Source organism: Streptomyces viridochromogenes DSM 40736 (genome assembly GCF_000158955.1).
Taxonomy (GTDB): domain Bacteria; phylum Actinomycetota; class Actinomycetes; order Streptomycetales; family Streptomycetaceae; genus Streptomyces; species Streptomyces venetus.
In genome coordinates this window covers 2825898-2881695 of sequence record NZ_GG657757.1, presented here as the reverse complement: position 1 = coordinate 2881695, position 55798 = coordinate 2825898, and the positions used below count along the sequence as shown (strand labels likewise).

The window sequence follows — 55798 nt, the reverse complement described above, 5'->3', positions numbered from 1 at the left end:
ATCATGACCGACAGCAGCGCGCTCGACCCCGAGGACCGCAAGATCGTCACCCTGGCCCGTTCCGCCCGGGCCCGCAACGGCGTGCCCGAGGGGGCGGCCGTACGGGACGAGACCGGACGCACCTATGTCGCGGTGACCGTGGCCCTCGACTCCCTGAAACTCAGCGCCCTTCAGACGGCGGTGGCCATGGCGGTGGCGTCCGGCGCCGGGTCGCTGGAGGCGGCGGCTCTCGTGACGGAGGCGGAGACCGCGTCCGCGGAGGATCGGGCGGCGGTGCGGGATCTCGGTGGTGCGGAGACGCCGGTGCTCGTGGCCGGGGTCGACGGGGTGGTCCGGCTGAGGGTCTCTGCGGGCTGAGGACCTGGGGGCTGAGGACCTGCGGGCTGAGGACCTGGGGGCTGCGCCCCCAGACCCCCACGGGCCTGGACGGCCTCGTCCTCGAACGCCGGACGGGCTGGTTGGTCCTGGCCGAACTTCGCTGTAACCGGCGGTAATTAGGCCAGATTCAAACCTTGCCGCCACCTGTCCCACGCGCATCAATGGAACCGTCAATTCCGACGGACCGTCAGGTTCGGCTCTCGCGCAGCGTGCCCGCACTCACCTGCCGAGCGGTCCCCCCACCACGAAAAGGGAGCCGGAATCCCATGAGATGCAAGCGAATCGGAGCAGGTGCGGCACTGGCGGCCGGGGCCCTCGCGGCCACCGGGCTCGCCTTCGCACCGGCAGCCCTCGCCGTCACCCCCCAGACGGCGACGATCAGCGCGGACTGCGGCGCCTTCGGCAGCGGCGAGGCCACGCTCACCGCCACACAGGACGGCACCGCCGCCACCGTCGCCGTCAAGTCCTCCGCCATCACCGCGCCGATCGCGCTCGGCGCGGACTCGATCACGTCCACCCTCACCCTGGTGAGGTCCGGCGGCGGCACCGTCGACTTCACCGGCACGGAGAACCCGGCGATGGCCGCCGGTGCCCCCGTCGAGGTCGGCCCCCTCAGCGGCACCGTGGCCTCCGGCGACAGCCTGGAGGCCTTCGGCGGCTCGCTGAGGATGACCGTCTTCGGCATCACGATCACCTGCACGGCGACCGGGCCGCAGTCGCCGGGCCCGTTCGTGTTCGACTGAGAGCCCCGAAAGCCAAGCGAGGCGGTCCCGGGGTCAGAGCGCGTCGGGGCCGCGCTCGCCCGTCCGCACCCGGACGACGGTGTCCACGGGCAGCGCCCAGACCTTCCCGTCACCGATCTTGCCGGTCTGCGCGGCCTTCACGACCGCGTCGATGACGGCCTCGGCGTCCGCGTCCTCGACGACGACCTCGATACGGACCTTCGGCACCAGGTCGACCTGGTACTCGGCGCCGCGGTACACCTCGGTGTGGCCGCGCTGCCGGCCGTAGCCGCTGGCCTCGCTCACGGTCAGGCCCTGGATGCCGAGTTCCTGCAAGGCGTTCTTGACCTCGTCGAGGCGGTACGGCTTGACGATCGCGGTGATGAGCTTCATGCCTGGGGGGTGACCTTCTGGGCGGGGGAGACGACGGAGGAGGAGACCGGGGCGCCGTGGCCCAGGACCCCGTGATCGTAGGCGGTCTCGGCGTGCACCGTAAGGTCCAGGCCGGTCTGCTCCTGCTCCTCGCTCGCGCGGAAGCCCATCGTGGCGTCGATCAGCCTGCCGATGCCGTACGTCACGGCGAACGCGTACACCGCCACCACGACCACGGCCAGCAGCTGCTTGCCGAGCTGGGCGAGACCGCCGCCGTACAGGAGGCCCTCGGCACCGCCGGTCATCGAGTCGACGGCGAAGACGCCGATGAGGAGCGTGCCGATGACACCGCCGACCAGGTGGACGCCGACGACGTCGAGGGAGTCGTCGTAGTTCAGCTTGAACTTCCAGCTCACGGCGTACGAGCAGACCGTGCCGGCGGCGAGACCGACGACCAGGGCGCCGAGCAGGGAGACGGACCCGCAGGACGGGGTGATCGCGACCAGACCGGCGACCGCGCCGGACGCGGCGCCCAGGGTCGTGGGATGGCCGTCGCGCTTCTGCTCGACGAAGAGCCAGCCGAGCAGGCCGGTGCAGCCCGCGGCGAGGGTGTTGAGGAACGCGGCGGCCGCGAGACCGTTCGCGCCGAGGGCGGAACCGGCGTTGAAACCGAACCAGCCGAACCAGAGCAGACCGGCGCCCAGCATCACCATGGGCAGGTTGTGCGGACGCATGGCGTCCTTCTTGAAACCGAGCCGCGGGCCCAGGACCAGGCACAACGCCAGTCCGGACGCGCCGGAGACGATCTCGACGGGCAGCCCGCCGGCGAAGTCGAGAGCGCCGAGCTTCTCCAGGATCCAGCCACCCGGGCCCCACACCCAGTGCGCGACCGGAACGTATACGAGCAGCGCCCACACCGGCACGAAGACCAGCCACGCCCCGAACTTCGCCCGGTCGGCGACCGCGCCGCTGACCAGGGCGGCCGTGATGATCGCGAAGGTGAGCTGGAAGGTGGCGAAGAGGAGGGTCGGGACGGTGCCCTGGACGCTGTCCGGGCCGAGGCCGCGCATGCCGACGTGGTCGAGCCCGCCGATGAGTCCCCCTACGGCGTCCTCGCCGAAGGTGAGCGAGTAGCCGGCCGCCAGCCACACCACGGTCACCAGGGCGATCGACACGAAGCTCATCATCAGCATGTTGAGGACGCTCTTCGTGCGGACCATGCCGCCGTAGAACAGGGCGAGACCCGGGGTCATCAGCAGGACGAGGGCGGTGGCGGCGAGCAGCCAGGCGGTGTCGCCGGTGTCGGCGTGTGCGGCGGCCAGGGGCACGGTGTCTCCAACGGGGTGGGGCTCCGGGGGCTAGGGGCCTTCCGATGGATCTCCGCAGCGTCGCGACGCCCGGCACGCACGCTCGCCGCACGGTGCGAAGGGCCAGGTGGCTCCGCCACATGACCCTTCGCACCGCACGCCGATCACACGCACCGAACGCCGCTCCTTCTCCTGCGGAGATCCATTGGAAGGCCCCCAGCCAGAGGTTCACCGGCGTGCGTTTCCGGCGGTGCACGGCCGTGTTTCCGCGATGTTTCGTTGCGTGAGGGTTTCGGAAAGCTCACGTGGGCGGGGGTGTGCGGGCCGCTGTGCGGAGGGGTCTCGTGGATCAGGGAGAATGGGCGGCATGAGCGTGCGTACCCAGTCATCCGAAGAGTCGGGCGAGACCGTCCACCGTGCCGGCTTCGCCTGCTTCGTCGGCCGCCCCAACGCGGGCAAGTCGACCCTGACGAACGCTCTGGTCGGCCAGAAGGTGGCGATCACGGCGAACCAGCCGCAGACCACGCGGCACACCGTGCGGGGCATCGTGCACCGCCCGGACGCCCAGCTGATCCTGGTCGACACCCCGGGGCTGCACAAGCCGCGCACGCTGCTGGGCGAGCGGCTCAACGACGTCGTGCGCACGACGTGGGCCGAGGTCGACGTGATCGGCTTCTGTCTGCCGGCGAACGAGAAGCTCGGCCCCGGTGACCGCTTCATCGCGAAGGAACTGGCGTCCATCAAGAAGACGCCGAAGATCGCGATCGTCACGAAGACCGACCTGGTCGACGGCAAGATGCTCGCCGAGCAGCTCATCGCGATCGACCAGCTCGGCAAGGAACTGGGATTCGAGTGGGCGGAGATCATCCCGGTGTCGGCGGTCGGCGACAAGCAGGTGGACCTGCTGGCCGACCTGATCGTCCCGCTGCTGCCCGAGGGCCCCGCGCTCTACCCCGAGGGCGACCTGACCGACGAGCCCGAGCAGGTCATGATCGCCGAGCTGATCCGCGAGGCGGCCCTGGAGGGCGTCCGCGACGAGCTCCCGCACTCCATCGCCGTGGTGGTCGAGGAGATGCTCCCCCGTGAGGACCGCCCCGCCGACAAGCCCCTCCTCGACATCCACGCCTTCGTCTACATCGAGCGCCCCAGCCAGAAGGGCATCATCATCGGCCCCAAGGGCAAGCGCCTGAAGGAGGTCGGCATCAAGTCCCGCAAACAGATCGAGGCCCTGCTCGGCACACCGGTCTTCCTGGACCTCCACGTGAAGGTCGCGAAGGACTGGCAGCGGGATCCCAGGCAGTTGCGCAAGCTGGGATTCTGAGGGGTCGGCTTCTCGGTCACCCGGCTCCGCCCTTCAGGCCCGCTGTGCGCGGCACGCGGAGATCCCCTGTCTGCTGTGCGCGGATGAGCGACCTGTAGTGCTCACTGCTGTCGAGGAGCTCCCCGTGGCTGCCCGTGGCGACGACTCGGCCGGCGTCGAGGACGACGATCAGGTCCGCGGCGCGAATGGTCGACATGCGGTGCGCGATCACGAGCAGCGTGCACTCCCGCGCGGTCTCCCGCATCGATCTGCGCAGCGCCGCTTCGCTGACCGCGTCCAGATGGGCGGTCGGCTCGTCCAGCAGGAGAAGGCGCGGCCGGGCCAGCAGAGCCCTGGCGATCGCGATCCGCTGGCGCTCACCGCCGGAGAGCGCCATGCCGTGCTCCCCGGCGTCGGTCTCCAGACCCTCCGGCAGACGGGCGATCAGATCCGTGAGGTGTGCCAGCTCGACCACCCGGTCCAGCTCCTGCGGCCCGGCGTCCGGGACGGCGTAGGTCAGGTTCTCCCGCAGCGTGCCGTACAGCACGGGGGCGTGCTGTTCCACCAGACCGACCCGGGCCCGGTGCGCGGCCCGGCCGATCTCCTGTATGTCAGCGCCGCCGAAGAGGATGTGGCCGCGATCCGGGTCGTAGAACCGCTCGATCAGCGCGAACACGGTGGACTTTCCGACCCCCGAACTGCCGATCAGGGCGACATGGGAGTGCTCCGGCGCCTCGAAGGTCACGCCGCGCAGGACGGGGCGCCGGGGATCGTAGCCGAACCACACGTCGCGGAACTCCAGCGCGGGCGCTCGTGGCCCGCCGTCGCCATCCGCCGGGCCGCGCGCCGGAGCCCCGGCCGCTGACACGGCGTCCTGCTCCGTGGGCAGTTCGAGCACTTCCGTGACCCTGCGGTACGCCCCCACGCCCTGCTCCATGGTGCTGAGCGACTGGAACAGCATGCCGATCGGCTCCACCAGGTAGATCATGTAGAGCAGGAAGGCGGCGAGGTCGGCGATCGACCCCTGCCGGTCGGCGACCCGCATGCCGCCGATGAGCAGGACGACGATGAACGATCCCTTGACGGCCAGTTGGATCGCCGGTGCCACCACGGCGTCCAGCTTCGCCATCCGCACGCTTCCCACGTAGGCCGATCTGGCGCCACCCGCGATGCGGTCGGTCTCGCGCTGCTCGGCGCGGCTGGCCCGGACGGTGCGGATGGCGCCGAGGGCGCGTTCCAGATCAGCGGTCATCGCGCCCGTCGCCCGCTGCGTCAAGAGCGACGCCACCTCGATGCCGTGCAGCACCGACACGACGATCACGGTGGCGATCGCCACCATGCCCAGCACGACGAGGAACATCAGCCAGTCGAGCCAGATCATCAGCACCACGATGCCGATCAGCCCGATGGCACCGGTGATCGCTTCGGTGAAGCCCTCCGCGACGAGCAGCCGCAAGGTGGTGCTGTCGGTGCTGGTGCGCGAGATCAGATCGCCGATGCGGTGGCGGTCGTAGACGGCCATGGGCAGTCGCAGCACGTGCTTGATCAGGCCGAGCCGGATCCCCAGGACGATCCCTTCGCCCGTGCGGGCCAGGACGAACTGGGCGAGGCCCTGCACCAGAGCCTGGGCGAGGAAGAGGACGACCAAAAGCACCAGGGCCGGCCCGATCGCGCTGCCGGACGAGGTCGACTCGATCACCTGCTTGACCAGCAGCGGCTGGGCCAGGCTCAGAGCCGAGGCCCCCAGCGTCAGCAGGACGGCGAGGGCCACCCACCGCCGGTGGCCGTGCAGCAGGCGCAGGAAGTCCAGTGGGGCGGTCCGGCTCCGCTCGCCCGTCTCACCGGTCGTTTCGGGCTTCATGGATCACGGCCTCGCGGCTGACGGGACCAGGTGCGCAGGGCACGGTGAAGAGGGGTCGGAAGTAGTCGGGCGGGTGGTTCTCTCCCACCGGCACCCCCTCCGCCTCCACCCAGGCGTGCGCACCGAAGGGCGGCAGACGCCGCGTGCCTACGCACCAGGTCGGCCACTGGCCGTGCAGGCGGCACAGCAGGATCGTGGCCAGGGAGCGGGGCAGACACCCTTCCCGGCCCCCGCACGCCAGGCTGACCGCGACCACGGAGTCCCGGGCGGCCCGGGTCTGCTCGAAGGTGGCCGGACGGGCGCCCCGGCGCAGCCACTCCAGCACGGCCCTGATGCGCCGGGGGCGCCGACGGGCCAGCAACCGCGCGGCGCCCACGGCGAGCCGGACCGGGATCCGGCGTCGCAGGGGCACCGAGTGCGGGTCGTGGAAGATCACCTCCGGTGAGGTCATCGCCGCTTCCTCCCCGCCCGCCGGCCGCGTCCGCGCGGCCATCGGCCGTGGGCCCTGCGGCCGGGGTCGTCTTCGCCCAGGCCCGCCGAGCGCAGTTCGCCGACCAGCTCCCGGACGTCCCGGTGCGCGGTGCCGACGTCCACCGCGTACTCCTCGGTGAGCCTTTGCGCGGCCTCGGCTTCGGTACCGCCGTCCAGCAGGGTCCGCAAGGCGACGGCGGCGCTGGGATTGAGCGTCCAGTACTGGTCGCCGTCCTCGTCGAGGAGCGCGATTCCGTAGTCCGTCTCGGCCGTGAACACACCCTCACGCAGCTTGAATGCCATCGGCCCTCTCCAGCTCCAGCGTGCGCAGCCACAGCTCGCACACCACGGTCTGGTACAGCGCGTCGAACGGCAGAGTCGGGGGCAGCGGCCGGCTGCACGTCTCGTGCAACACCTTCGCGTCGATCAGACCCGCCCGGGCCAGCCGGGAGTCCTCGCACAGGGCCAGCAACTCGGCACGCTGCTCCCGCATCCCGGCCTCCGCCTCGTACGAACCCTCGTCCTTGGTGTGGCGGGTCAGGCTCTCGGCGGGCACGATGCCGCGCATCGCCTCGACGATGAGCGGCTTGTACCGCCAGGGGGTGATCCGGTCCTGCGGCCGCACCGCCAGGCCCGCCTCGATCACGCGGTCGTCGTAGTAGGGGGCGGCGAAGACGAGCCCGGTGCGGCCGGCCAGCTGGCTCACCTGCCGGACCATGCGGGAGTTGTTCCCCAGGGCGTCCAGCTCGACGTGCTGTCCGCGCCCTTCCGCCAGGGGCTCGGTGGTACGTGCCGCAGTGCGGATCAGCTCTCGTACGGTTTCGACGGCGTCCGGTGTCGTCCATGGGGGGAGCCGTGGTGGCGTCCCCCAGTCCAGCGCGGGCGTCTGCAAGGGAGGCGGTACGGCGGTGAGCTGGTCGCCGGCCCGGGTGAGCCACGAGCGGTAGGAACTGTCGTCCCACAACTGCCGGAGCGTTTCCCGGTACGGCCAGGGGCCCTGGGCGGCGAAGCCACGCAGGCGCTGCCACGCGACCCGGGGGTGGCTCCGTATCAGCGTGTGCAGATGCGCAGGCGAGCCGGCGAGCAACTCGTCCCCGCCGAAGCCCGTCAGGTGCATGCGGGAACCGTGTTCCGCGGCCAACCGTGGAACGGCCAGACAGCGGCTGGGATGCATCATCGCCGGGCACGGCTCGTCGAAGCGCTCGGCCACGTCCCGAAGGCCCTCGAAGACCATCGGCAACCGGTCTCCGGCGAGGGTGTGGTGTTCGACGTCGTCCAGTCCCGCGACCGTCCTGCGAGCCCAGGTCACGTCGTCGCACAGGGGATCGAGGCCGTCGGCGGTGTAGGCGACGACCTTCGCCGTGCCGCGGGCGGCCAGCGCGCACACCGAGGTCGAGTCCAGCCCGCCCAGATCGCAGCTCACCACGTCCCGGCCCCGGACACGGACCTCCACCGCCGTCGAGAGCGCCTGCCGAAAGGCCGGCGCGCCCTCGGCCATCGGCGCCACCGGCTCGGGAGGCGTCCACCACGCGACGGGCCGTCCCCGGCCGTCCGCGTCGAGTGCCAGGTAGCGGCCCATCCCCAGGGCGTTCACCTCACACCACACCGGCTCGCCGGCCAGCGGGTGCGGCGCGTACGGGTTCAGCAGGCGCACTGCCAGCCGCTGCTCGTCGACCTCCGCGCCGAGCAGGGCGGCCAGGACGTCGGCCCGGTCCGCGGCCACGGTGGCGCCGCCGACCCTGGCGTGGAACACCCGCCGGAAGCCGCTGATGCTTCCCTGGACCCGCACACGTCCGGCGACCGAGGCGATCAGGTGAGAACTCCCGGCCAGGTCACGGGTCAGACCGTCCAGCTCGGCGATCGTGTCGATCCGGCCCGCCGCCGGGCCGAGCCGGTCGGCGGTGACGGCGTGTTCACCGACGATCACGATCTTCGTCCGGCCCGCCTCCCCGAGGGCCATGGCACCGGGGGACCAGCGGCCGAGCAGCCAGGGACGTCCGGACGGGTGGCCGACCTCCTGGATGTTCCGGGTGCGAAGCGCGGCGGCCACCGGGGCCGCCGAAGCACAGTCCGGAAGGATGACGAACCAGCCCGGCCCCTCGCCGGAATCGGGAAAACCGACCATGCCGGTCCCTTCCTGCACGCGGGGGGCGGCAGGACTGACGCCCTACCGCCGCTTGGAGAGCCCGTGCCGGTGGCACAACCGGCAGATCAGAAGAACTTCCTCCGGAAGAACCAGAAACGTTCCGGTCCGTCCTTGAAGCCCAGACCGGTCTTGCGGAAGGAGCCGACCGCAGTCAGCGTCGGACGCTCGTAGGTGCGCATCTCGTTGCACCTCCTGAACTGCGCACGTCGCTATCGGTTATCTCCTCCACAATAGGCACCAATGTGCCCATATAGCCAAAAGGGCCTCTCTGTTGTTGATTCAACATTTAGGGTTGCTCAGTGCGCCGTGTCATAACACCGTCGCCAGGCTCGCCCACACCGCGTTGCCGCCCGTCAGGGGCGAGCGGGTGATCCCCCAGCAGTCGGCTATCTCGCGGACGAGCAGGAGCCCGCGGCCGTTCTCGTCGTCGAGGCCGGGGCGGCGGTCGGGAATGCCGCGGCCCGAGAGGTCGCCGTCGTGCACCTCCAGCCGGAAGCGGTCGCTCGTCATCCGCGCGATGCCGCAGAGGATCCGTTCACTGAGGGTGTGCAGGACGGCGTTGGTCACCAGCTCGGACACCAGCAGCACGGCGTTCGCGCACGCCTCGTCGGGTATCTGCCACGAGGTCAGCCGTGCCTGCGTGGCATGACGGGCGACCCTGACGCTGGTCCGGTGGGGCGGCAGTTCCAGCCAGTGCGTACGGCCCGGGCGCACCGCGTCCAGGGAACGGGGAGTGGAAGTCGTGTGGGGGGACACGGCGGTCGCCTTCCGTGGGGGGTGGGCGAGTCGAGGAAGGTGGGGGAGCGGGCAACGGACCGGCCGGAAAGTGGGGTTCGGGCTTCCGGAGCCCTGTTCACACAAGTAACTATGCTCGCAGAGCAGTTCACGCTGCAACCATCTCCCTGATAATTTCAACCGGAACGCATCGTCCCGCTCGGACGTCTGACGGAACGATCAAGTCCTGTTCAGACTTGCGCCCGTGACGACCCCTCAGGAGGTAGGGCGTGAACGACGCGAGACCGGGCACCGGCGCACCCACCGTTCTCCGCATGATCCTCGGCCGTCGGCTCCAGGAGGCCCGGCAGGCCGCGGGCCTGTCCCTCGACGACGCGGCCAAGGTCCTGCGCGTGACACCGCTGACCATCCGCCGCCTGGAGAAGGCCGAGGTCGGCCTGAAGATCCTCTACGTCGAGAAGCTGCTCCAGACCTACGGGGCGGGCCGGCAGGAGATCGAGGAGTTCGTCACCCTGGCCGAGCGGGCCAACGAGCCCGGCTGGTGGCACCCCTACCGCGATGTGATGCCGGCCTGGTTCACCGCCTACGTGAGCCTGGAGACCGGCGCCGGAACACTGCGCACCTACGAGCCGCAGTACGTCACCGGCCTGCTCCAGACACCCGGGTACGCCCGGGCCGTGCTGCGCGGAGGGTTCCCGAACGACAACGAGGAGGACCTGGACCGGCGCGTGGAGTTGCGACTGCGCCGCCAGAGCCTGCTCACCAAGCCGGACGCGCCCACCCTGTGGGTGGTGATGGAGGAGGCCGTACTGCACCGGGAGGTGGGCGGCCCCGAGGTGATGCGGGAGCAGATCGACCGGCTCCTGGAGGCGTCCGAGGTGGAGCACGTCAGCGTCGACGTCGTTCCGTTCTCCGCCGGCGCCCACGTCGGCGCGTGCGCGCCCTTCACCTACTTCCGGTTCGAGGAGCGGGAGCTGCCCGACATCGTCTACAGCGAGATCCTCTCCGCCTCCGTCTACCTCGACCAGCGCGCCGACGTCGTCGCCCATCTGGAGGCGCACAACCGGCTGTCGCTGAAGACCTCGTCCGCGGACAGCAAGGCGCTGTTGAACCGCATGCGGAAGGAGTACTCATGACCATCGTCGAGGGCACCGTCTACAACGGGATGCCCGCGTCGGACCTGGGGGAGCAGGGCTGGGAACGGCCCTGGAGCGGTCCCAACGGGGGGCAGTGCGTGGAGACCAAACAACTCGCCGACGGCCGCGTGGCGGTCCGGCAGTCCACGGATCCGGCCGGTCCCGCGCTGATCTACACGCCCGAGGAGATCACCGCGTTCGTCGCGGGCGTCAAGCGGGGCCTCGCCGACCACCTGACGGCCCACTGAGACCACCGAGCCTCACTCGCACCACCACCCCCACACCCGAGAGGCACAGCATGACCCACTCCCAGGCCGCGCGGGACATCGACACCAGCAGGCCCCACTCCGCCCGCATGTACGACTACTACCTCGGCGGCAAGGACCACTTCGAGATCGACAAGCAGGCCGCCGAGCGGGTCGCCGAGGTCTACCCCGCCATCTTCGTCTGCGCCCGCGAGAACCGGGCCTTCATGCACCGCGCCACCCGGGTCCTCGCCCGCGAGCACGGCATCCGCCAGTGGCTGGACATAGGTACCGGCATCCCCACCGAGCCCAACCTGCACCAGGTGGCCCAGTCGGTCGTCTCCGACGCCCGCGTGGTCTACGCCGACAACGACCCCCTGGTCCTCAAGTACGCCGAGCGCCTGATGCGCAGCTCGCCCGAGGGCCGGACGACGTACATCGAGGCGGACGTCAACGACCCCCGGACCCTGCTGAACGCGCCCGAGCTGGCCGAGGTCCTGGACCTGAACCGCCCGGTCGCGCTCTCCCTCAACGCCCTGATGCACTTCGTCACCGACGCCCAGGACCCGTACGGCATCGTCCGCCGCCTGCTGGACGTCCTGCCCTCGGGCAGCGCCCTGGCGCTGAGCCACTGCACGCCCGACTTCGACCCGGCCACGTGGCAGAAGGTCACCGACATCTACACCTCGGCCGGCACCCCCGTGCGGTTCCGCTCCCAGGAGGACGTCGCCCGCTTCTTCGACGGCCTGGACCTGCTCGACCCGGGCGTCACCGTGGGCCACCGCTGGCGGCCCGACGCCACCGAGGGCGACGTCCCGACGGACGCCGAGGTCAGCCTGTGGACCGGCGTGGGCATCAAGCCGTAGGCGCCTGAGCCCTCAGCATCTCCCGGTACCAGCGGTACGAGGCCTTGGGGGTCCGCTCCAGGGTCTCGAAGTCGACGTGGACCAGGCCGAAGCGGCGTGCGTAGCCCTCCGCCCACTCGAAGTTGTCGAGCAGGGACCAGACGAAGTAGCCGCGCACGTCGACGCCCGCCTCGATCGCCCGGTGAAGGGCCCGGACGTGGCCGTCCAGGTAGCCGATGCGCTCCTGGTCGTCGACGCCCGGGTAGGAGCAGCCGTTCTCGGTGATGACGACGGGCGGCAGGCGGTCGCCGTAGCGGTCGCGGAAGCCGGTGAGGAGTTCGGTGAGGCCCTCGGGGACGACCGGCCAGCCGAAGTCCGTGACCGGGTGGCCCTCGATCTCGCGGACCGAGAAGGGGAGTTCGGCCGGCATGGTGACGCCGCCGAACTCGATCTCCGTGCCCTGCGGGGCGCCCACCCGGGTCGGGGCGTAGTAGTTGACGCCGTACCAGTCGAGCGGCTCGGCGATCACCTTCAGGTCGGCCTCGACGTCCCCGGGCATCAGCTCCCCGATGCCGTCCGGGTACCGGCCCAGCAGCAGCGGGTCCGCGAAGAGGCGGTTCAGCAGGAGGTCGTAGAAGTCGGCCGCCTCCACGTCCGCCGCCTCGGTCGAGGCCGCCCAGGTCGGGCCGTGCGAGTTGGCGATGCCGATGTCACCGGCGCCACTGGCGCGCAGGGCCCGTACGGCCAGGCCGTGGGCCAGCAACTGGTGGTGGGCGACCGGGAGCGCGTCGAACAGCAGCCGCTTGCCCGGGGCGTGCACACCCAGGGCGTGACCGAGCAGGGTGTGCTCGGCGGGCTCGTTCAGGGTGATCCACTTGGTCACCCGGTCACCGAGGCGGCCCGCGACCAGCGACACGTACTCCGCGAAGCGTTCCGCCGTGTCCCGCTCCAGCCAGTCCAGGTCCGCCGGCAGGTCCCAGTGGAAGAGGGTCGGCGCCGGGCGGACGCCCGCCGCGCACAGCTCGTCCACCAGCCGGTCGTAGAAGTCCAGGCCCTTCTCGGAGCGCACCCTGGGCCAGGAGACCGAGAAGCGGTACGCGCTCACGCCCAGGTCGGCGAGGAGGGCCACGTCCTCGCGGTGGCGGTGGTAGTGGTCGCAGGCCACCGCCGCCGTCGAGCCGTCCTTCACCCGTCCCGGCCCGGCCGTGAAGGCGTCCCACACGGACGGCTCGCGGGCGTCCGCCGCGCCCTCGATCTGGTGCGCCGAGGTCGACACGCCCCAGAGGAAGCCGGCCGGGAAGCGGGGGATCGGTTTGCCTGCGTCAGTCGCCATGCGCTGGATCATCCGTACCGGCGGTAACGGAAGTCAACGGCCGGGCGGGAAGGACCTGTTAAGCCCCCTCCTTCAGCACCCGCGAGATCAGCTTCCGCTGCTCGTCCGTCAGCCGGGGGTCCGCGCAGTACACGGTCTTCCCGTCCACCGTGATCTGGTAGCCGAACCCGTCCGGGACCCCGACCGGCGGTGTGGTCCGGCAGTCGGCCACGGCACGCTCGGCCAGAGCGTGCCATTCGGGGGCATCGAGGCGGCCCGAGGTGTCGACCTCGGCGTACCGCTCGATGCCCGCGAACCCGCCCGTGCGCCTCACCTGAATCCGCATGGCACCTGTCTAGTACGGAACTACAGCGTCCGCACCCCGACCTGTTCCCAGGCCTTGGAGACGGCGTCCAGCTCCTCCCCGTCGCCGAAGCGCTCCCGCGCGGCCTTGACGGTGAGCGTGGCGAAGTCGGTGAACATCGCCTGCTGCTTCAGCTCGCCCCCGGTCAGCACGTCGTACCAGACCTGTCCCGCCCGCTCCCAGGCGTGGCCGCCGAGGGCCGTGGCCGCGAGGTAGAAGGCGTGGTTCGGGATGCCCGAGTTGATGTGGACACCGCCGTTGTCGCGGCCGGTGCGGACGTAGTCGTCCATCGACGCGGGCTGCGGGTCCTTGCCGAGGACGTCGTCGTCGTACGCGGTGCCCGGCTCCTTCATGGAGCGCAGCGCCACGCCCGTCACCCGGGGAGCGAGCAGGCCCGCGCCGATCAGCCAGTCGGCCTCGGCGGCGGTCTGGCCGAGCGTGTACTGCTTGATGAGCGAGCCGAAGACGTCCGAGACCGACTCGTTCAGCGCGCCCGGCTGGCCGAAGTAGGTGAGGTTGGCCGTGTACTGCGTGACCCCGTGGACGAGTTCGTGGCCGATGACGTCGATCGGGATGGTGAAGTCGAGGAAGATCTCCCCGTCCCCGTCGCCGAAGACCATCTGCTCGCCGTTCCAGAAGGCGTTGTTGTAGTCCCGGTCGTAGTGGACCGTCGCGTCCAGCGGCAGCCCGTTCCCGTCGATCGAGTCGCGCTGGTACGCCGTGAGCAGCAGCTCGAAGGTGGCGCCCAGGCCGGCGTAGGCGCGGTTGACGGTGGCGTCCCTGCCGGGGTCCTCGCCCTCCCCGCGGACCTTGCGGCCGGGCAGGTCGGTGCCGTGCCGGGCGTCGTAGATCGTGCGCTGCGGCTTGCCGTCGGCTTCCGCGGGGACGGCGCTCGCGCCGAGGACCGTGGTAAGGCGGCGCTGGGTGCGCTCATAGGCGTCGCGCTGCAGGGTGCGGCGGGCGGGACCGGCCAGCGCGGGGTCCTCGGCCTGGGACAGTTTGTCGAGGACGTGGGGCGGGACGATGGTGCAGAAGACGGGCTCGGAGCCCCCGTGAGTCGTCATGCCGGAACCCTTGCACTGCGTGACAGGGCTGTCACTAGTCGCCACCATGATTGGTGAAATACCGGGACAAGGGTCTTCACTCTCCGTGGCGAAGTGGTATGGCGCACTTTTTGTCCCGTTTGGGCGTCCCGGTCCCGCATACTGATACGGACCTCCGCACTTCGGAGAGCTTCGGCTAGCATGCTGCGCATCATGCGTTTCGGGCTGCTTCTCCTTAGCTGCCGCGGCGAGGGCCTGTAGTCGAGGCCGACTCCCTCCCCGCGGAGCTTGGTGCTGCGTCGTCGGCCGTCCACTCGGACACTCTGAGGAGCCCCCGCATCATGGCGAACCGCCAGCAGCCCAGTTCCATGCCGATCCACAAGTACGGCCGCTACGAGCAGGTCGACATCCCCGACCGCACCTGGCCGGGCAACCGGATCACCACCGCCCCCCGCTGGCTCTCCACCGACCTGCGTGACGGCAACCAGGCCCTGATCGACCCCATGTCGCCCGCCCGCAAGCGCGCCATGTTCGACCTGCTGGTCAAGATGGGCTACAAGGAGATCGAGGTCGGCTTCCCGGCCTCCGGCCAGACCGACTTCGACTTCGTGCGCTCCATCATCGAGGAGCCGGGCGCCATCCCCGACGACGTCACCATCTCCGTCCTGACCCAGGCCCGCGAGGACCTGATCGAGCGGACCGTGGAGTCCCTGAAGGGCGCCAAGCGCGCGACCGTCCACCTCTACAACGCCACGGCCCCCGTCTTCCGCCGGGTCGTCTTCCGTGGCTCCAAGGACGACATCAAGCAGATCGCCGTCGACGGCACGCGTCTGGTCATGGAGTACGCGGAGAAGCTGCTGGGCCCCGAGACCGAGTTCGGCTACCAGTACAGCCCCGAGATCTTCACCGACACCGAGCTGGACTTCGCCCTGGAGGTCTGCGAGGCGGTCATGGACGTCTACCAGCCGGGCCCGGGCCGCGAGATCATCCTCAACCTGCCCGCCACCGTCGAGCGTTCGACGCCGTCCACGCACGCGGACCGCTTCGAGTGGATGAGCCGCAACCTCTCGCGCCGCGAGTACGTCTGCGTCTCCGTCCACCCGCACAACGACCGCGGCACGGCCGTTGCCGCCGCCGAGCTGGCCCTGATGGCCGGCGCCGACCGCGTCGAGGGCTGTCTGTTCGGGCAGGGCGAGCGCACCGGCAACGTCGACCTGGTCACCCTGGGCATGAACCTGTTCTCCCAGGGCGTCGACCCGCAGATCGACTTCTCCGACATCGACGAGATCCGTCGTACGTGGGAGTACTGCAACCAGATGGAGGTCCACCCGCGCCACCCGTACGTGGGCGACCTGGTCTACACGTCCTTCTCCGGCTCCCACCAGGACGCCATCAAGAAGGGCTTCGACGCCATGGAGGCCGACGCGGCCGCCAAGGGCGTCACGGTCGACGACATCGAGTGGGCCGTCCCCTACCTGCCGATCGACCCCAAGGACGTCGGCCGCTCCTACGAGGCGGTCATCCGGGTCAACTCGCAGTCCGGCAAGGGCGGTATCGCGTACGTCCTGAAGAACGACCACAAGCTGGAACTGCCCCGCCGGATGCAGATCGAGTTCTCCAAGCTCATCCAGGCGAAGACGGACGCCGAGGGCGGCGAGGTCACGCCGAAGGACATCTGGGCGGCCTTCGAGGACGAGTACCTGCCCAACCCCGAGAACCCGTGGGGCCGGATCCAGGTCAAGAACAACCAGTCGACCACCGACACCGACGGCGTGGACACGCTGAAGGTGGAGGCCACGGTCGACGGCCAGGACACCGTCCTCACCGGTTCCGGCAACGGTCCGATCTCGGCCTTCTTCGACGCGCTGCAGTCCGTCGGCATCGACGTACGCCTGCTGGACTACCAGGAGCACACGATGAGCGAGGGCGCGTCCGCGCAGGCCGCCTCCTACATCGAATGCGCGATTGACGACAAGGTCCTGTGGGGGATCGGAATCGACGCGAACACGACGCGCGCCTCGCTGAAGGCGGTCGTTTCGGCCGTCAACCGCGCCACGCGCTGACCAGCCCTGAAGGCGGTTTGAGGGCTCCGTCCGCCGATGTCCGGCGGACGGAGCCCCGTCGCATACCGGCCAATTGCTGTGAGGGTCACGGAAAGGTCTCCTCCGGGGTGCTGACTCCTCCTCATGGATGTGGCTAACATCACGCAAGCGCGGCGACGCTGCCGTGCGGCGTGACGGAGGTGCTACGTGCTGCCAGGACGGGGACAAAACGGTCATGCCGCCAGGTGTTCGCGCATCCTGGGCACCCGTATCGCATGGACGGCCGCCGGTGACGGGGAGTTCTTCTGCCCCGGCTGCGGCGGCGACCGCAACTACCAGCGGCTGACCGGACAGCGCCGCTTCACCCTGCTCGGCCTGCCCGTGCTGCCGCGCGGCGAGACCGGTCCGGTCGTGGAGTGCGCCGCCTGCCGCCGCCACTTCGGCACCGACGTCCTCGACCATCCGACCACCACCCGCTTCTCCGCGATGCTCCGCGACGCCGTGCACACCGTCGCCCTCGCGGTCCTGGCAGCGGGCGGCGCCGGGTCGCGTACGGCCCTGGAGACCGCCGTGCTCGCCGTGCGCGCGGCCGGCTTCGACGACTGCACGGAGGAGCAGCTGGCCGCCCTCGTCGAGGCACTGGAGGCGGACACCGGGCGGATCACCGGCGAACCCTGCGGCGCGGGACTGGCCATAGAGCTGCACGAGGCGCTGGACCCGCTCGCCCCGCACCTCGCCACCGTCGGCCGCGAATCGATCCTGCTCCAGGGAGCGCGGATCGCCCTCGCGGACGGGCCCTACACCCCCGCCGAACGGGACGTCCTCGCCACGGTCGGGGCCGCGCTCACCATCTGCTCCGACGACGTGACGCGGCTGATGGCGGCCGCGGCTCGCACCCCGTCCTGATCCGGCGGCGCCTTCCGGCGCTACTCCCCGGGGAGTAGTCCGCCGCCCGGACCGCCCCCGGCAGTACCCCCCGGCTCGGTCTTCCGCCCGACGAATCCGCCCCCGGGCGCCGGGAGTCTGGAATCCGTTCCAGACACCCGGACCGGAGGGAGCCCCGCAGATGGGGGACACAAGGACAACCGCACGACGACGGGCCGTGCCCTGGGCGGTGGTCGGGCTCTGGCTCGCCGCGCTCGTACTGCTCGGTCCGCTCGCCGGGAAGTTCGCCGGCATCCAGCAGAACCGCGCGGTCGACTACCTGCCCGACAGCGCCGACTCCACCCAGGTGGCGCGGATCCAGGACCGGCTGCCGGGCGGGGAGTCGACGGACCTCGTGCTCGTGTACCACCGGGAGGGCGGACTGAGCGCCGCCGACCGGCGCACGGCCACCGAGCAGGTCGCCGAGGTGCGCGGCACCTACGACCTGGCGGGCGAACCGCGGGGCGTCCCCTCGAAGGACGGCTCCACCCTCATGTACCCGGTCTCCAGCACCCAGCCGGGGCAGGACGAGGAGGCCCGGGACGCCTTCGTCGAAGGGGTGCGGGAGATCGCCGAGGGCGGCGGCGGGCTGAGCGTGGAGGTCGGCGGGCCCGGGGCGCTGAACACCGACATGAACGAGGTGTTCGGTACGCTCGACGCCACGTTGCTCCTCGCCACGCTCGGCGTCGTCACCGTCCTGCTGGTCCTCATCTACCGAAGCCCCTTCCTGTGGCTGGTCCCGCTCGCCGTCGCGGGCGTCGCCGCCGCCACGGCGATGGCCGCCGGGTACGGACTCCACGAACTGTTCGACGTCACCGTCACCGGCCAGAGCGGCGGCGTGATGACCGTGCTCGTCCTCGGCGCCGGCACGGACTACGCGCTGCTGATCGTCTCCCGCTACCGCGAGGAACTACGCCGCCACGAACGGCCGTACGACGCCATGCGCACCGCCCTGCGCGGCTGTGGACCGGCCGTCCTCGCCTCCTCCGGGACCGTCGCGGCCGGGCTCCTGTGCCTGCTCGCCGCCGATCTCAACAGCAGCAGCGGCATGGGTCCGGTCGGCATGGTCGGGGTGCTCGCCGCGCTGGTCGCCATGACGACCCTGCTGCCCGCCGTGCTGGTGCTGCTCGGGCGGCGCGTGTTCTGGCCGCTGATCCCGGCGTTCGGGAGCGAGCCGAAGACCCGGCGGTCGCTGTTCGCCGCGATGGGCACGTCGGCTACACGGCGCCCGGTCACCGTGCTGGTCGGCGGGGCCGTGCTGCTCGGTGCGCTCGCGCTCGGCACGCTCAATCTGTCCGGCAGCGTCAAGCAGGAGGACTCCTTCACCGAACGACCCGAGTCGATCACCGCGATGCGGACGCTCGCCCGGGAGTATCCCGAGCGCAGCAGCCGGCCCGTGACCGTCATCGCACCCGACCGGCGCGCCGAGACGGTGATGGCCCGGGCCCGTTCGACCGACGGGGTCGCCGAGGTGGCTCCCGGGCGCAGCGGCTCGGGCTGGACCGAGATCGCCGTCTTCACCACCGCCGCGCCCGAGACCGCAGGTGAGACCCGGACCATCGAGGCCCTGCGCGCCGGGCTCGATCCCGAGGGCGCCTACGTCGGTGGGCCCAGTGCCCAGCAGATCGATCTGGCCGACAGCGAGGCTCGGGACCGCGAGGTGATCGTGCCGCTGGTGCTGAGTGCCGTGTTCGTCATCCTGGTCGGGCTGTTGCGGAGCCTTGTCGCGCCGTTGCTGCTGCTCGCGGCGGTGGTCGCGGTGTGGGGCGCGGCGCTGGGGATCGGCGCTCTGGTGTTCGGGCCGGTGTTCGGATTCGGGGGTACGGATGCGGGGCTGGGGTTGTTGTCCTTCGTGTTCCTCGTCGCGCTCGGGGTGGACTACGGCATCTTCCTGATGCACCGAATGCGGGAGGAGTCGGTGCGGGGGGCGGAGCCGGAGGTCGCGGCGCTCGCCGCGTTGCGGAGCACGGGTGGGGTCATCGCCTCCGCGGGGGTTGTGCTCGCGGCGACGTTCGCGGTGCTGACGACGCTGCCTCTGGTCGGGCTGGTGGAGCTCGGGTTCGTGATCGCGGTGGGGGTGCTGCTCGACACGTTCCTGGTGCGTACGTACCTGGTGACCACGGCGAGTGTGCTGCTGAAGCGGTGGGTGTGGTGGCCGGGGAGGCTCTCCCGGGTGCCGGAACCGCCTGCCGGCGCTGAGGGCGGGGCGTCGCGCAGCCCGGCGGAGCGGGGTGCCTCCCCCAAGCTCCCGGCTTCGCTCGAGCAGGGGGTACCCCCATCGCCCACCCGTGCCGCCCCAGCGGCACGACTGCCCGCAGCCGAGGCGGATACGACTGCCCGCAGCTGAGTGGTCCAGGATGAGGCTCGTGCAGGCACCCATCGCAGGTAATCGGATCATCTCGGCGATCCACCGGGATCCGTTGACCGCTCCGCACGCCGTCCGGAACGACACCGTGCTCGCCGGCCTCGCCGCCCTTCTCGCGGTCTCTCTCGCGCTGTTCGTGGACGGCGGCCGGAGGCCCGACGCGCTCGGGTGGGTGTTGCTGGTCGCCTGTCACGTGCCCTTGCCGTGGCGGCGGCGCCGTCCGATGCTCGTGCTGCTCGTGGTCGTGGCCTGTGTCGCCCCGTACCACGCCCTCGACAACACCCACTCCGCGCCGACCCCGGCCACCTACATCGCCCTCTACACGGTCGCCGTCACCGGCCGGCCGCTGCGGGCCGTGCTGGTCGGGGCCGGCGTCATCGCTCTCTCGACGAGCGTGATGCTCACCGTCAGCGCCCACGAGGCCCTGAAGGTGCTGCAGATCTCCGGGTGGGTGGTCGCCGTGCTCTTCTGCGGCGTCGACATGCGCTTCTACCGTCAGTACGTCGCCTCCATCGTGGAACGCGCGGAACGCGCCGAACGCACCCGCGAGGAGGAGGCCCGGCGCCGGGTCGCCGAGGAGCGGGTGCGGATCGCCCGGGACCTGCACGACCTGCTGGCGCACACCATCACCGTCATCGGCGTGCAGACCTCCGTCGCCGCCCATGTGCTGTCCGCCGACCCCGAGCGGCTCGACCGCGCGACGGTGGCGAAGGCCCTGGACGACATCGCCGAGACCTGCCGCAGCGCCCGCGGCGAACTCCGCACGACGCTGGAGGTACTGCGTGAGCACGGCTCGCCGGACGCCCGCGGCCCGCTGCCCGGCCTCGACGGCCTGCCCGACCTGGCCGAGGCCGCGCGGCTCGCCGGAGCCCGGGTCGAGCAGACCGTGCGGATACGGCAGGCGCCCCCGGCCGTCGGCGCCGCGGCCTACCGCATCGTGCAGGAGGCGCTGACGAACGTCGTGCGGCACGCGGGGCCCGAACCGGCCGTCCGTGTCGAACTGGACGAACGGCAGGGCGCCCTGCACCTGTCGGTCAGCGACGACGGCACCGGACCGGCTCCGAACGGCGCCCCGGGCTTCGGACTCGTCGGGATGCGGGAGCGGGCCCGCAGCGTGGGTGGCACACTCGACGCCGGTCCGCGTGCGGCCGGCGGATTCGAGGTGACCGCCGTGCTGCCGCTGACGAAGGCAGGGGAGACGGGGGAGGGGACCGTATGACCGTCCGGGTGCTGCTCGCGGACGACCAGACGCTGGTTCGGGAGGCGTTCGCGATGCTCGTGGAGTCGGCCCCCGACATGGAGGTCGTCGGCCAGGCCGCGACCGGCAGGCAGGCCGTGGAGCTGGTCCGCGGCGCACGCGCCGACCTCGTGGTCATGGACATCCGCATGCCCGACCTGGACGGCATCGAGGCGACCCGGCTCATCGCGGCCGACGAGGACCTCGCCGGTGTCCGCGTCCTGGTCCTCACCACCTACGACACCGACGAGAACATCGTGGACGCCCTGCGCGCCGGTGCCTCCGGATTCCTGGTGAAGGACACCAGGCCGGCCGAACTCCTCGACGCCATCCGTACCGTCGCGGCCGGGGATTCCCTGCTGTCGCCCGGGCCGACGGCCCGGCTGATCCAGCGGTTCCTGCGCAGCCCCTCGGCACCGGAGACCGGCGGACCGGAGTGCCTCTCCGACCGGGAACGGGAGGTGCTCACGCTGGTCGGGCGCGGCCTCAACAACACCGAGATAGCGGAGTCCCTGGGCCTCAGCCCGCTGACCGCGAAGACCCACGTCAGCCGCATCATGGGCAAGCTGGCAGCGCGGGACCGGGCACAGCTGGTCATCGTCGCCTACGAGTCAGGGCTGGTGACACCGGGGAACATCTGACGGACAGGCACGGTCCGACGCACCGTCACGTTTCCGTCAGGAGAAGGATGAGACTCCTCAGCCGCACCCTCCTCGTCACCGCGGTCCTCCTCACCCCGCTCACCGCCGCCACCGACGCCTCGGCCACCCCCGGCTGCGTCTCCTCCGTCCCGTACGTCGCGGGCGAGGGCGGCTACGACACGTACCGCATCCCCGCCACGGTCGTCACCGGCAAGGGCACCGTCCTCGCCTTCGCCGAAGGGCGGCGCGGCGGCGCCGGCGACACCGGCGACATCGACGTCGTCCTCCGGCGCTCGATGGACGGCGGCTGCACCTGGGGCCCGCTCGTCGTCGTGGCCGCCGGGAACGGCGACACCCGGGGCAACCCGGCCCCCGTCGTCGACCCGCGCACCGGAGCGGTCGTCCTGCTCACGTCCTACAACAGCGGCAAGGTGACCGAGGCCCAGATCATGCGCGGTGAGGTCACGCCCGAGCAGGGCCGCCGCGTGTTCGTGCAGCGCAGCCGGGACGACGGCCGGCACTTCACCGCACCCCGCGAGATCACGCGGCAGGTGAAACTCCCGTCCTGGCGCTGGTACGCGACCGGCCCCGGCCATGCGATCGCCCTGACCCACGGCCCGTACGCGGGTCGCCTGGTCGTCCCCGCCAACCACTCGGCGGCCCCGCCGGCCGGTTCCGCAGACACCGGCCAGGAGCCCCGGTACTACGGCGCCCACGCCCTCCTCAGCGACGACGGCGGCCGGACCTGGCGCCTCGGCTTCGTCGACGACTCCTACGAGGGCGTGCACAACGCCAACGAGTCGACCGCCGCCCAGCTCCCCGACGGCAGGGTCTACTTCAACGCGCGCGACCAGCACGGCACGAGCACCGGCAACCGGCTCGACAGCCACTCCGGCGACGGCGGCCGGACCCTCGACCGGCCGTACACCGTCCAGCCCACCCTGAACGACGTCCCCGTGGTCCAGGGGAGCGTGCTCCAGCTTCCCGGCCGCCGCGCACCCCTGCTGTTCTCCGGACCGTCCGTGCCCACCGCCCGCCGGGCCATGGCCGTGTGGCGCAGCACGGACGGCGGCACCGGCTTCACCAAGGTGCTGACGCTCTCCCAGCAGCCCGCCGCCTACTCCGACCTGGTGCCGCTCGGCCCGAGGACCGTGGGGATCCTCTACGAGACGGGGGCGCGGGGGACCTACGAGACCATGGAGTTCCGCCGCCTGCCCGTAGACGATCTCTAGGGACGAGCTCTAGAGCAGCCCGGCCGCCGCCAGGTACTTCCCGACCCGCTCCACCTCGTCCTGCGCCAACGGCACCTGCGGCTCCGCCGTGACCGGGCAGTCGATCACGCCCCGCAGGTGCAGCGCGGCCTTGAAAGCGCCGATCGCCGAGGAGCCGGCGCCCATCCGGGCCGGGTCGCCGACGGTCACCAGGCCGAACAGGGCGCACAGCCGCTCCTGCTCGGCACGGGCGCCCTCCAGATCCCCGGAGCGGTGCAGGTCGTACAGGCGGACGTAGCCGTGCGGGTCGACGTTGCCGAGGCCGGGGACCGCGCCGTCCGCGCCGAGCGTGAGGGCCGCGTCGACGACCAGCTCGGAGCCGGTCAGCACACGGAAACCGGTGAGGCCCTGGCGGTCCCGGGCACCGGTGACGATGTGGCGGAAGGCCGCCAGGTCGCCGCTGGAGTCCTTCAGCCCGGCCAGGACACCGTCCGCCGCCAGCTCCAGGACGACGTCGGCGGGCAGCTTCGTGTGGACGGCGACCGGGATGTCGTAGGCGATGACCGGGACCGGGCTCGCCGCCGCGACCCCCCGGTAGTGGCGGGCGATCTCCGCTGGGTGGGTGCGGGCGTAGAAGGGGGCGGTGACGACGACGCCGTCCGCGCCGGCCGCCGTCACCGACGCGACGTGGTCCAGGACCCGGGGTGTCGTCATGTCGATCGCCCCGGCCAGCACCGGAAGCTCTCCGGCGACGTGCGCCGCGACCGACTCGACCACCAGCCGGCGCTGCCCGTCCGTCAGATACGCCGCCTCCGACGTCGAGCCGAGCACGAACAGACCGTGCGCCCCGCCGGTCACCAGATGGTCGACCAGCCTGAGCAGCGAGGGAACGTCCACCTCGCGGTCCGGTGTCAGGGGCGTGCAGACGGGCGGGATGACACCGGTCGGCGAGGTGAGGGTCACGGAGCCTCCATCGGGGCGCGTCGGCGGACGAGGTCGCGGGTCGACTCGTCCTCCTGGACAGGATGGTGGCAGCGGAAGCGGTGTCCGGGGGACGACGCGGCGGAGAAACCCGGCATCTCTCGCCCGCACAGCCCGTCCGCCTTCCAGCAGCGGGTACGGAACGGGCAGCCGCTCGGCGGGCGCGTCGCCGACGGGACCGGACCGGCCAGCGGAATCGGGTCGATCGGGTCGAGCAGCCCGGGCGTGGCGGAGAACAGGGCGCGGGTGTACGGGTGCCGGGCCCGGTCGGTGACCAGGGCGGCCGGGGACTCCTCCACGATCCGCCCCAGGTACATGGTGATCACACGGTCGCTCATCCGGCGTACCGTCTGGATGTCGTGCGAGACGAACACCAGGGCCAGCCCGAGGCGTTCCTTCAGATCCAGCAGGAGGTTGAGGATCTGCGCGCGGACCGAGACGTCCAGGGCGCTCGTCGGCTCGTCCGCCACGACCAGGTCCGGGTCCAGCGCCAGGGCCCGGGCGATCGCCACGCGCTGGCGCTGCCCGCCCGACAGCTGGCCCGGCAGGGCCTCGGCCAGAGCCCGGGGGAGGCCCACCAGAGCCATCAACTCCCGCACCCGCTCGTCCCGCTGGGCCCTCGTGCCCCGGTCGTGCACGTCCAGCGGATCCCGCAGGATCTGCCGGACGGTCAGGCGGCGGTTCAGGGCCGTCGACGGGTCCTGGAAGATCATGCCGGTGCTGCCGCCGACGACCCGGCGGCGCTCGGCCGGCGGCATCGCCCACAGGTCGCGGCCCCGGAACGACACCGTCCCCCGGGTCGGCCGCTCCACCCCCACCAGCACCTTCGCCAGCGTCGACTTCCCGCAGCCCGACTCACCGACCACACCGACCGTCTCGCCGGGCGCGATGGCCAGGTCGGCGCCGGTCAGGGCGTACACCCGGTCCCGGGTGAACAGGCCCCCGCTGCGGGCCTTGTGGACCACGTGCGCCTGCGCCAACTCCACCAGCGCGCTCATGACACCGCCTCGGTCTCGGTGGTCGCCGGTCGCATGGCCGGGTGATGACAGGCCACCGTGTGCGCGGGAGGGCCGGCCAGGACGGGAGCCGTCGCATGGCAGGTCTCGCTCGCGCGCGGGCACCGGTCGGCGAACCGGCACCCCGCCGGGAAGTCGGCCGGGGACGGCACGACCCCCCTGATCTGCGTCATGCGCTCCTGCGACGACTCCAGCGACAGCACACTGCCGAGCAGGCCGCGCGTGTAGTGGTGGGCCGGTGCCTCCACCAGGTCGGCGGTCACGCCCGTCTCCACGATCTGCCCGCCGTACATCACCACCACCCGGTCGGTGACGTCCGCGACCAGCGCCAGGTCGTGCGAGACGAGGATCAGGGCGAAACCCAGCTCCTCGCGCAGCCGCAGCAGCAGCTCCATGACCTGCGCCTGCACGGTGACGTCGAGGGCGGTCGTCGGCTCGTCGGCGACGATCAGCTTCGGGTCGCGGGACAGGGCCATGGCGATCAGGACGCGCTGGCGCTGGCCGCCGGAGAGTTCGTGCGGGTAGCTGCGCAGGGTGCGCTCGGGGTCGAGGCCGACCATCGTCAGCAACTCGGCGGGAGTGCGCCGCCCGCCACGCCGGACGACCTGCCCCAGCTGGGCGCGGATCGTCATCGCCGGGTTCAGCGACGACAGGGCGTCCTGGTAGATCATCGCCATCTCGTGGCCGAGCAGCCTGCGGCGGACGCGCATCGGCTCGGCGAGCAGGTCCCGCTGGTCGAAACGGACCTGGCCCCGGACACGCGCCCCCTTCGGCTGGAGTCCCATGACGGCGAGCGCGGTCAGGGACTTGCCGCAGCCCGACTCGCCGACCAGCCCGAGCACCTCGCCGGGCCGCACCTCGAAGCTGATGCCGTCCACGACGTCCACGCCGCCGTGCCGCTGCTCGAAGCCGACGGCGAGGTTCTCCACGGCGAGCACCGGCTGCCCGTCCCGGGGCAGGTCACGGGCCCGGGCCCGTAGCCGCCGGGCCGCCTCCGCGAGACCGGGCAGCTGTACGACCTCCCCGCTGCCGGGCTCCGGCGCCTCGAGCCGGTCGTCCTCCGGCGCGTCCACCTGCCGCGCCGACGGGGCGGCCCAGGCGTCGGACGCCCCCTCGGACAGGATGTTCAGCGACAGCACCGTGACCAGCATCAGCAGCCCGGGGAACACGGTCGCCCACCAGCCCCCGGTCAGCACCATGTTCTTGCCGTCCGCGATGACACTGCCCCAGGACGGGTCGGGCGGCCGTACCCCGGCCCCGATGAAGGACAGTGACGCCTCGAAGACGATCGCCTCGGCGACCTGGACCGTGCAGAACACCAGCACGGGCGCGGCGCAGTTGATCGCCACGTGCTTCAGCACGATGTGCGGTGTCCGGGCGCCGATCACCCGTTCCGCCGTCACATAGTCCTCGCCGTACTGGTCGAGGACGTTCGCCCGGACGACCCGCGCCACCGGCGGGGTGAACAGGAACGCGATCGCGCAGATCAGCACCGTGATCCCACCGCCGAACACCGCCACCAGCACGGCCGCGAGCGCGATGCCCGGGAACGCCATCACCACGTCCAGACAGCGCATCAGCGTCTCGTCGACCGCCTTGCGCGACGTGGCCGCGACCGCACCGAGCAGCGCGCCCACCACCAGGGCGAGGGCGGTGGCGCCGAGCCCGATCGCGAGCGACCAGCGCGCCCCGTACATCAGCCGGCTGAGGATGTCCCGGCCGAGGCTGTCCTGGCCCATCCAGTGCCCGGCGGACGGATGCCCGGTGCCGTCGACGGGCGGCTGCTGGTCGAGCGGGTCGTGCGGGGCGAGGGCCGGGGCGAGGAGCGCCACCAGGACGACGACCGTCAGGAAGCAGACGGCGACCTTCGACAGCAACGGCAGCCGGCGCAGGCCACGGAACCGGACGCCGGGCCGGGACAGCGCCCCGGCGAGGCTCTTGCGGGTCATCATGCGGGTCATCAGGTGGTCGCATCCCTCAGTCGCGGGTTGACCAGCAGGTAGAGGACGTCGATGACGAGGTTCACGACGACGAACCCGGCCGCCGTGGTCAGGACGACGCCCTGGACGACGGCCGGATCGCCGTTCTTCACGGCGTCGATCATCAGCTTGCCCATGCCCGGCAGCGAGAAGATCGTCTCGATGACGACCGCGCCGCCGAGGAGGTAGCCGACGCGCAGGCCGAGCACGGTGAGCGGATTGATCAGGGCGTTGCGCAGGACGTTCCGCCCGACCACGACCCGGGGCGGCAGTCCGCTCCCGATCGCCGTCCGTACGTAGTCCTTGTCCAGTTCCTCCACCACGGCCGTCCGTACGATCCGGGTCAGCTGCGCCGCCACCGGGAGCGAGAGGGCGAGGGCGGGGAGCGTCATCGTCTTCAGCCAGCCGGTGAAGGAGTCGGCCGGGTTGATGTAGCCGCCGGTCGGGAACCAGCCCAGGTCGACCGCCAGGTACTGGATCATCAGCAGCGCCAGCCAGAAGCCGGGCGCCGCGACGCCGGTCAGCGACACGACCCGGATGATCTGGTCGGGCAGCCGGTCGCGGTAGATCGCGGCGGTGACCCCGCCCACCAGGGACAGCACCACCGCGATGCCCAGGCCCAGGAAGGTCAGCTGGAGGGTGAGCGGCAGCGCGGTGGTGACCTGGTCGAGCACCGGTGCCCGGGTCAGGGCGCTGGTGCCCATGTCGCCGTGGAGCAGGTCGGCGACGAAGTCCACGTAGCGCACGGGCAGCGGGTCGAGCAGGCCGTGTTCCTCCCGGAAGTCGTGGAGCTGCCGGGGTGTCGGGTTGGCGCCCTGGAAGAACGCGGACGCCGGGTCGACGTCCGAGAACCGCATCACCAGGAACACGAACAGCACGATGCCGAGCATCAGCGGCACGAGCAGGGCGACGCGGCGGAGCAGGATCCGCAGGACGGCCGTCATACCGCTAGGCCCACTTGGCCTGGAGGAGGTTGATGCCCGGGTACGGCTGTGCCCTTATCCCGCTGAGCCGCTTCGGGTCCCACGCGGTCATCAGCTCGTTGTGGACGACCGGGTAGAGCACGGCCTGCTCGGCGACGACGTCGATGTAGTCCTGGACCATCGCCTTCTTCTTCGCGGTGTCCGGCTCCCGGGTGGCCCGGTCCATGTCCTTGAAGAGCGCCTTGGCGACGGGGTCGCCGGCCCACCGCGTGTACTGCATCCACAGGTTCTCGGGCCCGTAGTTGTAGTGCATGATCAGGTCGGCGTCGAGGCCGAACTGGTTGGGGTTCGAGGCGGCGGCGACGACCTGGTAGTCCTGCTTCTGGTCCATCTTCGTGAACACGGCCGTGGTCTCCTGCGGAGACAGGGTCGTACGGACCCCGATGGCGTCCCAGGAGGCCTTGATGGTCGGCAGGCAGTCGACGATCCAGCTGACGTTCACGGCGAGGATCTCGATGCTCAGCCCCTTGACCCCGGCGGCCCTGAGCAGCGCCTTCGCCTTGTCGGGGTCGTAGTCGTAGACCGTCTTCGCCCGGCGGTAGGACGGGTTGCTCTCGTCGAGGAAGGAACTCGACGGTTTTCCATGGCCTTTGAGAGCGACCTCCACCATCTTCCCGGTGTCGATGGCGTAGTGCAGGGCCTGGCGCACGCGCACGTCGTCGAAGGGTTTGTGCTTGGTGTTGAACATCAGGAACAGGTTGTTCATCCCGGCGCCGCCGGCGACCGTCAGCCCGCCGCCCTCCAACTGCCCGATGTTGGCGTAGGGGATGTTGTCCGCGATCTGCGCGCCCGCGCTGGACCCGGAGATCTTCGCGACGCGGGGCGCCGCGTCCACGATCGTCAGCCAGTTCATCTTGCGGAAGGCGGGCTTGCGGGGGCCGTTGTAGCCGTCGAACGCCTCGAAGGTGGTGTTCGACTTCGGGTGGTGCGCGGTCTGCCGGTAGGGCCCCGAGCCGATCGCCTTGCCCTTGATGGCGTCGTCCCAGGCGCCCGGCTTCGAGAACACGTGCCTCGGCATGATCTTGGCGAGCGTCAGCCGCGAAAGGCCGTCCGGGAACGGGAACTTGAGCACCAGCTCGACGTTTCGCGCGTCGATCTTCCGGACCTCCTTCAGCCAGCTCGCGAAGAACCCCTTGGCGAGGGTCTGGGTGTCCGGGTCGAGGATCCGCTCGAAGACGAAGACGACGTCGTCGGCCGTGACGGGCTCGCCGTCGTGGAACCGTGCCCCGGTCCGCAGCGCGAACTTCCAGGACGTGCCGCTCGGGTCCTTCGGCACCTCGGTCGCCAGGGCCGCGTACGGCTCGCGGGAGATCGGGTCGGTGTCGAGCAGGCCCTCGTAGATGTGGTTGTTGGCGGCCATGCAGAACGCGGACGCCGTCTGGGTGGGGTCCCAGCTGCCGTCGTTGCCGTAGCCGATCACCGCGGTGAGCGTCCGGTTCGCGCCGTCGCCCCCGCCGCCGGTGTCGTTCGTGGACTCCGGCCCGGACGAACAGGCCGACAGCGACGCGGAGACGGCGGCGGCCGCGCCCAGCGCGCCGGTGTACTTCAGGAACGACCGGCGGTGCAGCGCCGGCACGTCATGGGTCACGTCGCGCACGGGTCCTCCAGCGAGAGGTCTGGGCGGGAAGGGACTGGCTGAGGAGATACGACGTCCTACGTCCTGCGGTCAGCGCGACCATAGGAGGGGCCGTGGGGCCGGTCAAGGGATCGCACACGAATGGCGTATCCGCCAGAGGTCGCACCAATGGCGCCGCATGCGGGGCGAGTTGACGTCGTATCAGGGCGGTAGCGGAACCGGGTACCGCCAGAGGTGGGACGTGGGACGTCCGGGGCGCGTACGATGCGGCGCATGTCCGAGGAGCCCAGGACCAGCCGGGTGCAGCGCCAGGTCGTGCAGCTCATCCTCGACCGCAGACTCACCGCCGGCGCGCCGCTGCCCACCGAGGCCGAACTGATGGAGGCCCTCGGCGTCAGCCGCAACTCCGTCCGCGAGGCCCTCAAGGCCCTCCAGGCCCTCGACATCGTCGAGATCCGCCACGGCTACGGCACCTACGTCGGCCAGGCCTCCCTCACCCCGCTCGTCGACGGCCTCACCTTCCGCACCCTGGCCCGGCACGACGACGACACCGGCGCCCTCGCCGAGATCCTTCAGGTCCGCGAGGTGCTGGAGGAGGGGCTCATCCGCCGGGTCGCCACGACGGTCACGGAAGCGGAACTGGACCGGCTGGAAGGCGTGGTGACCCGTATGGAGTCCGCCGGCGGCACGGGCCGCTCCTTCCCGGATCTCGACCGCGAGTTCCACGAGGCCCTGTACGCCTCCCTCGGCAACGCGCTGGTTCCGCAACTCCTCGGCGCCTTCTGGACGGTGTTCCGACGGGTCTCCGGCGCCCGCGGCTGGACCGACGACCCGTCCCCCGAGATCACCGTCCGCCGCCACCGCGACATCGTCACGGCACTGCGCGCCCGTGACGTGGAGGGGGCGCAGCGGGCGATGACGGTCCACTTCCGGGGGATCGAGGCGCGGGCGGCGGAGGAGTCGCGGGGAGTGAGCTGATTCCGCTCCCCGCCGGGCGAGAGCGAAGCATGATGAGGGGCGTGAGCGAGCTGTGGAACGAGCGTGACACCGGCGTCCTGAGACTGCCTTCGGGTCGGCTGGTACGGGGGCGAGGTCTCCGCCACCCCCTGGACCCCATGGCCCCCCTTCCCTCCTACGGTGTCTACCTGCTCGGCCGGCAGCCGTCCGAGGTTCCCTGGGAGTCCGGTTGGATCCGCTGGCCCGACTTCCGCCTTCCGTCGGACCGGGCGGCCGCCCGCGTGGTGCTCGCGGACGCCTGGGAGCGGGCCGCCGGGGAGCGGGTGGAGATCGCCTGCGGTGGTGGACGAGGCCGCACGGGCACGGCCCTGGCCTGCCTCGCGGTCCTGGACGGGGTGCCGGGCGAGGAGGCGGTCGCGTACGTCCGGGGGCACTACGACCGGCATGCGGTGGAAACGCCCTGGCAGCGGCGGTACGTGCGCCGGTTCGGCGAGGGATGAGCCCTTCCTTCGGCGCGGTACCTCATACCTTGGTCGGGCTGCCGTAGACCGACGGCCGACAGCGGACCCGGTGTCCGGCCCGGCACAGTGAACCGCATGGAAGAGACCAAAGGGAACAAGCAGGAGAAGGGGATCAGCCGGGCGCGGTTCCTGGCCGGGACGGCGGCGGTGGGGATCGCCGGGGCGGCGGGACCGGCCGGGCAGGCCCGGGCGGCTGAAGCCCGGCACGCCCGGGGGCTGCGCCGCCATGGCGTCGTCTACACCGTCGGGGCGGGGGACACGCCGGGTACCGCGTGGAGTGCGCGCCGGATGCGGGCCGATGTGCGGGCCATCCGTGACGAGCTGCACGCCGACACCATCGACGTCACGGGCGACGGCGTCGAACGGCTCACCGCCACCGCCGCCGAAGCCGCCGAACGCGGGCTGCACGTCTGGTTGCAGCCGACCCTCGGTGACGCCCCGCAGCGGGACATCCTGGAACACCTCGCCGAGACCGGCCGGTTCGCGCAGGGGCTGCGACGGCAGGGGGCGAGTGTCGACCTCAGCGTCGGCTGCGAGTTCTGGCTGTTCGTCCCTGGCATCCTGCCGGGCGAGACGGTCCTGGACCGGATCCGCAACCTCCAGAACGGCACCGTCGACTGGCCGCGGACGCAGCGCCGCCTCGCCGACTTCACGGCGAAGGCCGCGAAGGTCGGCCGCTCGGTCTTCAGGGGCAACCTCAGCTATGCCGCCGCCCAGAGCATCGACGACCCGGACTGGAACCTCTTCGACATCGTCGGCATCGACTACTACTCGTACTTCGCGAAACGGTCCGAGTACGTCCGGGAACTGAAGCAGTACCTGCGCCGCGGCAAGCCGCTCGCGATCACGGAGTTCGGCACGTGCGCCTACGTCGGCGCCCCGGCGACCGCCGGCATGGGCTGGGACATCGTCGACTACGACAAGGAGCCGCCGGAGATCAAGGGGAACCCGGTCCGCAGCGAACGCGTCCAGGCCGAGTACGTGGGCGAACTGCTGGACGTCTTCGACTCGATGGGCCTGTACGCGGCGATGACCTTCGAGTTCGTCAGCGCGGACGCGCCGCACCGCCCGGACGAGCCCCGCCTCGACCTCGACATGGCGGCGTACTCCCTCACCAAGGCGATCAAGGACCGCCCGGACGACCCCGCCTCCGGCTGGCACTGGGAGCCGAAGGAGGCGTTCCACGCGGTGGCCCGCAGGTACGCCGGGGCGTGTCAGACCGGTCAGCGGCAGTAGGTGTCCTTGCGGGGGCGTTCCCCGGTGGCCAGGAAGCGTGAGACGAGGGCGTCGCCGCACGCGGTGCCGTTGTCCAGGTAGGCGCCATGGCCGGTGGCGTCGTTCGTGACCATCACGGCTCGCCGGCCCAGCGCCTCGCGCAGTTTCAGCGCACCACCGAGAGGGGTCGCCACGTCCCGCTCGTTCTGGATGAGCAGCACATCGGACGGCCCCCGGTCGGTGACGCGCACCGGCGGCTCCTTCGGCTGCCACGGCCAGGCGGCGCACACCATCGCGTTCCTCGGCATGCCCGCGGTCAGCGGGTACTTCGAGCGGCCGGCGGCGACGTCCTTCCGGTAGACGGCGGCCGACCGGGGCCAGGCGGCGTCGTTGCAGACGGTGGTGGCAACGACCGCGGCATAGTTCCGCAGTACCGAGTCCGGCGGCGCCTGGCCCGCGGGCGGCACCGTGCCCTTCTTCGCCGCCAGCATCAGCTTGGCGACGGCGGGGTAGCCGTCGGCGGGGTCGTAGAAGCCGTCCAGCATGGTCTGGCGCAGGACATTGCCGTTCAGCTCCTCGGGGTTGGCGCCCGGCCAGGGGATCGGCGCGCGGTCGAGGCGGGCGGCGAGGCGCAAGAAGAGCGGGCGCACCTCGGCCGCGGTGCGGGCCAGCCGGTACGGGTTTCCGGGCCGGGAGGCCCACTTGGCGAACTCGGGGAAGTTGTCCTCGACGCCGACCTCGAACGCGGCGAGCCAGGCGCGCTGGGCCCGCACCGGGTCGGGGTGGTCGTTGCTGTCGAGCACGATGCGGTCGGTGCGCCGCGGGAACATCTCGAGGTAGGCGGCGCCGACGTACGTGCCGTACGAGACGCCCCAGGCCGACAGCTTGCGCTCGCCGAGGGCGGCGCGGATGCGGTCGATGTCGCGGGCGTTGTTCTTGGTGCTGATGTGCCGCAGCAGTTCGTCGCCGTCGCGGGCGCAGGCGTCCGAGATCCGGCGGGCGACGGCCATGTTCCCGGCGACGGATCCACCGGCTGAGGGCCAGGGGAGCAGCTTGGTGCGGGCGAGGTCGGAGTGGTCGATGTCGCAGCTCACGGGTGTGGACGGGGAATTGCCGCGCGGTGCGAAGCCGATGAGGTCGTATGCGTCGCGTACCGACCGGGGCAGCTGCCTGCCCTTCTCGGAGGGATCGGAGAGGCTGTCGCCGCCGGGCCCGCCCGGGACGAGCAACAGCGCACCGCGACGGGCGGCGGGCTTCTCGCTCGGAATCCGGGAGACGGCGATCCGGATCGTCCGCCCGTCGGGATCGGAGTAGTCCATCGGGACGTCCACGGTGGCGCACCGCTGTCTGGGATCGAGGCCGGTGCCCTCGCACTTGGTCCACGTGAGAGGCCCGGCCGCCGCGGCGGACGCGCTCAACGGGACGGTGAGCCCGAGCAGGACGACGGAGGCCGCGACCAGTGCGGCGGTGCGCTTGATCTGCTTCATGGGAAGAGCCTGGCGGCTCTCGGGCACACTCCGAATCCGGGTAACGCCCGGATCCGGCAGGGGGTTTACCCCCTACGGGCTCACTCGCCGAAGCGGCCGTCCCCGCCCGGGAGCCTCAGCATGAAGACGTCGATCGGGTCCTGGGATTCGACCTCGAAGCCGTGGCGTTCGTAGAGGCGGCGGGCCCGGCTGCCCTGGAGAACGTTCAGCCGGACCGGTTCGCCGGCTTCGTCCGTCCTGGCCAGCACGGCGCGCAGGACGGCCGAACCCAGGCCTCGGCCCTGCACGGCGGGGGCGAGGTAGAAGTGCTCCAGCCGGTGGCCCCGGTCCTCTTCGGAGGGACACAGGGCCACGCTGCCCGCGAAGACGCCGTCGGCCTCGATGATCGATGTGTGCCGCGGGAGGAAGGCGTCCCGCAGCCGCTGCCTCACGCGGTGCTCGTCGAAACGGCCCAGACGCTCCAGGTCCGGGCGCATGACCATGGCCCGCAGCTCCGCGATCGGCTCGACGTCCCGCGGCTCGGCCGGGCGCATGACCCACCGCACGGGGCCCGTCCGTATGCCGTCCGCCTCGGTACGCGTGTCCACGGCCGGATTATGTCAGCGGCCGCGCCGCTCATCGTCAACCGACTTCCTGCACAACCGCCCGAAAATGCCGCCGACGTGCGTGTTTTGCCGAACCCCTTTGTGCCGCGCCGCAGTTGTACGGCACAGACCCTTCCCGAGTGTAGACGCGGAGCGTCACCGTGAGGATGCGAAGAGTGAAATCCCTGCGGGGAGGGGAGCACGGTGGAGGCACGACACTCGGCGCTGCGCCGAAGAAGCGGAGGATGCGGTGAAGGAACTGCGGGCGGAACTCGCCGAGGCCGGAAACAGGCCGCCGTCACCGGGGGCGGCGACGGCCCGGCGGCTCGCGGCGGTGGCGCGGTGAAGCCCCCGATCGGCGCGCACGTCGTCGACACCCGCAGTGACCGCATCGGCATCGTCATGGGGCATGAGGGGCCCTATGTGCAGTTGCGGCCGTACGGGGGCGGCAAGGAGTGGGACGTCGATCCCGGTGCCGTACGGCACGCCACCCCGGCCGAGCGGCTGCGCGCGGCGACGGCGTACGCCAACGCACGCAGCAGGGGCGATCTCCCTTGACGCGGTGCCCGCGAGACGCGGTGCCCTCGGGGCCGGGGACCCTGCGAGAATGACGCCATGAGTCTGTTCCGCGACGACGGCATCGTGCTGCGCACCCAGAAGCTGGGTGAGGCGGACCGGATCATCACGCTGCTCACACGGGGTCATGGCCGGGTACGGGCGGTGGCCCGGGGCGTGCGCCGGACGAAGTCGAAGTTCGGTGCGCGCCTCGAACCCTTCTCCCACGTCGACGTCCAGTTCTTCGCGAAGGGCAGCGAACTCGTCGGACGCGGGCTGCCGCTGTGCACGCAGAGTGAGACCATCGCGCCGTACGGCGGCGGCATCGTGAGCGACTACGCCCGGTACACGGCCGGGACCGTCATGCTGGAGACCGCCGAGCGGTTCACCGATCACGAGGGCGAGCCGGCGGTGCAGCAGTATCTGCTGCTCGTCGGCGGCCTGCGCACCCTCGCCCGGGGCGAGCACGCGCCGCACCTCGTCCTCGACGCGTTCCTGCTGCGCTCCCTCGCGGTCAACGGGTACGCCCCGAGCTTCACCGACTGCGCGAAGTGCGGTATGCCCGGCCCCAACCGGTTCTTCTCGGTCGCGTCGGGCGGTTCCGTCTGCGTGGACTGCCGGGTGCCCGGCAGCGTCGTACCCTCGCCCCAGGCCCTGGAACTCCTCGGCGCCCTGCTCACGGGAGACTGGGAGACCGCGGACGCGTGCGAGGCGCGGTACGTCCGGGAGGGCAGCGGGCTGGTGTCCGCGTATCTGCACTGGCACATGGAGCGCGGGCTGCGCTCCCTGCGCTACGTCGAGAAGTAGGCCCGTACAGAAGCAAGCCCGTACAGAAGTAAGCAAGCGAGCACGAGGAGCGAGAGACACATGGCCGTACGCGGGATCCTGGGGCGGCAGCGCCGGGAGTACAGGACGCCGGAGCCGCACCCGTCCGGCGCGCGGCCCCCGAAGCTCGGAGAGCTCGTACCCAAGCATGTGGCGATCGTCATGGACGGCAACGGGCGCTGGGCGAAGGACCGGGGGCTGCCGCGCACCGAGGGCCACAAGGTCGGCGCCGAGCGGGTGCTCGACGTGCTCCAGGGCGCCATCGAGATGGGCGTGGGCGCGATCTCCCTGTACGCCTTCTCCACCGAGAACTGGAAGCGGTCGCCGGACGAGGTGCGCTTCCTGATGAACTTCAACCGGGACTTCATCCGCAAGACCCGTGACCAGCTCGACGAGCTGGGCATCCGGGTCCGCTGGGTGGGCCGTATGCCCAAGCTGTGGCGGTCCGTGGCCAAGGAGCTCCAGATCGCCCAGGAGCAGACCAAGGGCAATGACCGGCTGACCCTGTACTTCTGCATGAACTACGGGGGGCGCGCTGAGATCGCCGACGCCGCGCAGGCGCTCGCCCAGGACGTGAGGAGCGGCAAGCTCGACCCGTCGAAGGTCAACGAGAAGACCTTCGCGAAGTACATGTACTACCCGGACATGCCGGACGTCGACCTGTTCCTGCGTCCCAGCGGCGAGCAGCGCACCTCCAACTACCTGATCTGGCAGAGCGCGTACGCCGAGATGGTCTTCCAGGACGTGCTGTGGCCCGACTTCGACCGGCGTGACCTGTGGCGGGCGTGCCTGGAGTTCGCCTCGCGGGACCGGCGCTTCGGCGGCGCGATCCCGAACGAGGAGCTGCTGGCCATGGAGGGCAAGCAGCAGCAGTAGGCCGGGGGTTTCCCGGCCGGGCTGGTCTGCGAGGCCGCGCTGCCGGTGTCCGCCGGCGCCCTCACCCTGGCGGAGCACGGCACACAGGCCGTCGCCGCCAGGGGACGACCACGCGATCGTCGCCCTCGTCGCACTGGCGATGGGGGTGCGGGCCTCCACCGTGCTGCGTGTCCGAACTCATCGACGACGTACCCAAGCGCCCGCAAGGGGCTGACCGCGGCGGCGGTACCGCTCCTCGCCGCGGTCGCCACGGCTGCGAGCGGAGAGGGCGGGGCGGCGCCCGGAAGGCCGTTAGCCGCCCGCGGGCCTACTTCGCCGCCGCCGCGCAGTCCGCGCAGGTGCCGAAGATCTCCACCGTGTGGGCCACGTTCACATAGCCGTGCTCGGCGGCGATGGACTCCGCCCACTTCTCCACGGCCGGGCCCTCGACCTCGACGGCCTTGCCGCAGCCGCGGCACACGAGGTGGTGGTGATGGTCGTCGGTGGAGCAGCGGCGGTAGACGGACTCGCCGTCGGCGGTGCGCAGGACGTCGACCTCGCCGGCGTCGGCGAGGGACTGGAGGGTGCGGTAGACCGTGGTGAGCCCGACCGAGTCGCCCTTGTGCTTGAGCATGTCGTGCAGTTCCTGCGCGCTGCGGAACTCGTCGACCTCCTGCAGGGCCGCCGCAACAGCGGCCCGCTGCTTGGTGGCGCGGCCCTTCACGGACGGTCCAGCGGTCGTCACCGTTGCCTCCTCACGTCTGCCTTGCCCGGGCCATTGTGCCAGCCCGGGGTGGGGGCGGTCAGACGCCGACTTCGTCGGCTGCCTCCCGGGTGCCCGGAATCGCGCACTCGGCCGGGTCGCCGGCGGCGTCAGCGGCGGTCCGGGCACGGGCGCGGCGCCGGGCGAGCGGCGTGGCGAGCGCCGTCAGCACGATGAACGCGCCGATCGTCAGCAGCACGATGGTCGCGCCGGGCGGCACGTCCTGGTAGTACGAGGTGACGGTGCCGCCGATCGTCACGCTCACGCCGATGGCGACGGCGATCGCGAAAGTGGCCGCGAAACTGCGGCCGATCTGCTGGGCGGCCGCCACCGGCACCACCATCAGCGCGCTGACCAGCAACAGGCCGACCACGCGCATCGCCACCGTCACCGTGACGGCCGCGGTGACGGCCGTCAGCAGGTTCAGGGCGCGCACCGGAAGGCCCGTCACCCGCGCGAACTCCTCGTCCTGGCTGACCGCGAACAGCTGCCGGCGCAGGCCGAGGGTGACCAGCACGACGAAGGCGGCCAGCACGCAGATCGCCGTGACGTCCGACTCGGACACCGTCGACAGGGAGCCGAACAGGTACGACGTCAAGCTGGCGTTGGAGCCCGTCGGCGCGAGGTTGATGAACATCACACCACCCGCCATACCGCCGTAGAACAGCATCGCGAGGGCGAGGTCGCCGCGGGTCCTGCCGTACCAGCGGATCAGCTCCATGAGGACCGCGCCGAGGACCGAGACGAGGGTCGCCATCCACACCGGGGACCAGGTCAGCAGGAAGCCGAGGCCCACACCGGTCATCGCGACGTGGCCGATGCCGTCGCCCATCAGGGCCTGGCGGCGCTGGACCAGGTAGATGCCCACCGCGGGGGCCGTGATGCCGACCAGGACGGCGGCGAGCAGCGCCCGCTGCATGAAGGCGTAGTCGAGGATGTCCATCAGCTCAGCAGTCCCGTGCGGATCGGTTCGGCGCCCGCCGGCGCGTGCGGGTGTACGTGGTCGTGGCCGGGCAGGGCGTGCTGCCCGACGGCCTTCGGGGGCGGCCCGTCGTGCAGGACGCAGCCGTCGCGGAGCACGACCGCCCGGTCGATGAGGGGCTCGAGCGGGCCCAGCTCGTGCAGCACCAGCAGCACGGTGGTGCCCTGGGCGACCTGTTCCCGCAGTGTGTGCGCGAGCACCTCCTGGCTGGCCAGGTCGACGCCCGCCATGGGCTCGTCCATGATCAGCAGCTCGGGTTCGCAGGCGAGGGCACGGGCGATCAGCACCCGCTGGTGCTGGCCGCCGGAGAGCGCGTCGACCGAGTCCTTGGCCCGGTCCGCCATGCCGACGAGCTCCAGGGCCCGCCGTACGGCCGCGTGGTCCGCCTTGCGCAGCACGCCGAAGCGGGCCCGCGACAGGCGGCCGGAGGCGACCACCTCGGTCACCGTGGCGGGCACCCCGCCCGCGGCCGTGGTGCGCTGCGGGACGTAGCCCACGCGGTGCCAGTCGCGGAACCGCCCGCGGTCCGTGCCGAACAGCCGGATCTCGCCCGCGCCGGTCTGCACCTGGCCGATGATGCTGCGCACGGCCGTCGACTTGCCGGAGCCGTTCGCACCGAGCAGGGCGACGACCTCGCCGCGCCGCACGGTGAGGTCGATTCCGCGCAGGACGGGGCGCGAGCCCAGGTCCGCGCGGACGCCGCGCAGGGATATGACGGACTCGGTCATGCCGTCCTCCGTTGAGTCGATCACTTGGCTCCCATGGCCGTCTGCAGGGCCTTGAGGTTGGCTTCCATGACCTGGAAGTAGTCGTCGCCGCGGGACTGGTCGGTGATGCCCTCGAGCGGGTCGAGGACGTCCGTCTTCAGGTTCGCGTCCCGGGCGAGGGTCTTCGCGGTCTTGCCGGAGACCAGTGTCTCGTAGAAGACCGTGGTGACGCCGTCGGCCTTGGCCTCCTGCTGGAGCTCGCGGACCCGGGCGGCACTGGGCTCGCTCTCGGGGTCGACGCCGGAGATGGCCTCCTGGGTGAGGCCGTAGCGCTCGGCGAGGTAGCCGAAGGCGGCGTGGTTGGTGAAGAAGACCTTGGTCTTCGTGTCCTTCAGGCCGTTCTCGAAGTCGCTGTTCAGCCCGTTCAGCTTTGTGACCAGGGCCTCGGTGTTCTTCTTGTAGTCGGCCGCGTGGTCCGGGTCGGCCTTCTCGAAGGCCTTGCCGACGCCCTGGGCGATCTCGGCGTACTTCACCGGGTCGAGCCAGACGTGCGGGTCGCGGCCGTGTTCCTCCTCAAAGTGGCCTTCCTCGCCCTCGTGGCTGTGACCGCCGGTGCCGTGGTCCTCCAGGTGGGTCAGCGTGGCCGCGTCGATCTTCGTCTTGATGCCGGTCTGCGAGACGGCCTCGTCGACGGCGGGCTGGAGGCCTTTGAGGAAGAGCGCCGCGTCGGCCTCCTCCAGCTGCGCGCGCTGCTTGGTGCTGAGCTCCAGGTCGTGCGGCTCCTGGCCGGGCTCGGTCAGGCTGGTGACGTTCGCGTGGTCGCCGCCGATCTGCTGGGCGAGGAACGCCATGGGGTAGAACGAGGCGACGACGTCGAACTTGTCCGTGTTGCCCGTCGCCGCGCTGTCGCTGGAGCAGGCGGTCAGAGCGCCGAGGCCGAGAGCGGTGGCCGCGGCGGCCGGTATGAGTCGTCGTACGTTCATGACACTCATTTTCAACTAATATGGAAACCGTTGTCAACAAAGGCTCTGAGCAGGGCCTTGAGATCGCCGGAGGGGGAGCGATTTGATTGAGGGGGCGCCCCCGCCGGTAACCTGAAGCATTCGCTGGAAGCAACTCGCTCCGTCGCCCGTCGTCGTAATGAAGAGAGCACCGTGGCCGCCGACAAGATCGACACCATCGTCAGCCTGAGCAAGCGCCGTGGCTTCGTATTCCCCTGTAGTGAGATCTACGGCGGTCAGCGCGCCGCTTGGGACTACGGCCCCCTGGGTGTCGAGCTCAAGGAGAACCTCAAGCGCCAGTGGTGGCGCTACATGGTGACGTCGCGCGAGGACGTCGTGGGCATCGACTCGTCCGTGATCCTGGCCCCCGAGGTCTGGGTCGCCTCCGGCCACGTCGCCACCTTCACGGACCCCCTCACCGAGTGCACCTCCTGCCACAAGCGGTTCCGCGCGGACCACCTGGAGGAGGCCTACGAGGAGAAGAAGGGGCACGCCCCGGAGAACGGGCTCGCGGACCTCAACTGCCCCAACTGCGGCAACAAGGGCACCTTCACCGAGCCCAAGCAGTTCTCCGGCCTGCTGTCGACCCACCTCGGCCCGACGCAGGACTCCGGCTCCATCGCCTACCTGCGGCCCGAGACCGCGCAGGGCATCTTCACCAACTTCTCCCAGGTGCAGACCACCTCGCGGCGCAAGCCGCCGTTCGGCATCGCCCAGATGGGCAAGTCCTTCCGCAACGAGATCACGCCCGGCAACTTCATCTTCCGCACCCGCGAGTTCGAGCAGATGGAGATGGAGTTCTTCGTCAAGCCGGGCGAGGACGAGAAGTGGCAGGAGTACTGGATGGAGCAGCGCTGGAACTGGTACACCGGCCTGGGCCTGCGTGAGGAGAACATGCGGTGGTACGAGCACCCGAAGGAGAAGCTCTCCCACTACTCCAAGCGCACCGCCGACATCGAGTACCGCTTCCAGTTCGGCGGCAGTGAGTGGGGTGAGCTGGAGGGCGTCGCCAACCGCACCGACTACGACCTCGGCGCGCACTCCAAGGCCTCTGGCCAGGACCTCAGCTACTTCGACCAGGAGGCCGGTGAGCGCTGGACTCCGTACGTCATCGAGCCCGCGGCCGGTGTCGGCCGGTCGCTGCTCGCCTTCCTGCTCGACGCGTACGTCGAGGACGAGGCACCCAACGCCAAGGGCAAGATGGAGAAGCGCACGGTCCTGCGCCTGGACCACCGCCTGGCCCCGGTGAAGGTCGCGGTGCTCCCGCTCTCCCGCAACCCCGAGCTGTCGCCGAAGGCCAAGGGTCTCGCCCAGGCCCTGCGCCAGAACTGGAACATCGAGTTCGACGACGCCGGCGCCATCGGCCGCCGCTACCGCCGTCAGGACGAGATCGGTACGCCGTTCTGCGTGACCGTCGACTTCGACACGCTGGAGGACAACGCGGTCACCGTCCGTGAGCGGGACACCATGAAGCAGGAGCGCATCTCCCTCGACCAGATCGAGGGCTACCTGGCGGCCCGCCTGGTCGGCTGCTGATCGTTCCCGGATGCACCGCGGTGCCGGGTTCCTCTTCGGAGGGGCCCGGCACCGTTGCGTTCACGGGGCGGCGGGAGGCGAGTGGTCCTCCAGCGCCGCGGCCGATTGGACCTGTTTCCCGGGAGCGCGCCGCGCCAAGGTGAGCGCATGAGCATCGCGTTTCTGCTGACCACGCTGGTCGTCGTCGCCACGCCGGGCACCGGCGTCGTCTACACCCTCGCCGCCGCACTGTCCCGGGGGCGGCGCGCGAGCGTCGTCGCCGCCGTCGGGTGCACGCTCGGGATCGTGCCGCATCTGCTCGCCACGGTCACCGGGGTCGCCGCGCTGCTGCACGCCAGTGCCACCGCGTTCCAGGTGCTGAAGTACGCCGGGGTCGCCTACCTCCTCTACATGGCGTGGGCGACGGTGCGGGACAAGGAGGCCCTCGTGGTGGAGGAGCGGGCGTCGTCCGGGCCTGTGCCGGCGCGGCAGGTGATCGTGCGCGGGGTGCTGATCAACATCCTCAACCCGAAGCTGACGATCTTCTTCTTCGCGTTCCTGCCGCAGTTCGTGAATCCCGGGGAGCCGCACGCGGTGGTGCGCATGGTGGGGCTGGGCGGGGTGTTCATGCTGGCGACCTTCGTCGTCTTCGCCGCGTACGGGGTGCTGGCCGCGTCGGTGCGCCGTCATGTCGTGGGCCGGCCGCGGGTGATGGCCTGGCTGCGGCGGGGTTTCGCGGGGTCGTTCGTGGCACTCGGGGCGAAGCTGGCGTTCACGGCGCGGTAGCCGGGGACGGCAAGGGCTGACAAGTGACAGATGACAGATATTGAAATCTGTCAGCTGTGATGGCAAGGTGGTCGGCATGACGATGCGAACCCGCTCCCTCGGAACGACCGGCCCCCAGGTCTCCGCCCTCGGCCTCGGCTGCATGGGCATGTCCGCGCTGTACGGCGAGGCGGACCGGGCCGAGTCCATCGCGACCATCCACGCGGCGCTCGAAGCGGGCGTCACCCTGCTGGACACCGGCGACTTCTACGGCATGGGCCACAACGAACTGCTGATCGGCGAGGCCCTGCGCGCGGCCCCCGCCGCCCGGCGGGAACAGGCCCTGGTCAGCGTGAAGTTCGGCGCCCTGCGCGGCCCGGACGGCAGCTGGCTGGGGTACGACGGCCGGCCCGCCGCCGTGAAGAACTTCGCCGCCTACTCCCTTCAGCGGCTCGGCGTCGACCACATCGACGTCTACCGCATCGCCCGTCTCGACCCGGACGTGCCGATCGAGGAGACGGTCGGCGCGATCGCGGAACTCGTCGAGAAGGGCTACGTGCGGCACATCGGCCTGAGCGAGGTCGGCGCCGGGACCATCCGCCGGGCCGCCGCCACGGCACCGATCGCGGACCTCCAGATCGAGTACTCCCTCATCTCGCGCGGCATCGAGGACGCGGTCCTCCCGGCCACGCGTGAGCTGGGCATCGGGATCACGGCGTACGGGGTGCTCTCCCGGGGCCTGATCTCCGGCCACTTCACCGCGGACCGGCAGCTCGGCCCGGGCGACTTCCGGGCCAGGTCGCCGCGCTTCCAGGGCGACAACCTCCAGCACAACCTCGGCCTCGTCGAGGCGCTGCGGAAGATCGCCGAGCAGAAGGGCGTCAGCGTCGCCCAGATCGCGATCGCGTGGGTGCTGTCGCGCGGTGAGGACATCGTGCCGCTGGTCGGAGCCCGCCGCCGTGACCGGCTCACCGAGGCGCTGGGCGCGCTCGACGTGACCCTGGACGCGGCCGACCTCGCCGCGATCGAGCAGGCCGTGCCCGCCGGTGCCGCCGCCGGTGACCGCTACCCGGCGGCACAGATGGCGCACCTCGAGAGCTGAACCGCGGCACCGGTACGGTCAGGGCATGGCACCGACCACCGAGACCCTGACCGCCGAGCGCATCCTCGAGGCCACCGAGGAGGTGCTGCGCCGCCACGGCCCGGCCAAGGCCACCGTGGTCGACGTGGCCCGCGCGCTCGGCGTCAGTCACGGCAGCGTCTACCGGCACTTCCGCACCAAGGCGGCGCTGCGCGAAGCGGTCACCAAGCGCTGGCTGGACCGCACGTCCGGGGAACTGTCCGGAATAGCCGCCGCTGAGGGCGACCCGGAGGCCCGGCTGAGGGACTGGCTCAGCGCGCTGTTCGCCGCCAAGCGCCGCAAGGCGGGCGACGATCCGGAGCTGTTCGCCACGTACATGGTGCTCACGGGCGAGGCCGGCACGGCGGTCGGCGAACACATCACCGACCTGACCGCCCAGCTGGCCCGCATCATTCGGTCCGGCGTGGACGCCGGCAGCTTCGACACCGCAGACCCGGAGGCCTCGGCCCGCGCGGTCTTCCACGCGACCGGACGCTTCCATGACCCCTGCTACTCCAGGGAGTGGGAGCGACCCGGGGTGGAGGGGGAGTTCGAGGCGGTGGTGGAGCTGGTGGTGCGGGGCTTGCACTCGTAGGGCGACGGTGACGGTGGCGGCGCAGTGAGCCGTCACCGCAAGAAGCCGTTTCACCGCAAGAGGCCCCCCGCCCCGGGCTTCACGCCGCCGTCGGATCCACAGTCGCCTGATGGGCCTGCGCCAGATGCTCCTCCGCCTTGAGCCACGGCAGGAACTGGGCTCCTCTGCGCCAGCCGCAGGTGTCGCATCTGATCGTGCGCTGCACGCCCGTGCGCCGTACCCGCACCACGTGCTCCCGGCCGTGCTGGTCCCAGCGGCTGACCTTGCTCGTGTCGTTCTGCGTCATGACGCCTCCCGCGTCCGGGAATCCGGCGGTTCCGGTCCGTTTCGCAGCAAGGAGTGTGCAGCAAGACCAACATCAACAGTGCGGCCGGGGCAGCGAGTTATCAGGCTGTGAGGGACCTCAGACGACCGTGCGCGGCAGCCTGAGGCTCAGCAGCCCGGTCAGCACGACCCCGCCGAGCTGCACCAGCAGCGTCGTGACCAGGGCGTCCCGCATGCCCATCCCCGGGACCAGGGACAGGAACAGCGTGCCCAGGGTGGCCACACCGAGGGCCAGCGCCGACTGCTGGGTGGTGATCATCACACCGCTGCCCACCCCGGCGCGGGCGGGCGGCACCTCGGAGAGGATCACCCGGTAGACGACCGGGAGTTGCAGCGCCTGGCCCGCGCCCGCGACCGCCGCTCCGGGCAGCAGTTCGACGAAGCCGAGATGCGGCCAGAAGCGCCAGGCGGCGAGTGCCATCAGGGCCAGGCCCAGCCCCTGGAGCGCGGCGCCCGCCGTCACCACGCGGGTCCCGTACCGGGCGACCAGGCGCGGGCCCAGCAGGGAGAAGACGAAGAACACCACCGCCAGGGGCGCGAGCGCCAGGCCCGCGGCGACCGGATCGAGCCCGGCGCCCTGCTGCAACGCCACCGCGATCACGAACATGAAACCGCTGAAGCCGATGGAGAAGGGCAGGATCAGCAGCAGTCCGCGGCGCAGGGAGGTGAGCGCGAACAGGCTCGGCGGGACCAGCGGCGTACGGCCCTCGCGGTCGGCCCGGCGCTCCACCGCGTAGAACGCCGCCGCCACGAACGGGAACGCCACCAGCGACAGCCACGTCCACAGCGGCCAGCCCGCCGCCCGGCCCTCGGTGAGCGGGACGAGCAGCGTGAGGAGCGAGGCCGCGAGGAGGACCGTGCCGGGGACGTCCACCGGCTCCGGGCGCGGGGAGCGGGTCTCGGGGACCGCGCGGACGGCCAGCACCAGCCCGGCGAGGACCACCGGCACATTGACGAGGAACACCGAACGCCAGCCCGTACCGGCGATGTCGGCCGCGACCAGGACCCCGCCGAGGATCTGCCCGGCCACCATGGACAGCCCGGCGGTCGCGCCGTACAGGCCCATGGCCTTCGCCCGCCGCGGGCCGGACGTGGTGGCCTGGATGGTGGCGAGCACCTGCGGCAGCATCGCGGCGGCCGACGCGCCCTGCGCGACCCGGGCCGCGACCAGCGACCAGGCGCCGGGCGCCAGTCCGCACGCCAGCGAGGTCAGCCCGAAGGCGGCCATGCCGACGAGGAACAGCCGCCGCCGGCCGAACAGGTCACCGAGCCGCCCGCCGAGGACGAGCAGGACGGCGTACGCCACGCCGTAACCGGCCACGACCAGTTCGAGGACCGACTCGCTCGCGGCGAGGTCGGTGCCGATGGTGGGCAGGGCGACATTGACGATGAAGAAGTCGACGAGGGGCAGCGCGGCGGCCAGCAGCACCGTGAACAGGCCGAGGCCGCCCAGCACCGGCGCCGGGGCGGCCGGTGAGCGGACAGAGCGGGGGGTGAGGGATTCCGTGGTCACGGTCACGAGCCTGCGACCCATCCCAGGCTGGTACCAGAGTGTTCTTATCCTGGTAGAAGCACTACCTGGAAACAGGGTCCGGGCGGCGGCAGGCTGGAGGGCATGGTGACCATGGCTCAGGAGACACCGGTACGCGCGCCCGGGGCGCTCAGTGACACGGACGTCCGGCGGCACGAACTGGCGGCCTTCCTGCGCAGTCGCCGTGAGCGGATCGCCCCCGAGCAGGTCGGCCTGCCCCGGGGGCGCCGACGCCGTACACCGGGCCTGCGCCGCGAGGAGGTCGCCCAGCTCTCCGCCGTGGGCGTCACCTGGTACACGTGGCTGGAGCAGGCCCGGGACATCCAGGTCTCCGTCCAGGTCCTCGACGCGCTCGCCCGCGCGCTGCTGCTCGACCCCGGTGAGCGCGCCCACCTCTTCCAGCTGGCGGGGGCCGCGGACCCGACGCCGGCGACCACCTGCCCGTCGGTCACGCCCGCCATGCGGGCGGTGCTGGAACAGGTCGAGCCGTTCCCGGCGTGCCTGCAGAACAGCCGCTACGACATCCTCGCCTACAACCGCACCTACGGACTGCTGCTGTGCGACCTGGACACGGTGCCGCCCGAGGACCGCAACTGCATGGTGCTGTCCTACACGCACCCGGGATGGCAGTCGTCGATCGTGCACCTGGAGGAGACGCAGCGCCTGATGGCCGCCCGCTTCCGCGCGGCCATGGCCGGTCATCTCACCGAGCCCGCCTGGAAGATGCTGCTCAAGCGGCTGCGCACGGAGTCCCCCCAGTTCCGCGCCGCCTGGGACCGTCACGAGGTCGTCGCCCACCGCACCAAGCGCAAGGAGTTCCTCAACCCGCACGTCGGCCGCATCACCGTCGATCACACCGACCTGTGGCTGACGCCGGGCGTGGGGCCGAGGATCGTGACGTACGTACCGGCGGACGCGGAGTCGAGGGAGCGTCTGAAGGAGCTCCAGGTGATCGCCTCGGCGCGGCACGGTTAGATCCGGAAGAAGGGCCCTGGCTAGTCCGTTCCAGCGGGTGCAGGGCGTGGGGCACACGGTGGGGAGGCGAGCGGTGCGACCCTCGTCGTCCATGGATATCGCCACCTTCTACGCCCTCTTCTCCGCGACCTGCTTCACCCTGGTCGGCCTGTGGTGGAACGTCGTCCAAAGCCACGACGAGTGGATGCGCGACCCCGCCCAGCGCCGCGTCGTCGGCGGTGTATACCTGTCCTTCCTGCTACCCGCCGTGATGGGCCTGTTCGGTCAGGTCGGCGGCGCCGAACAGCCGCGGATCTGGCGGGCGGCCTTCGTCTTCCTGGCCTTGATCGGCTGCGCGTGCACCCTGCGGCTGCTGGCCCGCACCCGCGGCGACGGCTTCGTCGTCTGGCAGCAGGCCGGTGCCGCCCTGATCTACGCCGTGATCGCGGTCGTGGGCGCGTTCCCCGAACTCGCCGGCCACGTCGGGCTGCGCCCCATCCAGGCCGAGGCCGTGATGCTGATCGCCCTGGTCGTCCTGGGCCACGCCCTCGTCTGGCGGTTCATGGCGGGCGAGGGCCGTGCCGTGCCGGAGGACTAGGCCGCTTCTCTCATCATCGAGCGGACCGAGGGGCAGCAGGTCTCAAGCCCTGACGTCGGCGGCCTCCCGGGCCTTGGCGGACTCCAGCTTCTCGGCCGCCCGCTCGGCGGTCCGGCGGGCCCAGCGTCCGCTGGTCAGGGCGCCCAGCGTCAGCACCGCGGCACCGCAGACCGTCAGGATCCACCAGCCCGGTCGCGCGGCCTGGACGAACATCTCCCGGTACGAGGACGCGCCCACTCCCGCGGCGAGCACCGCGCCCACCACCGCCACGCCGAGCGTCTGGCCCAGCTGGCGGCTCGTCGAGGCGACGGCCGCGGCGACGCCCGCCTGGGCGCGGGGCATGCCGGAGACCGCCGTGTTGGTGATGGGGGCGTTGACGAAGCCGAAGCCGATACCGAACAGGACGTAGCCGGCGACGAGGGTGAGGTCCGAGGTCTCGGCGTCGAACGCGGCGAAGAGGAGACCGCTGGCCGTCATCGCGCCGCCCGCGATCAGCAGCGGCAGGCGTGGACCGCGCGTCCCCACCAGACGGCCGGAGAGCGGGGCGCACAGGAACGTGGGGGCCGCCATGGGCAGCATCCACAGGCCCGCCTCCAGGGCGGTCAGACCGCGCACGTTCTGGAGGTACAGCGTGGACAGGAAGAGGAAGCCGCCGAGTGCGGCGAACGCGCTGATCGCGATGACGGTGGCGCCGCTGAACGGTGCCGAGCGGAAGAACCGCAGGTCGATCAGCGGCTCCGCACGGCGCGGCTCGTACAGGAGCAGGCCCGTGAGCGCGGCCAGGGCCACCACGACGAGCGGGGCGGTCGAGGCGAACGGTGTGGTCGGCGCCTCGATGATCGCGTAGGTCAGGGAGCCGAACAGGGCGATCACCAGGAGCTGGCCGACGGGGTCGGGGCGGCGGGCCCGGCCGGCCCGGGACTCCGGGACGAAGCGCAGGGTGAGCAGGAGGGCGGCGAGACCCACGGGGAGGTTGATCCAGAAGATCGAGCGCCAGCCGACCGACTCCACCAGCAGGCCGCCGACCAGCGGGCCGGCGGCCATCGATATGCCGACGACCGCGCCCCACACGCCGATCGCCCGGGCGCGCTCGCGGGGGTCGGTGAAGGTGTTGGTGATGATCGACATGGCGACCGGGTTGAGCATGGAGCCGCCCACCGCCTGCACCATCCGGAAGGCGATCAGCGCCTCCAGGTTCGGCGCGAGGGAGCAGAGCACCGAGCCGAGGGTGAAGACGACCAGGCCCGCCATGAACACGCGCTTGCGGCCGATCCGGTCGGCCGTGGAGCCCGCGAGCATCAGCAGCGAGGCCAGGACCAGGGTGTACGCGTCGATCGTCCACTGCAGGCCCGACGTACTCGCGTGCAGGTCCTGCTGCATGGACGGCAGGGCCACGTTCAGGACCGTGTTGTCGAGGCTGACGATGAGCAGGCTCATACAGCAGATCGCGAGGACGAGCATGCGGCGGCGGTGGCTGAGCTCGGGCATGCGCTCCATCGTACGCCGATTTCGATAGTGCGGCTAACTAATGAATTGTGCCTTCTCGTTGCACGGCACAATGGAGGAATGTCCACGCCCACCACGCCCCTGCGCATCGGCCCGCACACCGTCCAGCCGCCCGTCGTCCTGGCCCCCATGGCCGGGATCACCAACGCGCCCTTCCGCACCCTGTGCCGGGAGTTCAGCGGTGGCAAGGGCCTGTTCGTCAGCGAGATGATCACCACCCGGGCGCTGGTGGAACGCAACGAGAAGACGATGCAGCTCATTCACTTCGACGCGAGTGAGCGCCCCCGGTCCGTCCAGCTCTACGGCGTGGACCCGGCGACCGTCGGCAAGGCCGTCCGCATGATCGCGGAGGAGGACCTCGCCGACCACATCGACCTGAACTTCGGCTGCCCGGTGCCGAAGGTCACGCGCAAGGGCGGCGGGTCCGCGCTCCCCTACAAGCGGCACCTGCTGCGGGCCATCCTGCGCGAGGCCGTCAGCGGCGCCGGCGACCTGCCCGTGACGATGAAGATGCGCAAGGGCATCGACGACGACCACATCACCTACCTCGACGCCGGCCGGATCGCCGTCGAGGAGGGCGTCACCGCCATCGCACTGCACGGCCGTACCGCCGCCCAGCACTACGGCGGCACCGCCGACTGGGACGCCATCGCCCGGCTGAAGGAGCACGTGCCGGAGATCCCCGTGCTCGGCAACGGCGACATCTGGTCGGCCGAGGACGCGCTGCGGATGGTGCGCGAGACCGGCTGCGACGGGGTCGTGGTCGGGCGCGGGTGCCTCGGGCGTCCCTGGCTGTTCTCGGACCTCGTCGCCGCCTTCGAGGGACGGCACGACGACGTCGCCCGGCCCACGCTCCGCGAGGTCGCCGACGTCATGGTCCGGCACGCCACACTGCTCGGCGAGTGGATCGGCGACGAGTCCAAGGGCGTCGTCGACTTCCGCAAGCACGTCGCCTGGTACCTCAAGGGCTTCGCGGTCGGCTCCGAGATGCGGGGGCGTCTCGCGATCACCTCCTCGCTGGAGCAACTGCGGGCCGGCCTGGACGAACTCGACCTCGACCAGCCCTGGCCCACCGGCGCCGACGGGCCCCGGGGCCGTACGTCCGGCAACAACCGGGTGGTGCTGCCGGACGGCTGGCTGAAGGACCCCTACGACTGCGCGGGCGTCGGCGAGGACGCGGAACTGGACACCTCCGGCGGCTGATCAGCCCGAGGGGTGCGGGGTGGAGCCGAACGCCTTCAGGAAGCGGTCGCGGAAGGAGCTCATCTTCCAGACGGGCGCGTCACGGTCCGGCTTCAGGCCCTCCGTCCAGTTCCAGTCGGCGACCTTGTCCAGGACCTTCGGGTCCTTCGCGACGACCGACACCGGCACGTCCCGGCTGGCGCGCTCGCCGCTGACCCGGGCGATGGGCTGGTGGTCGCCGAGGAAGACCAGGACGGTGTCGTCGGTGCCGTAGCGCTCCAGCCACTGGGTGAGGCTGGTGACCGAGTACTGGATGGCCTTGCCGTACTCCTCGCGGGACCTGGTGGTGTCGGTGATGATGTCCGACGCCTTGTTGCCCGCCTTCTGGATCGCGTCGAAGACGGAGCCGTCGCCCAGTTCGTCCCAGCCGACCGTCTTCGGGATGGGCGCCCAGGGCTGGTGGCTGGAGGTCAGGATGACGAACGACATCAGCGGCTTGTCGCGCTTCCTGCCGTGCACCTGACGCTGGAACGCCTCCAGCGCGTACTGGTCGGGCATGGTCGACCAGCTGAACTTCGGGCCCTTGTACCCCAGGTCGTACGCGTCGTAGAGCTTGTCGAGGCCGTACCACTTCTCCTCCGGCCAGCCCTTCTGCACGCCCGGCATGACGCCGACCGTGTCCCAGGCGCCGGACTTCTGGAACGCCTTGGTGAGGGTGAGGTGGTCGCCGGCGCTGACCGTGCGGTAGCGGCGCTGGTTGTCGATCCACAGACCGGACATGGTCGTGGAGTGGCCGAGCCAGCTGCTGCCGCCGTAGGTGGCCGAGGTCAGCCAGCCGCTCCGGGCGGCGAAGCCGGCCTTCGCCAGGGCCTTCGTGCTGGTGTCCAGGGTCCGGTCGACACCGGGGGCCATGATCGGGTCCTCGATGGCGCTGCGGCCGTAGCTCTCGATGAACGTGAAGATCATGTCCTTGCCGCGCAGGTCGGGCAGCAGCTGGTCGGGCGGGGTGTTGCCGAAGCTGTCCGCCTTCGCCTCCTGCGCGAACGCCGCCTCGTCCCGCAGGGACTCCACCGTCCGCTGCGCGTGCACCCGGAGGGCACCGGCCGCGCGCTCGGAGGCGATCGGCCCGCCGAAGAGCGTCAGGCCCAACGCCGAGCAGGTGATCCACACGATGCCCGCGATCAGCGCGCCCCGGGCCGCCCGGGGCCGGTGGCGGACCAGCAGTTCGCTGAGCCGGACCGTCGCCAGCACCATGACGACCGCCAGCAGCAGGACGAGGACGACCGCGCCGACGGCGGCGGCGGTCGCCACGCCGCTGCCCAGCGTGTCCTCGACGTACGCCTGCGCGTCGGGCAGCAGATCCCAGTCGAGCGCGGCGTTGAAGCCACGGCCCAGGTACTCGTTGAACCCCATGTCGAGCAGGTTCACCGCGGTCAGCGCGGTGAGGCCGAGCCCGTACAGCACGGCCGCGACCAGCCGCGGCCGACGCGGCAGCCCCAGCACGACGACGGCCCCGAGCACCGCCTCCGCGGGGATACGGGTGAAGCTGCGCGGCTCGACACCCGGGAGGGTGTTGGGCAGCAGCAGGGCCCCGAGAACGAGCACGGCCGCGAGGGCGGTGGCGCACCAGGACAGGGCGCGGGAGGTTCGGGGGTGGCGGGTGCGGAGGTAGGTGAGTCCGGTGAGGCGAGCGAGGCGGGATCTCCGAGTGGCCCGGGGAGCCGCTGCGGCGGGCTCGTCTGCGACGGACTCGGTGGTGACAGGGTCTGCGACGGACTCGGTGGTGACAGGCTCGGGTGGGACGGGCAGGGCGCCGCCGGCCGGGCTCCCGACCGCCGACACCTGCCCCGCCTCCGGCGCGCGCTTCGCCTCCGGCGTGGGCTGCTGCGACGATGCCGCTGCGGGTTCCGGTGCCGGTGCGGGTTCCTGTTCCAGTGCGGGCTCCGGTGCCGGTCCCGGGTCCTGCTCGGGTGTGGGGTCCGGTGTTGGTCCCGGTTCCGGCTCGGGTGTGGGTACCGGTGTCGGCGCGGCCCTCGCCTCGGGGCTGGGTTCCGGTGTCGGTGTCGATGCGGGGTCCGGCGCGGGTTCCGGCGCGGGTTCCGATGTCGCGGCGGATGCGGATGCGGATGCGGATGCGGGTGCTGGTCCCGGTTCCGGCTCGGGTGTGGGTACCGGTGTCGGCGCGGGTTTCGCCTCCGGCGTGGGTGGTGACGGCGATGCCGCTGCGGGTTCCGGTGCCGGTGCGGGCTCCTGCTGCAGTGTGGGCTCCGGTGTCGGTGGTGAGTCGAGTTCCGGCGCCGGCTTCAGCTCCGGTTCCGGTTCCGGTTCCGGCTCGGACGTCCGTGTGGGGCCCGGCACGCGCTCGCGTGCCGGTGCCGACCCCGACTCCGCTCGCCCCGTGTCGCCCGGCCCCTCGGCTCCCGGGTCCTTTTCCTCCCCCTCCCGCTCCTCACGCTGTGGCTCTGGTACGGCCTCTGAAGACCCGTCACCCGGCCCCGGTGACGGGCTGAAGCGTGTGAAGACAGGCACCCGGAGAGGTCCTTCCCATACGGAAACCAGTGAGGTGGCGGACCCGTGTGGGGGGGACGGGTCCGCCTCAGTTCCGTACGGGGCGTTCAGCGGGTGTGTTCAGCGCCTGCGGCCAGCGCTCGGCAAACACCCGGCAAACGCTCGGCCAACCGGGACTCAGACGCCGCCGACCGCCGTGAGCAGCGCCAACGGGGCCGAGGCGGAGCGGGATTCGCGGACGCACGCGTGCGGGTACGGCACCGGCTCGGGGTGGCTGTCGCGGTCGTAGCCCGCGAGGACCTCCGGCAGCCGGTGACCGGTCGCGGCCGCCGCGTCGACGAGACCGCCCGCGATCGCGCGGGCCTCGTCGTGCAGCCCGTAGCGGGCCAGGCCCAGCGCGATCAGCGCGTTGTCGTGAGGCCAGACCGAACCGCGGTGGTAGGAGAGCGGGTGGTAGGCCGGCTGCCCGGCGGCCAGGGTGCGCACGCCCCAGCCCGAGAAGAAGTCCGGTTCGAGGAGCCGCCGGCCGACCTGTTCGCCGTACTCCTTGTCCAGCAGCCCCGACCACAGCAGGTGCCCGGCGTCGGAGGCGAGGGCGTCGACCCGCTCGCCCCGGCCGTCGAGGGCGAGCGCAGGGAAGGAGCGCTCCGGCATCCAGAAGTCCCGCTGGAAACGGTCGCGCAGGTCACCGGCCCCCTGCTCCAGTAGGTCCGCGTACGTCCCGTCCTGCCACACCGTGCGCGCCAGCCACGCCGTGCGGCGCAGCGCGTCGTACGCGTAGCCCTGGGCGCCCGCGGCGGTCACCGGGCCGTGGGGGCGGGTGCCGTCGGCGGAGCAGATCGCGCCGGGGGAGTCCTTCCAGTTCTGGTTGGCGAGGCCGCCCCGGTCGGCGCGGTAGACCAGGTAGCCGCGCGAGGTCAGGCCGCCGTGGTCGAGCATCCAGCCGACGGCGGCACGGGCGTGGGGTTCGAGACGGCGGGCCAGGGCGGTGTCGCCCGTCTGCTCCACGTACGCGCCGAGGAGCACGAGGAACAACGGCGTGGCGTCGACCGAGCCGTAGTAGCGGCCGTAGGGGACCTGGCCGAAGTGCGCCAGTTCGCCGTGCCGCACCTCGTGCACGATCTTGCCGGGCTGGGTGACCTCGTCGGCGTTGACCCCCGTCGCCTGGGTCGCGGCGAGTGCGGGCAGTGTGGCGGCGGCCAGCCGCGGTCGGTAGGGCAGGGCGAACAGCGAGGTCAGCAGGGCGTCCCGGCCCAGCAGGGTCAGGAACCAGGGCGCGCCGGCCGCCGGGACGCGCAGTTCCTCGCCGTCCGGGCCGGTCGCGGGGACCTGGAGCGCGGCGAGGTCGGCGAGGCCCCGGGCGCAGGCCGCGGCCAGCTCCGGCCGGCCGCTCGGGAAGGCCACGCCCTCCATGAACTCGTCTTCGCATGCCCGGATCTGCCGCTGGAGCGCGGCGGGGGAGCGGGGCACGCGCAGGGCGCGTTTGTCGCCGTGCGGACGGGCGATGACCCGCAGGATCAGCTCGGCGGTGCCGTGCGGTTCGAGGTCCAGGGTCCACACCATGCGCCGGGCACCGGTGCCGGTCTCCTCCACGGCGTCCGGCTGCGGGTCGGTCGTCACGGTCGTGACGGACCGCCACTCGCCGCGCCGGTAGGTGAACTCCACGCCGTGCCCGAGGACCTGGCGGGAGCGGACGGCACCGGTCTTGGTGTAGGTGCGGTGGTCGGAGCGCAGTTCGAACTGGTCGGTGAAGTCGGCGTCGGCGGTGACCGCGAGCCGGACCGCCGTCGGTGTGGGACGGTTGCTGGTGACGCGCAGCGACTCGACGAACGTGGCGTCGCCGACGGCCTGTTCGCGGAAGAGCGTGTACGCGGGCGGCTCGTCGCGGCCGCCGCGCGGGACGAGCACGCAGGCCGCCGTGTCCCCGTCGGTCACCGGAGTGAGCGTATCGGGCACGGCCCCGTCGACGGTGAGCTGCCAGCGGCTCAGGTGCCGCGCGTCCCGTACGAACATGCCGTCCGGGGCGCTGCCGCCCCGGTAGCCACTGATGTCGCCGCGGTCGCCGACGGCGGCGAACGTCCCGCCGTGCACGAGCAGATGATGCCGGTCGGTCATCGCCGGTCCTCTCCCTTGGTCGCCGTGACGCCGCATCTGTCCCATGCGGCCCGGTCGTGCAGCAGGTCGAGCGTGAGCGCGGCGGTCCAGCCGAAGCCGGTGGCGCCGCAGGCCTGTGACGTGTAGGGGTCGACGTACTCCGCGAAGCCGGAGGCGCCGGCGGTGTGCAGGATGCCCTTGCGCAGGGCGTCGGCCCGGCCGCGCTCGCCCTGCAGCCGCAGCCCGCGCTCCAGCAGCCAGCTGGTGTTGAACCAGGCCGGGCCGCGCCAGTACCGGTGCGGGTCGAAGGCCTCGCCGAGCAGGTCGTAGCTGGGCACCAGGCGGGTCGAGCCGCCGAGGCCGAAGTGCGGGCCGCAGACGGTGCGGACCAGGGTGGCCGCGAGGTCACGCGGCAGGGTCGGCAGCAGCAGGGGGACCAGCCCGGTGACACCGCGCTCGGGGACGAGCTCCCCGGCGCGTACGTCCCGGCACAGGAACATCCCCGCGGCCGGGTCCCACAGCCGCTCCACGAGGGTGGCGGTCAGCCGCTCGGCGCGGGTCCGCCGGGCCGAGCCCGCCGCGCCCAGCTCGTGCGCGATCCGGGCCAGGGCGTACTCGGAGGTGATGAGCAGGGCGTTGAACGCCGGGTCCTCCACCATGAAGTCCCCGGGCCCGTCCGCGTAGCCCCGGTCCCGGTAGTCCGCCGCGAGCCGCACGTACCGCCCGTAGTCCAGATCCGTCGGCCGGTCCTCGGGGGAGCCGTGGTCGAGGTCGGCGCGGCGGAAGGAGCGGGCCGGGGCCGGAGTGACCCGGGAGAGCGGACGGTCCCAGCAGGGGCTGTTGTCCATACCCTGTTCCCAGGGGTGCACCACCGATACCAGCCCGCCTCCGCCCAGGTCGCGCCGGTGCAGCAAGTACCGGTGCCAGGCCGCGAGTCGGGGGTACGCCCGGGTGAGGAAGCCGCGTGCCCGGGACAGGCCGGGGTCGGCGAGGTGCACCAGCCAGGCGGCCAGCGCGTGCACCGGTGGCTGCACGATCCCGGAGGTCTGTACGGTGCGCGGGGCACCCGCGGCACGTCCCGCGGTGGCGGACCGCCAGAAGTCGGGGCTGGGGAAGTACGCGTCGAGCGGGACGGAGGGGTTGAAGACGATGTGCGGGATCCGCCCGTCCGCCCACTGGGCCGCCAGCAGCGTCTCCAGCTCCGTCTGCGCCCGTAACGGCGACAGGTGGCGCAGGCCGATGGCGATGAACGCCGAGTCCCACGACCACTGGTGCGGATACAGGTCGCGCGAGGGCACGGTGGAGGAGCCCGTCCAGCCGGCCTCCAGCACGGTGGCGGCCCTGAGGTGCAGGGGGAGGGCGGTACTGGACGGATCGTATACAACGGTGCGTCCCGCGGGGCGGGGGGCGCGTCGGGCGGTGCGGTCCACTCGGAACTCTCCGGAAGACGTCCGGCCGGCCG

At 71.5% G+C, this 55798-nt stretch carries 53 protein-coding genes; 25 read left to right on the top strand and 28 right to left on the bottom strand.

Going from position 1 to position 55798, the window contains the following annotated elements; translation table 11 throughout:
• Positions 1-3 precede the first annotated feature (3 nt).
• Positions 4-357 (top strand): cytidine deaminase, encoded by a 354-nt coding sequence (locus SSQG_RS12600; protein WP_039932513.1) that lies wholly within the window; start codon positions 4-6, stop codon positions 355-357.
• A 287-nt stretch (positions 358-644) separates the two neighbouring features.
• A complete protein-coding gene (locus SSQG_RS12595) occupies positions 645-1121 on the top strand; it encodes a hypothetical protein (RefSeq protein ID WP_003990142.1) in 477 nt (158 codons plus the stop codon).
• Between the two features lie 33 nt (positions 1122-1154).
• On the opposite strand, the gene SSQG_RS12590 is transcribed toward SSQG_RS12595, so the two are convergent.
• Positions 1155-1493 (bottom strand): P-II family nitrogen regulator, encoded by a 339-nt coding sequence (locus SSQG_RS12590; protein ID WP_003990141.1) that lies wholly within the window; start codon positions 1491-1493, stop codon positions 1155-1157.
• The gene (locus SSQG_RS12585) at positions 1490-2800 is read right to left on the bottom strand and encodes an ammonium transporter (protein ID WP_003990140.1); all 1311 of its coding nucleotides are present in this window, start codon (positions 2798-2800) and stop codon (positions 1490-1492) included. The genes SSQG_RS12590 and SSQG_RS12585 overlap by 4 nt, the downstream gene beginning before the upstream one ends.
• A 337-nt stretch (positions 2801-3137) precedes the next feature.
• Between SSQG_RS12585 and era the strand changes: the two genes are divergently transcribed.
• Complete coding sequence (gene era, locus SSQG_RS12580; RefSeq protein ID WP_003990139.1) at positions 3138-4100, top strand: GTPase Era; 963 nt, start codon at positions 3138-3140, stop codon at positions 4098-4100.
• Positions 4101-4116: 16 nt separating this feature from the next.
• On the opposite strand, the gene SSQG_RS12575 is transcribed toward era, so the two are convergent.
• The 6 genes from SSQG_RS12575 to SSQG_RS39070 form a co-directional block, all read right to left on the bottom strand.
• Positions 4117-5940 (bottom strand): ABC transporter ATP-binding protein, encoded by a 1824-nt coding sequence (locus tag SSQG_RS12575; RefSeq protein ID WP_003990138.1) that lies wholly within the window; start codon positions 5938-5940, stop codon positions 4117-4119.
• The gene (locus SSQG_RS12570) at positions 5918-6391 is read right to left on the bottom strand and encodes a lasso peptide biosynthesis B2 protein (RefSeq protein ID WP_003990137.1); all 474 of its coding nucleotides are present in this window, start codon (positions 6389-6391) and stop codon (positions 5918-5920) included. Before SSQG_RS12570 ends, SSQG_RS12575 begins: the two co-directional genes overlap by 23 nt.
• Positions 6388-6714: a lasso peptide biosynthesis PqqD family chaperone gene (locus tag SSQG_RS12565; RefSeq protein WP_003990136.1), complete on the bottom strand. Its 327-nt coding sequence runs from the start codon at positions 6712-6714 to the stop codon at positions 6388-6390. The genes SSQG_RS12570 and SSQG_RS12565 overlap by 4 nt, the downstream gene beginning before the upstream one ends.
• Positions 6695-8536: a lasso peptide isopeptide bond-forming cyclase gene (locus SSQG_RS12560; RefSeq protein ID WP_003990135.1), complete on the bottom strand. Its 1842-nt coding sequence runs from the start codon at positions 8534-8536 to the stop codon at positions 6695-6697. Before SSQG_RS12560 ends, SSQG_RS12565 begins: the two co-directional genes overlap by 20 nt.
• Before the next feature lie 86 nt (positions 8537-8622).
• Complete coding sequence (locus SSQG_RS41335) at positions 8623-8736, bottom strand: keywimysin-related RiPP (RefSeq protein ID WP_158681031.1); 114 nt, start codon at positions 8734-8736, stop codon at positions 8623-8625.
• Between the two features lie 130 nt (positions 8737-8866).
• Positions 8867-9313: an ATP-binding protein gene (locus SSQG_RS39070; protein WP_208865637.1), complete on the bottom strand. Its 447-nt coding sequence runs from the start codon at positions 9311-9313 to the stop codon at positions 8867-8869.
• Between the two features lie 248 nt (positions 9314-9561).
• Here SSQG_RS39070 and SSQG_RS12550 point away from each other — a divergent pair, with 248 nt between their 5' ends.
• Genes SSQG_RS12550 through SSQG_RS12540 form a run of 3 tightly spaced genes read left to right on the top strand, consistent with a single transcriptional unit; the run spans position 9562 to position 11539 of the window.
• Positions 9562-10428: a helix-turn-helix domain-containing protein gene (locus SSQG_RS12550; protein ID WP_003990133.1), complete on the top strand. Its 867-nt coding sequence runs from the start codon at positions 9562-9564 to the stop codon at positions 10426-10428.
• Positions 10425-10676, top strand: coding sequence for a DUF397 domain-containing protein (locus tag SSQG_RS12545; RefSeq protein ID WP_003990132.1), 252 nt, complete (start codon positions 10425-10427; stop codon positions 10674-10676). Before SSQG_RS12550 ends, SSQG_RS12545 begins: the two co-directional genes overlap by 4 nt.
• Positions 10677-10726: 50 nt before the next feature.
• Positions 10727-11539 carry an SAM-dependent methyltransferase gene (locus SSQG_RS12540; protein WP_003990131.1) on the top strand — a complete coding sequence of 271 codons (813 nt, stop codon included), beginning with the start codon at positions 10727-10729 and terminating at the stop codon, positions 11537-11539.
• Here SSQG_RS12540 and SSQG_RS12535 read toward each other — a convergent pair.
• From SSQG_RS12535 to SSQG_RS12525, 3 genes are read right to left on the bottom strand one after another with little or no spacing between them, the layout of a single operon-like run.
• Entirely contained in the window at positions 11529-12851 is a 1323-nt protein-coding gene (locus SSQG_RS12535; RefSeq protein WP_039932511.1) for a GH1 family beta-glucosidase, read from the bottom strand. The two genes, SSQG_RS12540 and SSQG_RS12535, sit on opposite strands and share 11 nt — an antisense overlap.
• Positions 12852-12909: 58 nt before the next feature.
• Positions 12910-13176: a protealysin inhibitor emfourin gene (locus SSQG_RS12530; RefSeq protein WP_003990129.1), complete on the bottom strand. Its 267-nt coding sequence runs from the start codon at positions 13174-13176 to the stop codon at positions 12910-12912.
• A gap of 20 nt (positions 13177-13196) precedes the next feature.
• Positions 13197-14258, bottom strand: coding sequence for a M4 family metallopeptidase (locus SSQG_RS12525; RefSeq protein ID WP_003990128.1), 1062 nt, complete (start codon positions 14256-14258; stop codon positions 13197-13199).
• Between the two features lie 320 nt (positions 14259-14578).
• On the opposite strand from SSQG_RS12525, the gene leuA reads away from it, so the two are divergent.
• The 6 genes from leuA (at position 14579) to SSQG_RS12495 (ending at position 22678) form a co-directional block, all read left to right on the top strand.
• Positions 14579-16300, top strand: coding sequence for a 2-isopropylmalate synthase (gene leuA, locus SSQG_RS12520; protein WP_003990126.1), 1722 nt, complete (start codon positions 14579-14581; stop codon positions 16298-16300).
• Between the two features lie 186 nt (positions 16301-16486).
• The gene (locus SSQG_RS12515) at positions 16487-17185 is read left to right on the top strand and encodes a TerB family tellurite resistance protein (RefSeq protein WP_003990125.1); all 699 of its coding nucleotides are present in this window, start codon (positions 16487-16489) and stop codon (positions 17183-17185) included.
• Between the two features lie 160 nt (positions 17186-17345).
• Positions 17346-19550 carry an MMPL family transporter gene (locus SSQG_RS12510; protein ID WP_244299110.1) on the top strand — a complete coding sequence of 735 codons (2205 nt, stop codon included), beginning with the start codon at positions 17346-17348 and terminating at the stop codon, positions 19548-19550.
• A gap of 10 nt (positions 19551-19560) precedes the next feature.
• Positions 19561-20787, top strand: coding sequence for a histidine kinase (locus SSQG_RS12505; protein WP_039932509.1), 1227 nt, complete (start codon positions 19561-19563; stop codon positions 20785-20787).
• Positions 20784-21446: a response regulator transcription factor gene (locus SSQG_RS12500; RefSeq protein ID WP_003990122.1), complete on the top strand. Its 663-nt coding sequence runs from the start codon at positions 20784-20786 to the stop codon at positions 21444-21446. The genes SSQG_RS12505 and SSQG_RS12500 overlap by 4 nt, the downstream gene beginning before the upstream one ends.
• 47 nt (positions 21447-21493) lie before the next feature.
• Entirely contained in the window at positions 21494-22678 is a 1185-nt protein-coding gene (locus SSQG_RS12495; RefSeq protein WP_003990121.1) for a sialidase family protein, read from the top strand.
• A 9-nt stretch (positions 22679-22687) separates the two neighbouring features.
• Here SSQG_RS12495 and SSQG_RS12490 read toward each other — a convergent pair whose 3' ends face one another.
• Genes SSQG_RS12490 through SSQG_RS12470 form a run of 5 tightly spaced genes read right to left on the bottom strand, consistent with a single transcriptional unit; the run spans position 22688 to position 29213 of the window.
• Positions 22688-23620 carry a dihydrodipicolinate synthase family protein gene (locus SSQG_RS12490; protein WP_003990120.1) on the bottom strand — a complete coding sequence of 311 codons (933 nt, stop codon included), beginning with the start codon at positions 23618-23620 and terminating at the stop codon, positions 22688-22690.
• Positions 23617-24636 (bottom strand): oligopeptide/dipeptide ABC transporter ATP-binding protein, encoded by a 1020-nt coding sequence (locus tag SSQG_RS12485; protein WP_003990119.1) that lies wholly within the window; start codon positions 24634-24636, stop codon positions 23617-23619. Before SSQG_RS12485 ends, SSQG_RS12490 begins: the two co-directional genes overlap by 4 nt.
• Positions 24633-26606, bottom strand: a complete 1974-nt coding sequence (locus SSQG_RS12480; RefSeq protein WP_003990118.1) for a dipeptide/oligopeptide/nickel ABC transporter permease/ATP-binding protein — start codon at positions 26604-26606, stop codon at positions 24633-24635. Before SSQG_RS12480 ends, SSQG_RS12485 begins: the two co-directional genes overlap by 4 nt.
• Positions 26607-26614: 8 nt before the next feature.
• Positions 26615-27577, bottom strand: a complete 963-nt coding sequence (locus SSQG_RS12475) for an ABC transporter permease (protein WP_003990117.1) — start codon at positions 27575-27577, stop codon at positions 26615-26617.
• A gap of 4 nt (positions 27578-27581) precedes the next feature.
• Positions 27582-29213, bottom strand: coding sequence for an ABC transporter substrate-binding protein (locus SSQG_RS12470; RefSeq protein ID WP_003990116.1), 1632 nt, complete (start codon positions 29211-29213; stop codon positions 27582-27584).
• A gap of 243 nt (positions 29214-29456) precedes the next feature.
• Here SSQG_RS12470 and SSQG_RS12465 point away from each other — a divergent pair, with 243 nt between their 5' ends.
• The 3 genes from SSQG_RS12465 (at position 29457) to SSQG_RS12455 (ending at position 31906) form a co-directional block, all read left to right on the top strand.
• Positions 29457-30170, top strand: coding sequence for a FadR/GntR family transcriptional regulator (locus tag SSQG_RS12465; protein WP_003990115.1), 714 nt, complete (start codon positions 29457-29459; stop codon positions 30168-30170).
• A 32-nt stretch (positions 30171-30202) separates the two neighbouring features.
• On the top strand, positions 30203-30649 hold the full coding sequence (locus SSQG_RS12460; protein WP_086025155.1) for a protein-tyrosine phosphatase family protein: 447 nt from the start codon (positions 30203-30205) through the stop codon (positions 30647-30649).
• 96 nt (positions 30650-30745) lie between these two features.
• Positions 30746-31906, top strand: a complete 1161-nt coding sequence (locus SSQG_RS12455) for a hypothetical protein (RefSeq protein ID WP_003990113.1) — start codon at positions 30746-30748, stop codon at positions 31904-31906.
• On the opposite strand, the gene SSQG_RS12450 is transcribed toward SSQG_RS12455, so the two are convergent.
• Both SSQG_RS12450 and SSQG_RS12445 read right to left on the bottom strand, forming a co-directional pair.
• Positions 31894-33372, bottom strand: a complete 1479-nt coding sequence (locus SSQG_RS12450) for an alpha/beta hydrolase (protein ID WP_039932505.1) — start codon at positions 33370-33372, stop codon at positions 31894-31896. The genes SSQG_RS12455 and SSQG_RS12450 overlap by 13 nt on opposite strands.
• An 80-nt stretch (positions 33373-33452) precedes the next feature.
• Positions 33453-33905 (bottom strand): GNAT family N-acetyltransferase, encoded by a 453-nt coding sequence (locus SSQG_RS12445; RefSeq protein WP_003990111.1) that lies wholly within the window; start codon positions 33903-33905, stop codon positions 33453-33455.
• A 393-nt stretch (positions 33906-34298) separates the two neighbouring features.
• Between SSQG_RS12445 and SSQG_RS12440 the strand changes: the two genes are divergently transcribed.
• The 3 genes from SSQG_RS12440 to SSQG_RS12430 are packed head-to-tail and all read left to right on the top strand — an operon-like array spanning position 34299 to position 36212.
• Positions 34299-34514, top strand: coding sequence for a hypothetical protein (locus SSQG_RS12440; protein WP_003990110.1), 216 nt, complete (start codon positions 34299-34301; stop codon positions 34512-34514).
• Between the two features lie 57 nt (positions 34515-34571).
• Positions 34572-35318, top strand: a complete 747-nt coding sequence (gene recO / locus SSQG_RS12435) for a DNA repair protein RecO (protein WP_003990109.1) — start codon at positions 34572-34574, stop codon at positions 35316-35318.
• Positions 35319-35378: 60 nt separating this feature from the next.
• Entirely contained in the window at positions 35379-36212 is an 834-nt protein-coding gene (locus SSQG_RS12430) for an isoprenyl transferase (RefSeq protein ID WP_003990108.1), read from the top strand.
• 307 nt (positions 36213-36519) lie between these two features.
• Here SSQG_RS12430 and SSQG_RS12425 read toward each other — a convergent pair whose 3' ends face one another.
• From SSQG_RS12425 to SSQG_RS12410, 4 genes are read right to left on the bottom strand one after another with little or no spacing between them, the layout of a single operon-like run.
• Positions 36520-36936 (bottom strand): Fur family transcriptional regulator, encoded by a 417-nt coding sequence (locus SSQG_RS12425; RefSeq protein ID WP_003990107.1) that lies wholly within the window; start codon positions 36934-36936, stop codon positions 36520-36522.
• Positions 36937-36994: 58 nt separating this feature from the next.
• Positions 36995-37897: a metal ABC transporter permease gene (locus SSQG_RS12420; protein ID WP_003990106.1), complete on the bottom strand. Its 903-nt coding sequence runs from the start codon at positions 37895-37897 to the stop codon at positions 36995-36997.
• Positions 37897-38664, bottom strand: a complete 768-nt coding sequence (locus SSQG_RS12415; RefSeq protein WP_039932503.1) for a metal ABC transporter ATP-binding protein — start codon at positions 38662-38664, stop codon at positions 37897-37899. Before SSQG_RS12415 ends, SSQG_RS12420 begins: the two co-directional genes overlap by 1 nt.
• A 20-nt stretch (positions 38665-38684) precedes the next feature.
• Complete coding sequence (locus tag SSQG_RS12410) at positions 38685-39626, bottom strand: metal ABC transporter substrate-binding protein (protein WP_039932502.1); 942 nt, start codon at positions 39624-39626, stop codon at positions 38685-38687.
• Between the two features lie 171 nt (positions 39627-39797).
• On the opposite strand from SSQG_RS12410, the gene SSQG_RS12405 reads away from it, so the two are divergent.
• From SSQG_RS12405 to SSQG_RS12390, 4 genes are all read left to right on the top strand, one after another.
• Positions 39798-41180, top strand: a complete 1383-nt coding sequence (locus SSQG_RS12405; RefSeq protein ID WP_003990103.1) for a glycine--tRNA ligase — start codon at positions 39798-39800, stop codon at positions 41178-41180.
• Positions 41181-41327: 147 nt separating this feature from the next.
• Complete coding sequence (locus SSQG_RS12400; protein WP_003990102.1) at positions 41328-41945, top strand: LysE family translocator; 618 nt, start codon at positions 41328-41330, stop codon at positions 41943-41945.
• Between the two features lie 76 nt (positions 41946-42021).
• Entirely contained in the window at positions 42022-43026 is a 1005-nt protein-coding gene (locus SSQG_RS12395; protein WP_039932501.1) for an aldo/keto reductase, read from the top strand.
• Between the two features lie 25 nt (positions 43027-43051).
• Positions 43052-43639, top strand: coding sequence for a TetR family transcriptional regulator (locus tag SSQG_RS12390; RefSeq protein ID WP_003990100.1), 588 nt, complete (start codon positions 43052-43054; stop codon positions 43637-43639).
• A gap of 79 nt (positions 43640-43718) precedes the next feature.
• On the opposite strand, the gene SSQG_RS12385 is transcribed toward SSQG_RS12390, so the two are convergent.
• On the bottom strand, positions 43719-43925 hold the full coding sequence (locus SSQG_RS12385) for a hypothetical protein (RefSeq protein ID WP_003990099.1): 207 nt from the start codon (positions 43923-43925) through the stop codon (positions 43719-43721).
• A gap of 117 nt (positions 43926-44042) precedes the next feature.
• A complete protein-coding gene (locus tag SSQG_RS12380) occupies positions 44043-45497 on the bottom strand; it encodes an MFS transporter (protein ID WP_086025085.1) in 1455 nt (484 codons plus the stop codon).
• A gap of 81 nt (positions 45498-45578) precedes the next feature.
• Here SSQG_RS12380 and SSQG_RS12375 point away from each other — a divergent pair, with 81 nt between their 5' ends.
• Positions 45579-46469: a helix-turn-helix domain-containing protein gene (locus tag SSQG_RS12375; protein ID WP_039932500.1), complete on the top strand. Its 891-nt coding sequence runs from the start codon at positions 45579-45581 to the stop codon at positions 46467-46469.
• 91 nt (positions 46470-46560) lie between these two features.
• Positions 46561-47046 carry a hypothetical protein gene (locus tag SSQG_RS12370; protein ID WP_003990096.1) on the top strand — a complete coding sequence of 162 codons (486 nt, stop codon included), beginning with the start codon at positions 46561-46563 and terminating at the stop codon, positions 47044-47046.
• 42 nt (positions 47047-47088) lie between these two features.
• On the opposite strand, the gene SSQG_RS12365 is transcribed toward SSQG_RS12370, so the two are convergent.
• The gene (locus tag SSQG_RS12365; protein ID WP_003990094.1) at positions 47089-48534 is read right to left on the bottom strand and encodes an MFS transporter; all 1446 of its coding nucleotides are present in this window, start codon (positions 48532-48534) and stop codon (positions 47089-47091) included.
• Positions 48535-48612: 78 nt separating this feature from the next.
• Between SSQG_RS12365 and dusB the strand changes: the two genes are divergently transcribed.
• The gene (dusB, locus tag SSQG_RS12360; RefSeq protein WP_039932499.1) at positions 48613-49755 is read left to right on the top strand and encodes a tRNA dihydrouridine synthase DusB; all 1143 of its coding nucleotides are present in this window, start codon (positions 48613-48615) and stop codon (positions 49753-49755) included.
• On the opposite strand, the gene SSQG_RS12355 is transcribed toward dusB, so the two are convergent.
• The 3 genes from SSQG_RS12355 to SSQG_RS12345 all read right to left on the bottom strand — a co-directional run bounded on the left by SSQG_RS12355 (position 49756) and on the right by SSQG_RS12345 (position 55766).
• The gene (locus SSQG_RS12355) at positions 49756-51576 is read right to left on the bottom strand and encodes a sulfatase-like hydrolase/transferase (protein ID WP_244299107.1); all 1821 of its coding nucleotides are present in this window, start codon (positions 51574-51576) and stop codon (positions 49756-49758) included. It lies immediately after the preceding gene.
• A gap of 843 nt (positions 51577-52419) precedes the next feature.
• Positions 52420-54357 carry a glycogen debranching N-terminal domain-containing protein gene (locus SSQG_RS12350; RefSeq protein WP_039932498.1) on the bottom strand — a complete coding sequence of 646 codons (1938 nt, stop codon included), beginning with the start codon at positions 54355-54357 and terminating at the stop codon, positions 52420-52422.
• Positions 54354-55766, bottom strand: coding sequence for an MGH1-like glycoside hydrolase domain-containing protein (locus SSQG_RS12345; protein ID WP_052310268.1), 1413 nt, complete (start codon positions 55764-55766; stop codon positions 54354-54356). Before SSQG_RS12345 ends, SSQG_RS12350 begins: the two co-directional genes overlap by 4 nt.
• Between the last annotated feature and the right edge of the window lie 32 nt (positions 55767-55798).

Coding starts and splice junctions, on each gene's coding strand:
- SSQG_RS12600 (WP_039932513.1), top strand. CDS start 4: ATGACCGACAGCAGCGCGCTCGACCCCGAGGACCGCAAGATCGTCACC.
- SSQG_RS12595 (WP_003990142.1), top strand. CDS start 645: ATGAGATGCAAGCGAATCGGAGCAGGTGCGGCACTGGCGGCCGGGGCC.
- SSQG_RS12590 (WP_003990141.1), bottom strand. CDS start 1,493: ATGAAGCTCATCACCGCGATCGTCAAGCCGTACCGCCTCGACGAGGTC.
- era (WP_003990139.1), top strand. CDS start 3,138: ATGGGCGGCATGAGCGTGCGTACCCAGTCATCCGAAGAGTCGGGCGAG.
- SSQG_RS12575 (WP_003990138.1), bottom strand. CDS start 5,940: ATGAAGCCCGAAACGACCGGTGAGACGGGCGAGCGGAGCCGGACCGCC.
- SSQG_RS12570 (WP_003990137.1), bottom strand. CDS start 6,391: ATGACCTCACCGGAGGTGATCTTCCACGACCCGCACTCGGTGCCCCTG.
- SSQG_RS12565 (WP_003990136.1), bottom strand. CDS start 6,714: ATGGCATTCAAGCTGCGTGAGGGTGTGTTCACGGCCGAGACGGACTAC.
- SSQG_RS12560 (WP_003990135.1), bottom strand. CDS start 8,536: ATGGTCGGTTTTCCCGATTCCGGCGAGGGGCCGGGCTGGTTCGTCATC.
- SSQG_RS41335 (WP_158681031.1), bottom strand. CDS start 8,736: ATGCGCACCTACGAGCGTCCGACGCTGACTGCGGTCGGCTCCTTCCGC.
- SSQG_RS12545 (WP_003990132.1), top strand. CDS start 10,425: ATGACCATCGTCGAGGGCACCGTCTACAACGGGATGCCCGCGTCGGAC.
- SSQG_RS12540 (WP_003990131.1), top strand. CDS start 10,727: ATGACCCACTCCCAGGCCGCGCGGGACATCGACACCAGCAGGCCCCAC.
- SSQG_RS12535 (WP_039932511.1), bottom strand. CDS start 12,851: ATGGCGACTGACGCAGGCAAACCGATCCCCCGCTTCCCGGCCGGCTTC.
- SSQG_RS12530 (WP_003990129.1), bottom strand. CDS start 13,176: ATGCGGATTCAGGTGAGGCGCACGGGCGGGTTCGCGGGCATCGAGCGG.
- SSQG_RS12525 (WP_003990128.1), bottom strand. CDS start 14,258: ATGACGACTCACGGGGGCTCCGAGCCCGTCTTCTGCACCATCGTCCCG.
- leuA (WP_003990126.1), top strand. CDS start 14,579: ATGGCGAACCGCCAGCAGCCCAGTTCCATGCCGATCCACAAGTACGGC.
- SSQG_RS12510 (WP_244299110.1), top strand. CDS start 17,346: ATGGGGGACACAAGGACAACCGCACGACGACGGGCCGTGCCCTGGGCG.
- SSQG_RS12505 (WP_039932509.1), top strand. CDS start 19,561: ATGAGGCTCGTGCAGGCACCCATCGCAGGTAATCGGATCATCTCGGCG.
- SSQG_RS12500 (WP_003990122.1), top strand. CDS start 20,784: ATGACCGTCCGGGTGCTGCTCGCGGACGACCAGACGCTGGTTCGGGAG.
- SSQG_RS12495 (WP_003990121.1), top strand. CDS start 21,494: ATGAGACTCCTCAGCCGCACCCTCCTCGTCACCGCGGTCCTCCTCACC.
- SSQG_RS12485 (WP_003990119.1), bottom strand. CDS start 24,636: ATGAGCGCGCTGGTGGAGTTGGCGCAGGCGCACGTGGTCCACAAGGCC.
- SSQG_RS12480 (WP_003990118.1), bottom strand. CDS start 26,606: ATGATGACCCGCAAGAGCCTCGCCGGGGCGCTGTCCCGGCCCGGCGTC.
- SSQG_RS12475 (WP_003990117.1), bottom strand. CDS start 27,577: ATGACGGCCGTCCTGCGGATCCTGCTCCGCCGCGTCGCCCTGCTCGTG.
- SSQG_RS12465 (WP_003990115.1), top strand. CDS start 29,457: ATGCGGCGCATGTCCGAGGAGCCCAGGACCAGCCGGGTGCAGCGCCAG.
- SSQG_RS12460 (WP_086025155.1), top strand. CDS start 30,203: ATGAGGGGCGTGAGCGAGCTGTGGAACGAGCGTGACACCGGCGTCCTG.
- SSQG_RS12455 (WP_003990113.1), top strand. CDS start 30,746: ATGGAAGAGACCAAAGGGAACAAGCAGGAGAAGGGGATCAGCCGGGCG.
- SSQG_RS12450 (WP_039932505.1), bottom strand. CDS start 33,372: ATGAAGCAGATCAAGCGCACCGCCGCACTGGTCGCGGCCTCCGTCGTC.
- SSQG_RS12445 (WP_003990111.1), bottom strand. CDS start 33,905: ATGCGCCCGGCCGAGCCGCGGGACGTCGAGCCGATCGCGGAGCTGCGG.
- recO (WP_003990109.1), top strand. CDS start 34,572: ATGAGTCTGTTCCGCGACGACGGCATCGTGCTGCGCACCCAGAAGCTG.
- SSQG_RS12430 (WP_003990108.1), top strand. CDS start 35,379: ATGGCCGTACGCGGGATCCTGGGGCGGCAGCGCCGGGAGTACAGGACG.
- SSQG_RS12420 (WP_003990106.1), bottom strand. CDS start 37,897: ATGGACATCCTCGACTACGCCTTCATGCAGCGGGCGCTGCTCGCCGCC.
- SSQG_RS12415 (WP_039932503.1), bottom strand. CDS start 38,664: ATGACCGAGTCCGTCATATCCCTGCGCGGCGTCCGCGCGGACCTGGGC.
- SSQG_RS12410 (WP_039932502.1), bottom strand. CDS start 39,626: ATGAACGTACGACGACTCATACCGGCCGCCGCGGCCACCGCTCTCGGC.
- SSQG_RS12400 (WP_003990102.1), top strand. CDS start 41,328: ATGAGCATCGCGTTTCTGCTGACCACGCTGGTCGTCGTCGCCACGCCG.
- SSQG_RS12395 (WP_039932501.1), top strand. CDS start 42,022: ATGACGATGCGAACCCGCTCCCTCGGAACGACCGGCCCCCAGGTCTCC.
- SSQG_RS12390 (WP_003990100.1), top strand. CDS start 43,052: ATGGCACCGACCACCGAGACCCTGACCGCCGAGCGCATCCTCGAGGCC.
- SSQG_RS12385 (WP_003990099.1), bottom strand. CDS start 43,925: ATGACGCAGAACGACACGAGCAAGGTCAGCCGCTGGGACCAGCACGGC.
- SSQG_RS12380 (WP_086025085.1), bottom strand. CDS start 45,497: ATGGGTCGCAGGCTCGTGACCGTGACCACGGAATCCCTCACCCCCCGC.
- SSQG_RS12375 (WP_039932500.1), top strand. CDS start 45,579: ATGGTGACCATGGCTCAGGAGACACCGGTACGCGCGCCCGGGGCGCTC.
- SSQG_RS12370 (WP_003990096.1), top strand. CDS start 46,561: ATGGATATCGCCACCTTCTACGCCCTCTTCTCCGCGACCTGCTTCACC.
- SSQG_RS12365 (WP_003990094.1), bottom strand. CDS start 48,534: ATGCCCGAGCTCAGCCACCGCCGCCGCATGCTCGTCCTCGCGATCTGC.
- dusB (WP_039932499.1), top strand. CDS start 48,613: ATGTCCACGCCCACCACGCCCCTGCGCATCGGCCCGCACACCGTCCAG.
- SSQG_RS12350 (WP_039932498.1), bottom strand. CDS start 54,357: ATGACCGACCGGCATCATCTGCTCGTGCACGGCGGGACGTTCGCCGCC.